Raw genomic sequence first — 57,671 nt, 5'->3', positions numbered from 1 at the left:
AAGGAGCAGTGGACCAATTGGAAGGATTATTCCAATCGGAATCGATTGCTCCTGTCCAGTTTTGTCCGAATACCGGAGCTATGGAGCAACACAAACTAAAAATTAAAAGCATTTGTTTCATCATAATATGATTAGACACCGGAATAGGGGAATGTCAGTAATGCGAATTCATCCCTCAATAAATGCGTTTGAGATTAAAAAAATGGAATAATAGTTACCTGGCTTAATTAAGCGCAACAGGGAGGTCTGAATAATTCAGCCAAAGGAGGGGTTTGAGGTTGGGAATTCTTGAAAATGATTTGTAAATAGGCGTCAATGAACTCTAACTGATTCTCCGAAATGAAGTTGGAATTTGAAAAAACGGCTATTTGAAAGGAAAAAGGATCCTCCACCTTTTTAAAAGGTAATTGCATGTCTTTGTCCTGGTCCGAATCGTTTTGATCGGAACCAACATAATGCATATAAATGAAGTCGCAAATTCCAATACTTTTATCCTGTGTGCGGTGTTCTGAGAAATGAATGAGAAAGTCGGGCAACTTGAATAATTCTCCAAGAGCACTGTTAAACATAAAAATGGGTAACAGAATGATTACGAACACCTTTTTCACAAGGCAAAGATATGAAAAGTGAATGTAATCACGATGTGAAAAACTATCCTTACATTTACCAAACGTTCTTTAAGTAATCAATATCCGGAAAAAGGTTCTGTTTCGCTAACACAAACGGAATAATAGGGAATCGTGTGTGAATCACGAACTGTCGCGCAACTGTAATTCCGAGCTTCATCGGAGAAGTCAGATACCTGCCATTTTCTCATCTGTTGTTACCAATTCGGTAGTGGGCAGAATTGACCAAGCTTTCGCGATTTGAAGCTCATGTCAAGGTTGTTTGTTTCCTTTTTGCCGGGGATCAATCTTCCTTTCCATTTTCTTCTTTTTTCGGAGCGCAGAACATCAAATGAAAGAGCTTATGAGTAATCATGAACAAGTGGTTTGTCCACGATGTAATTCCGGTTTCGAATGTAAAGTCGGGTCCATTTCCCTCTGTCAGTGTACATTGGTAAATCTAACGGTTGATGAAAGTCAATACATCTGTGACAATTACGAAGAATGTTTGTGTACGGCCTGTATGCTTGAGTTGAAAAAGGAGTACAACACCAAATTACTGGAACAGCGGTTTTCCAGTATTTCTACACTGTTTAAGAAGAACCTGTGAGCACTCGAAAATAGTAATCAATCAGAATAAATGAACATAGAAGAACGCATTCAAAAAGCAGAAACGCGCATATTTAAAGCGGTTTTCCCCGGTACAACCAATCACTACGATACCCTTTTCGGAGGAACAGCCATGCAGTTGATGGATGAAGTAGCATTTATTGCTGCAACCCGTTTCAGCCGGCAGCGAATGGTAACTGTGAGCAGTGATAAAATAGATTTCAAAAAACCGATTCCTTCCGGTACGATCGTCGAACTGATTGGTAAAGTCACCTACCTGGGAAGTACCAGCTTGAAAATCCGGGTAGAGATCTTTATCGAACACATGTATTCGGATGTGCGTGAAAAAGCGGTAACAGGTGAGTTTACTTTCGTTGCAATAGATGAAAACAAACACCCGGTGAAGATTCTGAGAGATTAATGCGGATAATACTCCATGCGCCACGCTTATTTTATAATATTTCCTATTTTCGGTTGTGAATTAAATTCCCATGAATAAGTCCATCCTGATTATTGCTTATACTGGTTTGTTGACATTTGTCCTTTCGTGCGAAAGCAATGGAAACAGGCAGATTTATGCGACTGAAAATCAGGAGGAACTTATTTTGGACTCATCGCATAATCTGCCTTTTATTTGCGTGATCGATACCCCGTTTTGCACTGATTCGGCCTGCAGTGGAATGTATCGGGGAGTAGAGTTTGTGCCGGAACGGTATATCGATCAATTGAAATTGAACGGTACGGATGTAGCACATCAATATTCGAACAAAATCTGTGAGTATGTTGGAAAAAAACTGAAACAATTGTATCGGGACAGTTTATACAGTAAAGTCGATTTTAATCACATCCGGATTTCTACAAAAGGAATGAATGGCGATTCAAATTACGTGGAATACAAAGTGTATATTCCTTTTAAACGGGTTCCTAAAAGTCAGGCGATGACGGCTTTTGATCATTGCGGCGGCTGGGGACATACACCCGAGCTCAAAAAAAGAAAGTTCGATTTGCTTTCCAGTCCTAACAAAATTGTACGAAACAAAAGGTTGTGGATAAGCAGGTTGTTCAAAACAAAAGAAGGTTTGCAGGAATATTGGATTCAATGGCAACATACGGCATGTTCCAGGTAAAATGAACCGTTCAATTATTGATAGATCAAGTAATGAAAACTTAACTCTTTGCTCGGAAAAAGTGAATTTTTTGCTTGTTATTGGAATCCACGTTTCCTTAAGAAATTACACAAGGAATTGATTGTGAGATTAATTATCATTGTGTTTGTATTTAAACATGCCAAAGATTATGAAGAAATTTTACCTCTTGTTGGGTTGTTCTTTGCTATTGCAGTTATCGAACAATCTTTCAGCTCAAGTACTATTATTTGAAGATTTCAGTTCCGCAACAGGAACAACACCACCCGTCAACTGGACCAACAATGACCTAGACGGCGGAGGAAACATATGGGAATTTGATAATCCCGGTGGAAGAAACTTAACAATGCCTATTTCTGATCCGGCTGCGATCTTTGATAGTGATAACTATGGAAGCGACGCACTTCCGGAAGATTGTGCTTTGGAAACGCCTCTGTTTGATGCAAGTGTTACTTCTAATCCCATTTACCTGTCTTTTGACCAATATTTTGATGCAGATTTTGGCGGTCAAATATATGTTGAAGTTTGGAACGGAAGTACGTGGGTAGAAGTATATTCCTCTTTCGTAACCTCAGCGAATGACCCGGAACATATATTGATTGATATTACGGCAGATTTGAACGGGGCTTCCGATGGACAAGTTCGTTTTCACTGGATCGGAGATTATTCCATGTATTGGATTGTTGATAATGTATTGGTAGAAGAAGTTACCTGTATACCGGTTTCAGATTTAACGATCGATAATTCCGGAACCAATTCATTTGATCTTTCCTGGACAATTAACGGAACAGAAACGGCGTGGGACCTTGAATATGGGGCGCCGGGTTTTGCGCCTGGGACAGGAAATGAATTGGGCTCCGAATCAGTAACAACCAATCCGTATACTTTAAGTGGATTGGATCCGGGAATGCCATACGATGTATATGTGCGTGCGAATTGCGGAAGTACCGAATCTTATTGGATATTGGTTTCCGGGACTACTGATTGTGCTCCGATCGTAAGTCTTCCGTGGACTGAAGACTTTGAAACAATGACGGATCTCGGATTTGGGTATTTTCAAAACTGCTGGTCAGCCTCGGAAGACATGTGGTTCTCTGATTATGACGGTTCGTGGCAACTTGGAGTTCCTGCATATTCAGGGATGAACTACATGGCATTGTTCTCCTGGAATGTTCCGGATACTTTATGGACTCCCGAATTCCAGTTAACTGCCGGAACCAATTATGAATTCAAATTCTATTTCGCTACGGAAGGTGGCTCCGACGGATGGGATGCAAAAGTTGTTTCTCTGGATAGTCAAACAGGAATTGTTCAAACGTTACCTACCGGAACATTCATTACCCCTGCTGAAATTCCGAATGACGAATTTACAAGTCATTTAACGTGTTTCACACCAACGACTTCCGGAGTATATAAATTCGGATTGAGTATTAATTCAGATGGAAATTCGTATTACCTTCAGGTAGATGATTTCAGTTTAATTGAAAGAAGTTCGGGAGCAGGAACGGATGGAACAGTAAGCGTTTGTCAAACAGAAGGATTGGTAGACTTGAACAGCGTAATTGTAAAAGATGATGAGATCGGTGAATGGTCGTTCTCTCCAAATCCTGCAGCTATTGTAAATGATTCCATGTTCAATCCTCAATTTGTACCCGCTGGAGTTGTCACAGTAAATTATATCACAACAGGATGTTTAAAAGATACTGCTTCGGCTATGATCACAATTTACCCGTCGTCAGCAGCGGGAATCGATGGAGGAATTACAGCGTGTAAGAATGAGCCGGTTGATTTGTTGTCAGGTTTGGGAGGGACAGTTGATTTTGGTGGGAACTGGTATGACCCGACCCATAATTTAGTACCGGGTTCACAGATAATCACCGGAACTTTCCCGGGGCAGTTTAATTACCAATACATTACAGGAAATGGTTTTTGCCCGGATGATACATCCAGTGTTGTTGTTACGGTTACGAGTTGCAACTGGTTATCCGTAGATGAAAATGCGTTGGAAGAAATAAGCTTATACCCGAATCCATCAACAGGGGTGGTTTATATCGAGTCTTCATTTGCCGAAGGAAATTTCAAGCTGGAAATTACAGATGTGAACGGAAGAACGATCAAGGTTGGAAGCAACACCGTTCTGCCAGGAATGAATACTGTAAATTTGAGTCAGGTGCAAAAAGGTACTTACTTCTTTAAACTGTCGACCGAACATACTGAAAAGATCTATCGCGTAGTAATTCAGTAAATTACATTGAATGATAAAATATGAAAAAACCCGATCCAAAACGATCGGGTTTATTTTTTGTGTTAAAAAAGGATAAAACCGTTATTAATTAAACATTGTGAATAACAAACGTATTCAAATTTCTCAGTTGAACCGGGGTTTTTAGGTCAGGCGTTTTTTCACTGATAGGTCAATAGATAAGAAGTAAATTGTTTTGTCAATTATTGATGTAATCGATCGGACTAATATCACAGAAAGTATTCTTTTGATACATTAAAGCAACAAAAATGCAGGAATAAGCGTCTTTAATGAAGTGTTTTATTTTTTAATATTATGCTCGAAATAATCTATACAAAATTTACAAGAATTACGAATTATGAAGAAAATTTACATTTTGTTAGGTTGTATTTTGCTCTTGCAGCTCTCTAACAACTTATCAGCCCAAGTCATCTTCAGTGAAGACTTTAGCACAGCGACGGGTACGACGCCACCAAGCGGATGGACATCTACAGATATTGCCGGTAACGGTGAAGTATGGGCTTTTGATAACCCGGGAGGTCAAACGTTAAATGCTCCCATTACCGATCCGGCGGCTATCTTTGATAGTGATTACTATGGATCTAATGGTTTTGCGGAAGAGGCTACTTTGGAATCTCCGGCATTTGATGCAAGCGTAATTACAGGGACTATTTTATTGTCTTTTGACCATACTTTTTATGACGATAGTGGGAGTGGCGGCGCCGGAGGTGAGTATTTTGTAGAAGTTTGGAACGGAACTGCTTGGGTCGTTGCCTTGAGCGATAATAATGATACTCAGGATCCGGAACATACTTCCATCAATATTACTTCCCTGGCAAATGGTGCGGTTAACGCAAAAGTCAGATTCAGATACACGGGTAATTATTCCTGGTATTGGATAGTGGACAATGTTGTTCTTGAAGAAGCTACATGTGCTCCTGTAACTGGTTTGGTTTCGGATATCGTAACTTTCAACTCGGCGGATATTTCCTGGACAGCAGGAGGTTCTGAAACGGACTGGAATATCGAATATGGTGTTAGTGGATTTACTCAAGGATCAGGAATGACGGGAACTGCTTCCGGAACAGCTGTGTTTTCAGCCGGATCATTAACTCCCGATACGTTTTATGATTTTTATGTACAGGCAGATTGCGGCGGAGGTGATCAAAGCTTCTGGACTGGTCCGATCACAATTTATACAGGTTACTGTGAATTTGAAGGATTGGGGTCAGATTACTTCATTAATAACTTCTCTACAACAAGCGGAATTTCCAATATTTCCAACTTGAATTCCGGGTACTCAACAAACGGTTATGAGGATGCGACATCCATGGTAGTTTCTCATTTTGCCGGCGGACCCAATATTAACTTCTATGCAGACTTTGGTCTTCCTGGTTATATCTATGGATTAGGTATCTGGGTAGATTGGGACAACAACCTGATTTTCGATCCGAGTGAACAAATGTTCCAGTCTTCCTCTTATGAAGAAAATTTTTCAGGATCATTCGGAGTTCCTTCCGGAACACCGGTAGGAAACTACAGAATGCGCGTAGTGGCAGACTATAATAATTCTACTCCGACAGATGCGTGTACTTTAGCATTTGGTCAGGGGGAAGCGGAAGATTATACATTTGAAGTTACTCCACCACCATCTTGTTTGCCGATCATGAATTTGACTTTGGATGGAACTACTTCTAATTCGGCAGATATTTCCTGGACGGTTGCCGGTTCAGAAACCGATTGGAACATTGAATACGGAGTAAGCGGTTTTACACAAGGTTCAGGAATGACAGGGACTGCTTCAGTGACACCTGCATTTACTGCAGGATCATTGACTCCAAATACATCCTATGATTTCTATGTTCAAGCAAATTGCGGTGGAGGTGACGAAAGTATGTGGATCGGACCAATTACGGCTTACACAGGATACTGTGAATTTGTAGGAACAGACCCGGATTACTTTATCAATAATTTCTCTACAACCGGTGGTGCCACATCCAATATTTCGAATTTAAATTCCGGAATTTCCGCTGGAGGATATCAAGATGCTACTGCAATGACAGTTTCTCAGTTTGAAGGTGGGCCGGATATCAATTTCACGGCTAATTTCGGTTCTCAAAACTGGTATACCTTCGGAATGGGGATTTGGGTAGATTGGAATAATAATATGGTCTTTGAACCGAGTGAACAAATGTTCCAGTCTTTCGGATATGAAGATAACTTTTCAGGATCATTCGGAGTTCCGGTAGGGGTAGCTGTTGGAAGTTACAGAATGCGTGTCGTTGCAGATTACTATAACGATTCGCCAACAGATGCGTGTACCTTGAATTCAGGAGAAGGAGAAGCGGAAGATTATACGTTCGTTGTTGTTCCTATTCCTTCTTGTTTGCCTGTATCCGATTTGAATGTTGATGGAGAAACAGCTAATTCACTGGATATTTCCTGGACTCCTGGAGACAGTGAAACAAACTGGAATATCGAATGGGGAGTTCCTGGATTTGTTCCTGGAACGGGAGCAGGTATTGATTCTGCACAACAATCTTCTTCTGCGTCATTTACAATTGGCGGTTTGTCCTCAGCAACTGATTACGATGTTTATGTTCAGGCGTCTTGTAGCTCCACCGATTCTTCTTATTGGACATTGGTAAGTGGAACAACACTTTGTGCACCTCATACAGTGCCTTGGTCCGAAAATTTTGATGCAATGACTGATTTGGATTACGGTTTGGTTCCTTATTGCTGGGCAACAGAGAATGGTGAATTTATTTCAGATGACGGAAATTATACCGGAGGAATAGCGAATTCCCCTTCAAATTTCATGGCCATTTATGGCGGTTCTTTTGACCATTTATGGACTCCTGAATTTCAGTTGATTGCAGGGAAGAAATATGAATTTAGTTTCATGTGGGCTGGTGATGGAAATGATGGCTGGGCTGGTTCAGTAGTTGTCAATAGTACTCAATCTGCTACCGGAGCGGTTCCACTTGGAACACCGTTTATTGCTCCGGCAGATATTAGTTCCGATGATTATCAAAGAGCATTCTTCTGTTTTACACCAATGACATCCGGAATTTATACTTTTGGTGTTAAGGTCAGTTCTTCCAGTCCTTATTTATTGTCTTTCGACGACTTCAATTTGGTAGAACGTGCGAACACTGCCGGAACAGGAAGCTCAGTGGATGCTTGCCAGATTAATGGATTGGTTGATTTGAATCAACATGCTACGATTAATGATTCTTACGGTAATTGGACATTTTCCGGGAACCCGGCTGCGATTGTAAACGATACGATGTTTAATCCTCAGTTCGTGCCTTCAGGGATTGTAAGTGTGGATTATATAACATACGGATGTTTAGTTGATACGGCTTCTGTGTTAGTGACCATTTATCCTCCTTCAACTGCCGGAACAGACGGATCAATAACTGCTTGTAAAAATGAACCGGTTGATTTGTACTCAGGTTTAGGCGGTACGGTTAACATGGGGGGAGATTGGTATAATCCGACCAATGATTTACTGCCGAATTCTCAAATAATTACCGGAACATTCCCGGGTAATTTTAATTACAAATACATTACCGGAAACGGTGTTTGTCCGGATGATAGTTCTAGCGTAGTGATTACAGTTATTGGAACCTGTGACTGGTTGTCAGTGGATGAAAACGCATTGGAGTCCGTTAATTTGTATCCAAACCCTTCTACGGGATTGGTTTACATTGAATCGACTTTGAGCACAGAATCATTCAAGTTGGTAATTACAGATGTCAACGGACGTGTAGTTGAAACAGGAAGTAACTCCATTACGAACGGAATCAATACAGTTGATCTGAAGAACGTTCAAAGAGGAACTTACTTCTTTAAACTTTCAAACGAGCACGCTGAAAAAGTATATCGTGTAGTGATTCAATAAGTTAACAGACACATAAATAGGAAGCCCCGACAATTGTTGTCGGGGCTTTTTGCTTTAATAATCGGAATACCCTGTTAAGGATTACACACTTAAACAGATTCTATTACCTTTGCATCATGAATTTTGAAAAACAATTGAATCTTCGCAGTGGCGAAAAATGTGAATTAAGCGGATCAATCGATCATTTAGAAGCCTATCAGGTACAGCCCTCTGAAGGGAATTCTGCTGACGATTTCATCTTGATTACTCAGAATTTAAAGGACCAATTGGAAGGGAAAAAAGAGCCTGTTGCCAACGATTGGAGGTGTTTAAATGATGCCATGTGGAGCGAAGTTCCTGCCGTTAAGGTCATTGCTTACCGGATGTTGCACAAATTGAAAGAAGAAGGCTGGCCAAACGATTTACTCGAAATGATTTATTTGGATGACCAGGAGCTTTCTTGGGCAAAATCCGGAATGGAAGACGAAGATGCAGTAAAACATATTGATTCCAATGGTGCGGTTTTGAAAGCCGGAGATACCGTGGTTCTAATCAAAGAACTGGATGTGAAAGGTTCTACCATTACCGCAAAACGCGGAACGGCTGTACGGAATATTCGTTTGGTTCAGGACGACCCGACACTTATCGAAGGAAAAATCGACGGACAATCCATTTACATTCTTACGCAATTTGTTAAGAAGTAATTCGAAATGCGAAAATCAAAAGGAAGAAGGCTTTTGATTTTGCAATCAGATTGAATCAGAGCACATCGTGGTATTCAGGAGTCTTATCAAAGACACTTTTTGCGAACGGACAAAGCGGGACAATCTGAATGGTTGCCTTTCGGGCGAATTCCACCGCAGCCTGGACCATTAAGTTCCCAACATTTCTGCCTCTGAATTCCGGGTTCACTTCTGTGTGATCAATAATAATCCGGTCGTCGTTTACCCAGGCATACGTCATTCTTCCGGCTTCTTTTCCATCTTCGGTTGCTTTGAAAAAACCTTTGGTTTCTCTGTCAAATTGGTTTACTTCTATCATAGTATTCAAATTCAATGTGTTTAATTAAAATTTAGGTCCGGGTAAAGGAACGAATCCTGTTTCTCCAGCAATTTTAGGAAAGGTTTGATCCATCCATGCCTGCTTTGCTTCTTCTATGCGTTCCTTTCGCGATGAAACAAAGTTCCAAAAGATGAAACGTTCCTCCGGAAATGCTTCGCCTCCAAAAATATATACGGTTGTATTTTCAGCCATTTGGAATGTACAAATTTCCGTATTCTTTGCGATCAGGATCTGTTTCGGACCGAAGGTTTCTTCCCCGTCTGAAACACTTCCTTCCAGGATATACAATGCACTCTCACCAAACAATTGATTTCCGAGTTGGATCTCGGCAGCTTCCTTGCTTTTGATCTCAAGGAAATAAAGCGGACTATAGACCGGAACAGGAGATTTTTTTCCGAAAGCTTCTCCGGCAATCAATTTATAATGAACAGTCCCTTCAACCCATTCCGGGATTTCATGTGCTTCAATGTGGGTAAACGATGGTTCCATTTCTTCCAGTTCTTTCGGAAGTGCAACCCAAATTTGCAATCCGTGAAGGTTTTTTTCCGAATGACGCAAATATACCGGTGTCCGTTCCGAATGAACGACTCCTTTCCCGGAAGTCATCCAATTGACAGCACCGGGTTGAATTTCAACCTCAGAGCCCAAACTGTCACGGTGCATCATGGCGCCTTCAAATAAGTAAGTAAGTGTGGACAAACCGATGTGCGGGTGTGGTCCGATATCCAAATTTTGGTGGTTGCTCAATTTCGCCGGACCCATATGATCAATGAACACAAATGGACCGACAGAACGTTTCTGACGGAAAGGCAATAAGCGGCCGACTAAAAAATTCCCGATATCTGCTGCGCGTTCTTCTATAATGAGTTCAATGTTTGACATATGGATGTTTTTTAGCAAAGGGAATTCTAAATTTAAGAACTTATCAGCTTATTCCGAACAAAATGAGAAGACTTTTCCATAGCTTGTTATCCGACTGTTCATTCTTCTCTGTGTACTAATTTTGGATTAACCGGGAATTAAATTTGGGGATCTTCAAATCTAAATTCACTTTCTTTTCGTACCTTGAAAGAGGTGAGTTTTCGGATTACGGACGAAACACCCCATGAAAGATTACTAAATACTGAATAATGAAAAGAGCAATTTGGAACAATACGGTCGTTGCAGAAAGTGAGAAAACAGTCGTAATAGAAGGAAATCATTATTTCCCGGCAGAGACAATCAAAAAAGAATATTTCAAAGATTCCGATACGCACACAACCTGTCCCTGGAAGGGAATCGCTTCTTATTATACCTTGGAAGTCAATGGTCAAACCAATAAAGATTCTGCATGGTACTATCCGAAAGCTTCGGAGCTTGCTAAAAGTATTGAGGGAAAAGTTGCTTTTTGGAAAGGGGTTCAAGTAGTTGAGGATTAATTGATTTGTATGCATTTGAAAGAAAAATACCTGCAAGTACGCAATAGAACTGAAACTTTATGTAAACCGTTACACGTGGAAGATTACGTTCCGCAACCGGTTCCGTTCGCAAGTCCTCCCAAATGGCATTTAGCGCATTCTACCTGGTTTTTTGAGGAGATGATCTTAAAGAAGAATCTTACGGGGTACACTGAGTTTCACCGGGATTTCGGCTTTTTATTCAATTCTTATTATAACACAATCGGTGAGCGAACGTTTCGCGCAGACCGCGGGAATATAACAAGACCCGGAGTTTCGGAAGTGTACGAATACCGTGCTTATGTTGATCGTGGAATGACAGAGTTGTTATCAAAAGAAATTTCCGGGGAATTAAGAGAATTGATTGAGTTGGGATTGAATCACGAACAGCAGCACCAGGAATTATTGATTACGGATTTAAAATACACTCTGGGACACAATCCAACCTTTCCGGTTTATGATGAATCATTCAATTTATTGGCAGATTCCAATCCGTCTTTCGGTTGGCTTGCCATGGAAGAGGGAATTTACGAAATCGGGCATGACGGAGGTGCTTTTTGTTTTGACAATGAGTTGAATAAACACCGGGTTTATTTGCATGCCTTTGAAATATCCCACGCACTGGTTACCAACGGCGAGTACCTGGAATTTATGGAAGCCGGTGGATATTCCCGTTTCGATTGCTGGCTGGATGAAGGCTGGAGTTGGTTGAACGAAAATAAAATTTCGCATCCGCTTTATTGGCATCAAATCAATGGGAAATGGTATTATTTCACGCTTGCAGGCTTAAAAGAAGTCGATCCGGATGCCATTTTGAGTCACGTATCGTATTACGAGGCACAGGCATATGCAAGCTGGAAAGGACTGCGTTTACCTACTGAATTTGAGTGGGAAGCAGCCTCCGAATTACTGGATTGGGGCAAACGTTGGGAATGGACAAACAGTGCTTATTTGCCTTATCCGGGATTCAAAACCGCAGCTGGCGCAGTTGGTGAATACAACGGAAAATTCATGATTAACCAAATGGTGCTGCGCGGAGCATCCGTTGCAACCGCACCGGGCCACAGCAGAAAAACTTACCGAAACTTTTTCCACCCACATTTTCAATGGCAATATTCAGGAATCAGACTAGCAAAGTAAAATGATATTAGAACAATTCAAACAAGACGTAAATTTGGGGCTTTCTCAAACACCCAAACACATTCCTTCCAAGTATTTTTATGATAAACGTGGAGATGAACTATTTGTGCAGATTATGAATATGCCGGAGTATTACCTGACCCGTTCGGAAATGGAAATCTTCCAGCAGCAATCGGCCGATATTATTTCCAGCTTTGATATCCAAAAAGGAGAGGAAATAGAAGTGGTGGAATTGGGAGCTGGTGATGGAACCAAAACAATTCATTTGCTGTTCGAATTAATTCGCGCGCGGGTAACATTTAAGTATATTCCGATTGATATTTCTTCCAATGCGCTGATCGGTTTGGAACACCGGATGAAAGAAGAAATCCCGGAATTGGCAATCAACAGCCTTCACGGGGATTATTTTCAAATGCTTAGTGACCTCAAGAAGTCACCGAATAGGAAAATCATTTTATTCCTCGGTTCGAATATCGGGAATATGTCGGATGAACAGGCAACATCATTTATCGCTTCTCTGAGCAAAAACCTCAATAAAGGAGATAAGATCGTTTTGGGAGTCGATTTGATCAAAGAAAAAGAAGTGGTACTTCCGGCCTATAATGATGCCGCGGGTATTACGCGCGATTTTAACCTAAATCTATTGGAACGGATGAACCGTGAGCTGCATGCAAATTTCGACCTGAACAGCTTTGTGCATGATCCGGAATACCATGAATCAGAAGGAATTGCCAAAAGTTTTTTGAAAAGCACAAAAAAACAGACAGTGGAGATCGGGGCGATTAATAAGCAATTTGAATTTGAGGAGAACGAACGGATCCACACGGAAATATCCCGGAAATACAACGATTCGATTTTGAAAAAGATCATTGATCAGTCCCCATTGTCCGTAAAACATCGCTTCACAGACCACAAATCCTGGTTTGGAGATTATATCATTGACCGCGTTTAACAGGAAAGTATTTGTTAAGCTTTTCCTAAATTGGGAGAATACGCGCATCTTTCTATTATTTTAGAGGCGTAAAATTGCGTTATGACAACTACCGGAATAGAGAAACAAGGTTTTGTGAACAAACAACTCCCGATGATCATCAAAGGCATAATGGCAGGGATGTTCCTGCTTTCTGCGGTGGCGAAACTGTATCCTTCTCCCAACCTGGCTTTACCGACTTTTGAAGTGAAGCAATTAATCCCGATGGGATTCAGTGAAACAGGCGCCGCTTACTTTTCACGGATTTTAATCGGATGTGAATTGGCTTTGGGAATTTTGCTGCTTCAGAAGAATTACCTGAAGCGGTTGGTAATCCCGATGTCGTTTTTGATGCTTTTTATTTTCAGTGTTCATTTGAGTTACGAAATTGCATCAACCGGAAATAGCGGGAACTGCGGATGCTTCGGCTCTTTGTTGCCCATGACTCCCGTTCAGGCATTGATCAAGAACATTATTGGAATGGGGTTGTTGGTCATTCTTTATCAAAAAACAGCGAAGCAAGACGACCGTTTGAATTTTTCATTCCTTGCCGCAATAACATTTGCCGCGATTCTTGCCGTGTTTATGGTCGGGCCGATCCAGCGTAAATCCAGTGATGAATTGGTCGAGGAAATGATGCAGGAAATGAACGAGGATGAAAATACGGACGAATCTTCCGTAAAAACAATTGAGTCTACTGATCCGAAGATTGAAACGCCTGGAAAACAGAATGATGCAGATGTAAAAGCGAAAGATCCAAAAGCTGTAACAGAAAATGTGAAAGCAGAAGAAAAGCCGGTTGTTGATGAACCGAAGGCTAAAAAATCCGGATTTAACTCTCAATTCGGAGATATTGATAAAGGAAGAAAGATCTTGTGCTTCTTTGCTCCGGGATGCGATCACTGCAAAGAAACCGCAAAAGCACTGACAGAATTGGCTTCAAAAGATCCGGATTTTCCTGAAATGAAAATTGTTTTTATGGATGAAGAAGCGGAGTTAATTCCGGACTTTTTTGCCTTTGCCGGAAAAAAATATCCATTCAAGATTTTAGATGTAGGTTCTTTCTGGACGGTTTTAGGTGGAACGAAAGATACTCCGGGAGTTTTTTACCTGTGGAACGGAAACATCGTAAAAGAATACGATGGAATAAATGAACGTGCATTTAAGAAGGAGGAATTCAAAAAGATCGTTCAAAAGAAGTGGTCTGAACTGAAATAGCGCAAATAATGAAAGTTATTCCTATGAAAAACGTACTTGTTATTCTCCTGATTTTCTTTAGTTTCTTTTCGGAAGCTCAAAAAAAACAACCGTTTGATGAAGGTAAATTCTATTTGGAATTGGAGGTTTTGGCTCAGAAGAAAAACTTTTTTGAGGTAAAAAACCTGCTGATGGCCAACAAACCCCAAATCGATCAGGAAGTTTATTTCTACTATTGGAGTTTGGTTGAAAACGCTTTTTCCAATTTCAAAGAATCAAACGAAGCGATCGAAAATTTCCTGGAAGGGGCAGGTGCTATGAAGAATGATTCCCTTTTCAAGGAGATTTTGATGGTGAAACAATTGAATTTAGTGAATTTGTTTGAGTACAAAGATGCGTATTTAACCAACCAGTACATTTTGAATAATTTTAGTCATGTTTGCACGGAAGACGAACTTGCAGACCTGGCCAACACGGGTACGATCTGGAAAGGACTGGAGAATTCGGGAAAACAATTGATTCGCCGTCCGGTGGATGTGAAAATTCAACTGTCGCGGGATAATGCGAGATTGGCCAATGTACCGGTGACGGTATCCGGGAAAACGAAAAATTTCGTATTTGATACGGGAGCGAATTTTTCCGTTATCCAGCGTTCTGTTGCTCTTGAAATGGGGTGCGAAATAATTCCCGTGCAATTTGATGTGTCAGCTATTACAGGAGCGAAAGTGAAAAGTGATTTGGCGGTTGTGAAGGAGTTGAAAATGGGAGATCTCATCTGTGAAAACGTGGTGTTCCTGGTTTTTGATGACAAAGACCTTACTTTTTCGGAAGTGAATTATTCAATCCTGGGAATTATTGGATTTCCTGTAATTCGCAGCCTGGAAGAGATTCGCATCACCAAAGACGATCAATTGATAATTCCCAAAACGCCGGAAGTGTATGCAAAAAGCAATATGATCCTCAATGGATTTATGCCGATTGTTCAGGTTCTTCATGATTCGGACACTCTGCAGTTTTCATTTGATACAGGTGCTGTTGAAACCTCGTTGAATAGTGCTTATTACACAAAATACAAAAAGAAGGTCGATAAAAAAGGTAAAAAGAAAACCTTGAAATCCGGTGGAGCAGGAGGGTTGGTTGAGTTTGAAGGGTACGTTTTACCCAAATTAACCATTGCAATTGAGGAGTCAGAGGCGACCCTGCACAACGTCCAGGTCCGAAAAGATCGCGTGGGAGAAACGGATGCAGATTTTGACGGGAACCTCGGACAAGATTTCATCAAACAGTTTAATGAAATGATCATCAGCTTTAAATACTCGACGATCCGTTTTAAATAAATCAACGCATTGTCCGCAAGCGGAAAGTCAATGAGATCCCGCTCCGGTTGCCGTTTTATCCTCCGGCGTTTTTGCCTGATCTCCGGTTTCTGTTTTTTTGGGAACAGCAACCATGACGACTTCTCCGGCAGCCTCACGCACTTGGGCAAATAACCAGTCATACATTTCGTCCGAGCGGAAAATCCGTTCCAACGCTCCGTGATTTGCTCCCGCAATTTCAGTATAGATCAGGTTTTTCCCGTTATTACAATTCTTAATTGCCGAGACCATTTCCCTGGAATAGCGCACAGGAACAGCTTCATCCCGGTTACCATGTTGAATCCACATCGGGATACTTGCCAGGTTGCAGGCATCTTTTGGATTTCCGCCTCCGCAAAGTGCCACGGCAGCCGTAATTTTGTCTGCATGCTTTCCTGCAAAATGCATAGTTCCATAACCACCCAGGCTCATTCCGCAAACATATACGCGATTGGTGTCTGTTTTATATTGTTTCTGAACGTACTCCAAAACTTCCAGGATTTTGTCCGGGTTCCAGGATCCGGATGCAACTTGCGGAGCGATAACAATAGCAGGAATTTTTCGTCCTTTTTCGATTTCGTGAATGACCCCGTACTTTTTCACGCGATTCAAATCCGTTCCGCTCAGGCTCTTTCCATGAAGGAAAATTAAAACCGGCGGATTGTTGTTTAAAGTACTTGAATCGGGAAGGTTCAACCAAAAATTGTAAGAAGTTTTTCCTCTTACGGCACTAAGCTGTGCGTGCGATTGCAGTCCGGCAATGAAACAAATTACGACAAGGATGTTTTTCATGTTGTTTTTATTGGGGTCGCTAAGATAGGGATTTTATAATAAGTAGGTTTTTAAGATTTGGTTAATTTATTCCTCCCGCTGATTTCGCTAGTCTCGCAGATAACCAGTGAAACATGAATCAAAATCTGCGCTCTTCTGCGCCATCTGCGGGCAAATAAAAAAAGCTGCCCAGTTTGGACAGCTTTATATATAAATCCTTCGAAAGAATTACTGTTTCGCAGCATCAAGCATTTGCTTGTATTTCGCTTCTTTTTCAGGATTCTTAACAGCTCTTGCGATTTTAACCAGGCTGTTCAAAACATCTACATCCTTTGGTGAGATAGCGATGTATTTTTCAAGCGGATCCATTGCAAAACCATAGAATTCTAAACTTTTTGCAAGTAGCTCATCCGATTCTTTTTTGGCATTCGGAGGCAAATTGCTTGCTTTTTGACGCAGTTCCAATCCTTTTCCGGAAAAATAACTCCCCAAATTGTAATAAGCATCCCCGTATTGCGGATCGATTTCAACGGCCTTGTTCAAATTTTCCAATACCATCTTGTCATCGTTCATTTCCATTGCAATGGTTCCCAGGGCAAAGTATAAGTGCTTGTCTTTCGGAGACTTGGCAATTGCTTGTTTTAGAAACTCAACTGCTTTGTCATTTTGACCGGCTTTGATGTACGCCATCGCAGTTGCACGGTACATTTCACCTGATTTGTAATTCACTTCCGCACATTTCTTATAGAATTCGGCAGCTTGAACATAGTTGGAATCATTTTCTGCTGCGATACCAGCATATTCAATAGCTAATGTATCCATTTGATTCAAAACACCACTGAAATCATTGATAGCAACGAAAACTTCAGAAGCAACCTTAAACATTTTGGCATCAAATGCCATTTTTCCCATATCATAGAATTGTCCTCTGATGATTTTGATGCTGTTTTCAATATCGGAATCATATTTATTAGACAAATCGTATGCTTCCTTGTAGGACTTGATTGCTACCTCTTTTGCATTTTCAGGAATCATTTTCACAAACTCTGCATCTGTAAGTAACATAGGGTTTGCAAACATTGAAGCATAAATTTCACCTCTTAAGAACAAAGTCTTCGGGCTTTTTTCTGTTTCCGGGTTAACCGCAGCCTGGTCGATAGCTTCTTTTGCTTTCAATAATTGCTTTTTCATTTCCGCAGCATCCTGGGATATATAAGCCTTTTCGTATGCCTGGAATGCTAAAGCAGCATCCGTTTCAATCTTTTTTTGAGCAAAAGTAAACGAAGAAACCAGTAAGATTCCCGCTAGTAATGCTCCTTTAGTCATGTTCAAATAGTTCATAATTTAATTATTTGTGTGATCTTGTTTCCAACTTTTATGCCATTTCCGGTTTAAAGATGCAAAAGACCACTATTTTCCATAATTTATTCTTCGGAATTCGTTTCTGCTGATTCATCAGACAATTCTTCTGTTGGCCCGTCGATGATCGTTCCTTCTTCACCATCAAACTCATCTTCATCCTCGTCAGAACGCGGAACTCGTGCTACAGCTGCAATTGCTGCGGAACCTTTTAAGTTGATCAGGCGAACACCCTGAGCTGCTCTGCCCATCACGCGGATGGTATCAATATGCATGCGGATCGTAACCCCGGCCTTGGTAATGATCATCAAATCATCCTCATCGGCAACCGTTTTGATTGCCAAAAGCGGACCTGTCTTATCTGTGATCGAAATTGTTTTAACACCTTTTCCTCCGCGGTTGGTGATACGGTAAACCGGTTCTCCATCTTCCGGATCATTCAGGAAGGATCGTTTTCCGTAACCTTTCTCGGAAACAACCATGATGGTCTCGGAATTGTCTTTCACACAGATCATTCCAACGACTTCGTCAGTAGCGTTCTGAAGCGTTACTGCACGCACACCGGAAGCATTTCTTCCCATCGGACGTACTTTTTCTTCGTTGAAGCGAATGGCGCGTCCTGCTTTCGTTGCAAGCACCATCTCATTTGTTCCGTCTGTCAATCGAGCTTCCAATAATTCATCGTTCTCACGGATCGTGATCGCGTTGATACCATTTGCTCTCGGACGGGAATAAGCTTCCAGGGAAGTTTTCTTGATGATACCTTGTTTGGTACACATCACAATGAAGTTGTTCTCAACGTATTCTTTATCGGTCAGATCTTTGACTTTCACATATGCCTTGATCTTATCATCCTGCTCAATATTCAGCAAGTTTTGGATTGCTCTTCCTTTTGCGGTCTTGTTTCCTTCCGGAATTTCAAATACACGCATCCAGAAACAACGTCCTTTTTCCGTGAAGATCAATAAATAATTGTGATTGGTAGCTACAAACAAGTGTTCCAGGAAATCCTTGTCGCGGGTAGTGGAGCCTTTCGATCCCATTCCACCACGGCTTTGAACCTTGAATTCATCCAGGTTTGTGCGTTTAATATATCCCGCGTGAGAAATAGTGATGACTACTTCTTCATCCGGGATCAAATCCTCAATCTTCATTTCCGAAGCGGAATACTCAATGCGGGAACGGCGTGCGTCACCGTATTTAGAACGAACATCGATCAATTCGTCTTTGATAATTTGCATTCTGCGTTCCTCGCGCTCCAAAATATCTTTCAAATCAGTAATTAATGCCATCAAATCAGCATATTCACCACGCAGTTTATCCTGCTCCAGTCCTGTCAATTGACGTAAACGCATTTCAACGATTGCACGGGATTGAATATCGGATAATGCAAAACGTTCCATCAAACGCTCACGAGCCTCTTCCGGACTTTTGGATGAGCGGATCATTGCAATTACTTCATCGATATTATCGGAAGCAATGATTAACCCTTCCAGGATATGTGCACGCTCTTCTGCTTTTCGCAATTCATATTTCGTTCTGCGAACCACCACATCGTGTCTGAATTTCACGAATTCAGCAATCATTTCCTTCAAGTTCAGCAAACGAGGTCTTCCATCCACCAAACAAATGTTATTGATGGAAAAAGAACTTTGAAGAGCGGTATATTTATAGAGTTTATTTAAAACGACGTTCGGAATCGCATCGCGTTTCAGTTCGAAAACGATTCGCATACCATTTCTGTCAGATTCGTCACGAATGTCGGAAATACCTTCAATCTTTTTGTCATTTACCAACTCAGCAGTTTTCTTGATCATTTCTGCTTTGTTCACCTGGTAAGGGATTTCCGTCACAATGATTTGCTCTCTTCCTCCCGACTCTTCGATTTCTGCTTTTCCACGAATAACTACACGGCCACGGCCTGTCAGTAATGCTTCACGGGCTCCGTCTACACCATAAATGATACCTCCCGTCGGGAAGTCAGGTGCTTTGACATAATGCAATAATTCTTCGTCTTCAATATCTTTATTGTCAACGTATGCAATAATACTGTCGACAACTTCACCTAAATTGTGAGGCGCCATATTTGTCGCCATACCAACAGCAATACCACTGGCTCCGTTTACCAATAAATTCGGAATTTTGGAAGGTAAAACAGTTGGTTCCTGTAACGAGTCATCAAAGTTGGGTGCGAAATCAACCGTTTCTTTATCCAGATCGTCCAGCATTTCTTCAGCAATCTTGCGCAAACGGGCTTCGGTATAACGCATTGCTGCCGGACTGTCACCATCTACAGATCCGAAGTTTCCCTGTCCGTCAACCAGCGGATAACGCAAAGACCAGGATTGGGCCATCCGTACCATGGTGTCGTACACAGAACTGTCACCGTGCGGGTGATACTTACCTAATACTTCTCCAACAATACGAGCTGACTTTTTGTATGGTCGATTGGAATAAACTCCCAAATCTTGCATACCATATAGTACACGGCGATGTACTGGTTTAAACCCGTCACGCACATCAGGAAGTGCCCGGGATACAATCACTGACATCGAATAATCGATGTACGCCGATTTCATTTCATCTTCGATGTTAATCTGGATTATCTTTTCTCCATCTGCCATCTTGTCATAGTTTTAAATTATGCACGAAATTTGCGTGCTAAAAGCAAGTTTCGAAATTAGCTTTTTTATAGCTACAAAAAAGAGGGGTAAATGGATTTTTACTAACAAAAAGTGGTGAAAAAATGCTATTTCGATGTACTTATTAACATTTAATGTGTTTGTATATTTGTATGGTGTACTTGTTGTACCTGAATCTTAAATTAAGATAGTTATGGAAGCGAAATTTTCACCCCGGGTAAAAGACGTGCTTAGCTTTAGTCGAGAAGAAGCTTTGCGTTTGGGGAATGACTTTATTGGGGTAGAACATTTCTTGCTTGGAATCTTGCGCGAAGGAGAAGGGAACGCTGTGCGGATCCTGACGGGTTTTAACCTGGATCTTCAAAAGTTAAAAGCAGAATTAGAAAAACCATTGCTGGAGGCATCTAAATCGAATTCGCCTGTTGGTGCGAATATACCTTTAGTAAAACAAGCGGAACGTTTGTTAAAAATTACCTATCTGGAAGCGAAATTGTTCAAGAGCCCTATGATTGGAACGGAACATTTGTTACTTTCGATGTTAAAGGATGAAGATTCCGTAGTTTGCAGGGTTTTGAACCGCTACGGAGTAAATTATAATACAGTTCACGAGGAATTAGAAAATATGGTCGACGAAAATAAATTACCAAGAGCAGAAATGTCTTCTTCGGAGGATGATGATCAAACATTTGGGGCAAGCCAACGAAAAGCAAGTGACCCTAAGTCCAAAACACCGGTTTTGGATAATTTCGGTCGTGACTTGACAAAAATGGCGGAAGCCGGAAAGTTGGATCCGATTGTTGGACGTGAAAAGGAGATTGAGCGGGTTTCTCAAATCTTGTCACGCAGAAAAAAGAATAACCCGATTTTGATCGGAGAACCCGGAGTGGGAAAAAGTGCCATCGCCGAAGGATTGGCATTGCGTATTGTACAGCGTAAAGTTTCCCGTGTTCTTTTTAATAAACGGATTATTTCCCTGGATTTGGCTTCTATGGTTGCCGGTACCAAGTACCGTGGCCAGTTTGAAGAGCGAATGAAAGCGGTGATGTCCGAAATTGAAAAGAACCCGGATATTATTTTGTTTATTGATGAGATCCACACCATTATAGGTGCCGGAGGAGCGAGTGGTTCGCTGGATGCTTCCAATATGTTCAAGCCGGCTTTGGCACGTGGAGAAATGCAGGCAATCGGTGCTACGACATTGGACGAGTACAGACAGTACATTGAAAAAGACGGGGCACTGGAGCGTCGTTTCCAGAAAGTATTGATCGAACCGACCAGTATTGAAGAAACCATTCAGATACTGAACAATATCAAGGAACGTTACGAAGATCACCACATGGTGACGTATACGGACGAAGCGCTTGCTGCTTGTGTCAAATTGACCGAACGGTATATTACGGATCGTCATTTGCCGGACAAAGCGATTGATGCATTGGACGAAGTGGGATCCCGTGTGCATATAACAAACATCAATGTTCCACAGGATATTATTGATATCGAGCAGGAAATTGAAGAGTTGAAAGACCAAAAGAACGAAGTGATCAAATCGCAGCAATACGAGAAGGCGGCAGAATTGCGCGATTCGGAACGCAAGCTCCAGGATCGTTTGGAAGAAGCTAAAAAACGCTGGGAAGAAGATTCGAAAGCGAAAAGAGTAGTGGTGACTGAAGAAGATGTTGCGGAAGTTGTTTCCATGATGTGTGGAATTCCTGTAACGCGTGTTGCGCAAACCGAAATGGGTAAATTGGCTACCATGGCTGAAGAACTGCAGGGGAAAGTGATTGGTCAGCAGGAAGCCGTTGAAAAAGTGGTAAAAGCAATTCAGCGGAACAGAGCCGGATTGAAAGATCCGAATAAACCGATCGGTTCGTTCTTCTTCTTAGGACCAACAGGTGTCGGTAAAACACAGCTTGCGAAGGTATTGGCTAAATACTTATTCGATACAGAAGATGCGTTAATCCGAATTGACATGTCGGAATACATGGAAAAATTCTCAATTTCCCGTTTGGTCGGAGCGCCTCCGGGATATGTTGGTTATGAAGAAGGCGGACAGCTGACTGAAAAAGTAAGACGTAAACCGTATTCGATCATCTTATTGGATGAGATCGAAAAAGCGCATCCGGATGTATTCAATTTGTTGTTACAGGTTTTGGATGACGGGCATATGACTGACGGGCTGGGACGTAAGATCGATTTCAAAAACACGATTTTGATCATGACTTCCAATATTGGTGCACGTCAATTGGCTGATTTTGGAACCGGTGTTGGTTTTGGAACGAAATCCCAGTCAGATCAGCGTGATGAAAATGCGAAAACTGTAATCCAAAATGCACTGAGAAAAGCATTTGCTCCGGAATTCCTGAACCGTATCGATGATATGATTATCTTCCACTCGTTAACGAGAGAAAGTATTCACAAGATCATTGACCTGGAATTGGTGAAGTTGTTCGATCGGATCGCTGTATTGGGGTACCACGCTTCCATGACGGAAAAAGCAAAAGATTTTATCGTAGACAAAGGTTACGATGAAAAGTTTGGAGCAAGACCTCTGAAAAGAGCCATTCAAAAATACATTGAAGATCCCTTGGCAGAAGAGATCATAAAAGCAAATCTGCATGAAGGAGATACGATCGTTTTAGATATCGATGAAGCGAATACAGGCTTGAAGATTTCCATTGAAAAAGGAAAGACGAAAGCTGCAAAGAAATAGATTGAAAAAAATCTGTTAAATAGAGTAGGGGTGCGATTAATCGCACCCCTACTTTTTTATCTTTGAGTTATGAAATCAAAATTGATTGTTCTGTTTTTGGGTTTTTCTGCCTGGTCATTCGGCTATGTGGAAATGACGCGTGTGGATGCAAAGATCTTTATTGCAAATCCGGAAACTGACTTTACGAAGATCCAGGTAAAAAATGAGGCGCTTAAAGTCAAAATGATCACCTTTCTTTTTGATAATGATATGATTGATCATATAGGGACGAAAGCGTATGATCCTACAGCATTGTTTGTAAATTACTATAAACAGTTTGGTCCCTTATACCAGTTGATCGATTTGAACAATGATCAAATTCCGGAGCTTATTTTCAATGGTTACTGCACGGAGGAACGGGAAAAAGAACAACTGCAGATCTTTACCACGATAAAAGGTGAACTTGTTCCTGTTTACAATAAAATAGGGCATTTGCTGGCGTATAAAATTCATCCGAATACAAAAGAAATCCTTTTATACCATCATCAGTATCCCTGTTGTGAAAATGCATCCCATAATTTAAACCGTTTGCGCTTAATCGATAATAGAATGACCTTGGTTATGCGGTATTTTGTTGGAAGAGATCGAGGGATGAAGGGGCATTTTTTTCCTGAAAAGTCTGTTTTTTCCGGCAAGTTCTACCATACAAAAGCAAAGACAAGCCTCTATTGGTCGCCTGAAGTGATAGATCAGGGAGCCTGGCCAAGAAGAACCGAAAAAAACATCATTGCACATTACCCCGATTCGACCATTTATTCTGTTTTGGCCGAAAAAGGCAAATGGAGCTTTGTCGTGATGCATGGAGCGCCGGTTGTGGAGGAAAACAAGGTGATAAATCCGGCGAATTTCTCAACAACCTGGATTTATGGCTGGATTAAAAATGATGGGTAAAAAAACCGAATCTTTTCAGAATAAAGTTATTCCAATCGCGATCCGGTCTTCTCTGAACAAGTAGGTATCCGCCACCCCGGATACCTACTTGTTTTGGTTAATTCATATCCGTCAATCTCCAATCGCGGATCAATTGGTGATGTTTATTTTGAAAGATTGTCATGAGCTTATCGGAATTAGAATCTTTTCCGGGAGTCCGTTTTTCAATGGCTTTGAATGTTTGTTGAATAATCTCCAAAATATCTGATTCCATCAATATTTCCGAAGTACTTGTGTCGAAACCGTAATTTCTGTAAACTTCAATAATCTTATCGCGATCACTTTGCTCTTGTGGCAGCAGGATATTCTTTTTAGATAATTCATTGAAAAAAGGCAATAACTTGGCACTCAATTCAATAAAATGCCTCAAAACAATGGTTGCTTCATTAATTTGCTGAATTGCAGAGGTCTGAATAAAGCGTTTCTTAGCGAGTTTGTTTTCCATGACATTTTGTTTTGTCGTTTCATTAATAAGACGGCCGACAGCACAAATGGTTGGATTTAAAGATAAGTCGTTGATTAAACTCCTAATTTCGTTGATTGAAATGGGATTTAGCGTGATTATTTTATTGCTAAATCAATGAATGTTTGTAAAATTTCACAAATGATTCGAATTTGAATTGAATGAATCATGCAACTAAATCGATGTAAGGCTTATATTTGCAAAAAAAATCGATATGCAGATACTTAACGGAAAAGAAACAGCTGAAATAATCAAAAAGGAATTGGCTATTCAAGTAAAAGAACGAAAAGCTGCAGGTCGTAAAATCCCTCATTTGGCGGCCATTTTGGTTGGAAATGACGGTGGTTCGGTAACGTATGTAAACAACAAGTTGAAGTCATGCGAAGAGATTGGATTTGAAAGTACCTTGATCCGGTACGATGATTCTGTTTCGGAAGAAGTTCTTTTAAATAAGGTAATAGCGCTGAATGAAGATAAAAGCATTGATGGATTTATTGTTCAGCTTCCGCTTCCGAGCCACATAGATGAAATGAAAGTGACACTGACCATTGATCCGAAAAAGGATGTGGATGGTTTTCACCCGATAAATGTGGGGAATATGATGCTGAATATTCCGGGATTTGTTCCCGCAACACCTGCCGGAATTGTTGAGTTGATGCGTCGTTATAAGATTGAAACTGCAGGAAAGAATTGTGTTGTCGTTGGAAGAAGTAATATTGTTGGAACTCCTTTGAGTTTATTATTGGGCAAGAACACAAATCCGGGAAATTGTACGGTAACATTGGTTCATTCCAAATCAGAAAATATTAAAGAAATTTGTTCTCAAGCCGATATTTTGGTTGCGGCAGTTGGGATTCCGGGATTTATCACGGCTGATATGGTAAAAGAAGGTGCGGTAGTGATCGATGTGGGAACAACTCGTGTCGAAGATGCAACAAGAGAAAGAGGCTGGAGGTTAGCGGGTGATGTTGATTTCAAGGAAGTTGCTCCGAAAACGGCTGCGATAACACCAGTTCCGGGTGGGGTAGGACCAATGACCATTGCATCTTTGATGATCAATACCTTGAAGGCGATGGAATTGAAGGGGAAATAATTATAATTAAAATAACAAGTAGGTACGCGATTAATCACAATAAGCACCCAACTTTATTTTTTACCACAAATGCACAAATTTTGGGAGGCGCTTACCAGTCGCCTCTTTTTCCTCTAAAATATCCAAACTCTTGATTTTGCTAAAAAAGCGAGTGCGGTAGCCGAGCTATTCATTTGCGCATTTGTGGAAAATTACACTTGGCTTTGTATCAAAAAATGGTTTGGGTGCGAATAATACATATATTCCGATTAATCGCGTACCTACTTGTTTATAGGCGTTCCAAAGGCGTTTTCACTCCGTTAACCAGCGAGTAACAAGCTAGTTTGTCTTTGAACACGGAAGATTTGAATAAGGACCTGTTTAACAGCATTCGCACACATTCCTGGATACCTTCGGCAATGGAGGGATGCGGATGGACCAATTCTGCGATTACATGGATCGGAAGCCCGAGTTTCATAATCAGTCCGATTGTTTGAATCGCAGTGGAAGCGTGTTCTCCTACGGCACGCATTCCAAGAACTTTCATGTCGCTGTCATTGGTCACGATAATTTTGAAGAATCCTTCCGTTTTCCGCATGGCGATTGCCCGTGCAATTACCGAGTAATCAATCTTTACAACTTTTACCGGGATGTTTTTCTCAAGGCATTGCATTTCATTGATTCCTACAGCGGCAACTTCAGGTTGAAGAAACATGATGGTACAGACATTGTCGTAACTTAAGCGTTCACGGATTGTTCCGAATGCTCTTTCGACCGCATGCCGTGCTTCAATTTCACCCATATTGACCAATGCAATGCGCCCGGAGACATCCCCAACCGCGTAGATATGAGGTACATTTGTAACCGTGTCGTCATCGCCGATATGCTGTCCGCGCTTTGACATGAGCACACCGGCGTTTTCCATTTTCAAACTTTCGATGTTCGGGACCCGCCCAATGGAAAGCAATGCTTTTTCAACGCGGATAACTTCTCTTGATCCATCCGGATAACTGAGTTCGTATTCGACTTCCGTGCCCAAGTTCTCCAATCGTTCCAACTGGGCATTGTGGTGAATGGTGACTCCTTTTTCTTCCAGGTTTTCGCTTACGATGGTTGAAATGTCTGTATCCTCAAACGGCAGGATCCGATCAGCACGATCAATCAGGTATACTTTTGTTTTTCCAAAATTGGAAAAGATGGTTGCATATTCACAGCCGATTACACCGGCTCCCACAATCACCAGGCTTTTAGGATAATCGGTCAGGTTTTCGATGCCGTCACTTGTTAGAATGGTTTGTTCGTCAACGTTTACATCCTTCATTTTACGTGGACGGCTTCCACTGGAAATGATGATGTTTTCGCCATAAACCACGGTTCGGTGTCCGTCGTTTTGAACGATTTCTATTTCATGATCGTTCACAAAACTTGCACTGCCTCGTTCGTAACGAAGCAACTTATCCATCGTTTCTGTTTGCAAAAGCTTTAGATGGCAGGAATATTGAAATTTGCGTTCAAAGACAGCTTCATCCACGGTTGCCATTACGTCATCCCAGGAAAGGTAAAATTTTTCTCTTCCCTTCCCACCGATGGTATCGTTTACAGAAGCAATTTTTTGGGAGATTTCCCACAATGTTTTCGATGATAACGCACCGTTGTAAACACCGGCACCACCAACGCGATCCTTTTCAATCAGGCAAACGCGCTTGCCGTAATCGATTCCGCGCATTGCTGCTGCATAACCGGCTGGTCCACCACCGATGACAACTAAATCATATTTTTCCATAAGTCTTCAGGACTAAATTAAACAATACTTTAAAATTCAGCATCTCTTTCTATTAATTTTGTCGGATGAACTTGAAAGAATTGATCGACTACGGAAAGGCAGAGAAAGAATTTTACACGAAGTGGATTAAAAAAGCCAAAAAGGCAAATAACCGTGCTTTGGATGAGCAATTCCACGTTTTGCATCACGAAGTATTCCGGAAAATAGATTGTTTGGACTGTGCAAATTGTTGCAAAACGACCAGTCCCATTTTCAGGGATGTGGATATCAAACGCTTGTCCAAACGCTTGCGCATAGCCGAAAGCAAATTTATTGAGACTTACTTAAGAGTGGATGAAGATCAGGATTATGTACTTCGAACTGCTCCGTGCCCTTTTTTAGGATCGGATAATTACTGTTCCGTTTATGAGGACAGACCTTTGGCATGCCGGGAATACCCACATACGGACCGGAAGAATATGTACCAGATTTTGGATCTGACCAGAAAGAACATGGAAGTTTGTCCGGCAGTGAGTTATATTATGAAGGAAATATCTAAAAAAATATAACAAAAATTACAACCTTTTGTATAATTTGGCGTCTCTTTAAAGAACTCTTTACATCCAAAATATACACCATGAGGTCTATTCTTCTCTCCATACTACTACTGCTAATCTGCAATTTCGGATTTAGTCAAAAAGCCAAAGATGGTGATTATACCGTTGTAGCTGCCGGAACGGTGTTAAACGCCTATACGAATGTGACGGCAAACGTTGCAGTGAATGCGACATCCATTTCAGTGGCAAGCAATACATTGACCAATAGTTTTTTTAGTACAAATCTGGCTGCGGGAGATCTTATTTTGATCATCCAGATGCAGGGAGCAGATATGGATATTGTTACAACTCCGGCGGTTCCTACTGCTTCTGGAGGATGGGGAGGAAATTATACCCTTTCCAGCTCAGCGATGGGGGATTTAGGGAATATGGGAAACTACCGGCAAGATTGGGGAACTGTTACGAATTACAATAATTCCGGGAAGTATGAATATGCCGAAGTGCTTTCGGTTGCTGCCGGAACAATTAACGTAAGATGTGCGTTGAAAAATGCATATACCACTTCGGGACATGTGCAGGTTGTTCGTGTTCCCAGAATTGGCAATTTGACGTTGAATGCGAGTACGAATATTGTTCCTGCTGCATGGAATGGTTCTACGGGCGGGATTGTTGCTTTGGAAGTGAATGGAACATTGAATTTCGGAACGAATTCGAAGATCATTGCTTCCGGATATGGTTTTAGAGGAGGAGTAACGGATAATACATCAGGTGGTCCGGGGGCTGCCGGAGATATAGGAAAGCCCGGATACAGTGCTGCTTCAGAAGGATCTGAAAAAGGAGAAGGTATTGGAGGTGCCGCAGCTTCAGAATATACCACGCTATATTCCCGATACGGCTGCGGAGCACCCGCTAATGGCGGTGGTGGCGGAAACTACAAAAACTCCGGTGGTGGAGGTGGTTCCAACATTGGGACCGGTATGTATAATGGAAAAGGAGTTGCAACTGCCGGTTACAATGCGTTTTGGAACTTGGAAACAGCCGGTATGGCGACAACTCCAAGCTCCGGTGGTGGACGTGGTGGATATTCAGGATCTCAAAATAATCAGGACGAATCAGTTGTTGGCCCCAATAATGCAGCGTGGTCCGGAGATAGCAGAAGAAAAGAAGGTGGTTTGGGAGGACATCCATTAACGTATGATGCTACCCGTGTATTCATGGGCGGCGGCGGCGGTGCCGGAGAAATGGATCAAAATCAGGGAGGAAGCGGTGGCGCTGGTGGTGGAATCGTCTTTATCCAGTCTTATGGAAGCATTACAGGAAGCGGAACTATTGAAGCAAACGGTGCAAACGGACAAAATTCGAACCCGACAAATGCCCCGAATCCCGGAAGTTTTTCCAGTGCTAAATTAGGGGTTGACGGAGCCGGTGGAGCCGGCGGCGGCGGTGCCATCATTATTTCCAATGGAACAGCTCTTCCCGCTACATTGACTTTAAGCGCAATCGGAGGAAACGGAGGAAATAATGCCCTTTCATTTGGTTCTTTTGCATCCGGAGTAGAAGCTGACGGTCCTGGTGGCGGTGGCGGTGGCGGTATGATTGCGTATACTTCCGGTACACCCGTTCAATCAGTTGCCGGTGGCGCTAATGGAACGGTAACAGTTGTGGGAACAACGAACATTGTTGCAAATTTCCCTCCAAACGGGGCAACAGGTGGTGCAAACGGGCAAAGCTCATTGCCTCAAACATATTATAACTTAATTGCGAATAATGCATCGATTTGCAGCGGAAACACTGCAAACGTTTCGGTAACTGTTCAGGGTACTTTACCTGCACCGATTACCAATGCAAACATTACCTGGTATACGACTTATACCGGAAATACTTCTGTTGGAACAGGACTAACATTTACAACTCCTGTATTGACTGCAACAACAACTTATTACGTTGGCTTTTGTCCGAATGGAACGTTTAGGGTTCCGGTAACGGTTACAGTTGGCGGACCAACGATTTCAGGTACTGCGACTGTAACAAATGCAACCTGCTCTTCAGGTGGTTCCATTACCGGTTTAACCACTTCAGGAGGTGCGCCTACTCCGGTTATTACCTGGAATGGTGTGACTGCACCAACTATGAATTTAACCAATGCAGCTGCTGGCTCTTATACCGTAACAGTTACGGATGGAATCGGTTGTACGGCAACTTCGGGTCCGTATGTGATTGGAAGTTCGGGTGGTCCGACAATCAATTCTACGAACATGGTGGTAACGAACGCTTCCTGTTTAGGCGGTGGCGGTTCGATTACAGGGATTACAGCAACAGGAACCGGTTTGACTTACAACTGGAATACCGGAGCTTATTCGACTTTGGATATTACGGGACTGAATACAGGGAATTACAACCTGGTCGTTACGGACAATAATGGATGTACAGCTTCTTTGGGGCCGATTAATGTGGGACAAAATACCGGACCGGTAATTAATACGACCAATATGGTTGTAACCGGAACAACTTGTGGAACCAACAACGGAAGCATCACAGGAATTTCAGCGACCGGGACCGGTTTGACATACAACTGGAATACCGGGGCATTTTCCACATTGGATATTACAGGCTTGACCAGTGGAAACTATAATTTGGTGGTTACGGATAATAACGGATGCACGGCATCTGTCGGACCGATAGCAATCGGCGCTTCGACTGCTCCGGTTATCAATTCAGGTGCTTTAGTAATTACGGACGCCCATTGCGGACAATCGAACGGAGCAATTGCTGGATTATCCGTTTCAGGTGGGCAACCTGCATATACGTATAACTGGAATTCAGGAGCATATTCGACACTGAATCTGAATGCAATTCCTGCCGGAAATTATAATCTGACAGTTACGGATAACCTCGGTTGTACAGCAAGTGCCGGTCCTTTTACCGTGAATGATATTGCTGGTCCGGTGATCAATACAAGCAACATCGTCATAACGGATGAAACATGTGCCGGGAACGACGGATCAATTACCGGGATTACAGCTAGTGGAACCGGTACATTAACGTATAACTGGAATTTGGTTCCAAGTGCAAGTTTAGATCACACAAATCTTGCAGGCGGCACCTATGCCCTGGCAGTTTCTGATGCTTTTGGCTGCAATGCTGTTGCGGGGCCTTTTAACGTCGGGTTATCTCCCGGTCCTGCTATAAATACAACCAATATGGTTGTAACCGGAACAACTTGCGGAGCAAACAATGGAAGCATTACCGGAATAACAGCGACCGGAACAGGATTAACCTATCAATGGAACGGTGTCAGTTCGGCAACGCTGGATCAGACCAATTTAGCATCGGGAAATTATACTCTGGTTGTAACTGATGCAGGCAATTGTACTTCTACTTTTGGACCAGTTTCGATCGGTGCTTCCAGTAGCCCGGTAATTAACTCCGCTTCGATCGCTATTACGGATGCTCATTGCGGGCAGTCAACCGGTGCCATTTCGGGACTATCAGTTTCGGGAGGTCAACCGGCATATACTTATAACTGGAATGCCGGAGCATACAATACATTGAACCTTTCGAATATTCCTGCTGGAACATATAATCTGCAGGTTACGGATAATTTAGGCTGCACGGCAAATGCGGGACCGTTTACAGTAAATGCTATTGCCGGCCCGACGTTGAATGCAACTAATGTGCAGGTTACTGCGGAAACATGTGCGTTGAATGACGGGACAATCTCCGGCCTGACAACTACAGGAACAGGACTTACATACACCTGGAACGGTGTTGCGAGTCCGACACTAAATCAAACAAATCTGGCACCGGGAACTTACAATGTTGTCGTTTCAGATGGTTTCGGTTGTTCGGTAAATGGCGGACCTTTTACTGTGAATGCAGTTGTTCCGCTGAGCTTAAATCAAGGCTCGCTGGTCATCACACCGACAGGTTGTGTGGGAAATACAGGTGCAATCAACGGATTACAAATTGCAGGAGGCATCAACCCGACAGTTTCCTGGACAAATACAAGTGCAACAACACTTGACATTTCCAATCTGGGTGCCGGATCGTATACCATTACGGTAAGCGATGATCAAAACTGTTCTGTTCAACAAACCTTTAACGTTGGAACAACTTCAGGGCTTACCATCAATACGAACAACGCAGTTATTTCAAACGATAATTGTGCTGTCGGATCGGGATCTATTTTCGGAATAACGATTTCCGGAGGTACTGTTCCGTATTCTTATTCGTGGAATAGTTCACCCGTTCAAAACACTTTAAATGCTTCCAGCCTGGCCACCGGAAACTATACTTTAACGGTTACGGATAATAGCGGTTGCCAGGCCTCAACAACCTTGTTCGTAGGAGTTGTACCTCCTTCAACAATTGACCAGGCGAATGTGGTGGTTACCAATGAAAGTTGTGTTGGAAATAACGGAACAATCAGCGGGATCCAGGTTTCGGGAAATGCACCGTTTACTTATAGCTGGACGGGAACTCCATTAACATCCCTAAATCTCACCAATCTGACTGCGGGAGTATACACTTTGACATTGACAGACGGAAACGGTTGTGTTACGAATGGTACGCCGATCACTGTCGGGTCGGATGGAATGCCAGTTGCTGATTTTACGATTTCCAATCCGGTTGCATCTCCTGGCGAAGCGATTGATTTCACGAATACAAGTACAGGTGGGCCATTCCAAAACTATAGCTGGACGGTTTCCGGAGTAGGATTGATCGGTACCGGTTCTTCTGCAACATTCAGTTCACAGGTTGAAACCACCTACCAAATGACGTTGATCGTGGAAACAGTTGACGGGTGTATCGACTCCATTACCAAACCGTTCGAAATTCTGGGAGAAATTAAAATTCCGAACATCGTAACGGCAAACGGAGATCATACAAACGATGAATTTTATATTACCAATTTGAAACCGAATTCGAAATTGATTATTGAAAATCGTTGGGGAAATGTTGTATTCGAATCAGATAACTACAAAAACGATTGGGGAGGAATTGACATTTCGGGAGAAAAATTGGTAGATGGTGTTTATTTCTACCAATTAATAACTGCGGATGGTAAAATGTGGCAAGGAAATGTTCATTTGCTCATTGATTAAGATAAGTTCTTTTTTGCTTTGCTATATTTACTGACTGTTAACAGTTGATGCAACCTGGTACGCTTCACATAGAACCCAAAATGATATTGGCCTCTTGGATTCAAGACGTTAAGGACAGTCATTTCAATTCGGTTCAAGTAGCTCATTTTGGCCCTTTAAATCAAGACCTGGTAAATAGTTTTACCCTCACGACAGAGGATTTCATGATTTCTGCCGGGGATAAAAAAACATTGGTAAAGCGTGTTTTTTCGATTTTAATTGAGGGCTTACAGAATATTCTTCTTCATGGTAAAAAATGGGAGAATGAACAGCAAGCCTTGATTATTGTTGCATTCAATGATAAAGCCTACCGAATTGCTTTGGGGAATCTCACCGAAATTTCTGAAAAAGAAAAATTGGCATCTTACCTGGATCGCCTGAATGGAATGAACGAAGAGGAGGTAAAGGAATTTTACCTGGAAACGTTGAATAACGGATTGATTTCGGACAAAGGAGGAGCTGGTCTTGGTTTTATTACCATGAGAATGAAATCAAAAAGTCTGCTGAATTACCAGTTCATTCCGGTTAATGATGAATTGATGTTATTTACAATTTCCACAGATGTAGACAGAACACAATAGCATGTCTTTTTTTGTTGCTTATCACCCTTCTTATATTCATTCGGTTCCCAGTACACATCGCTTTCCGATGGAAAAGTACGGTTTGTTATACCAGCAATTGCAGTATGAAGGCATGCTGGAAAAAGCAGATTTCCTAAAACCCGAATTAGCAGATCTTGAGATTGTTCGCAGGGTTCATTCGGAAGCATACCTGGAAAAATTGTTGAAGCTGAATTGCTCTCCCAGGGAACAGCGTGTTAGCGGATTTGTTCATACGAATGAATTGATCCTGCGTGAATTGAGAATCATGGAAGGAACCAGGTTGTGTGCCGAAATGGTTAAAAACGGCGGTGCAGCACTGAATATTGCAGGCGGGACACATCACGCATTTACGGACAGGGGAGAAGGTTTCTGTCTGTTGAATGACCAGGCAATTGCGGCAAGATGGCTGCTGGACAAACAATTATTCAAACGGATTTTAATAGTCGACCTGGATGTTCACCAGGGAAACGGAACTGCGGAGATCTTTCAAAATGTAGCGGAAGTCTTTACCTTCAGTATGCATGGAGCTGCGAATTATCCCATACACAAAGAAAAATCAGATAAAGATGTCGCTTTGGAAACTTTCCTGGACGATAAAGCTTACCTCGATATCCTGACCAGAGAATTGGGATCCGTAATGGAATCATTCGAACCCGATTTCATTTTTTATCAATGTGGGGTTGATATTCTTGAATCAGATAAATTGGGGAAACTGAAAGTCACTCAAAATGGAATTCGTTTGAGAGATGAGTGGGTACTCCACAGAGCAAAGGAAAAGAATATTCCGGTTGTTTGCAGCATGGGAGGCGGATATAGTAAAGATGTCCGTGATATTGTGAATGCCCACATGCATGTCTTTCGATTGGCACACCAGTTGTTTTCCAACTAAATTGAGGTTCAAAAAATAAAAATGGTCAAATGTTCAATATCGTCTCTAATTATTATTTGAACGATTTTTGAACTTGTTCTTTAACAAAATAATTATGAACAATTCTTGGTATTCTGATTTCTAGGCGTATCTTTGTCTAGAATTAGTCTAAATAAGAATGGTTAAAAAAGAAGTTTCCTCTCAGCAAACGATTTTACCTCTATTCACCTGCAGTAATTGTTCTTGCGATAAAAAGAAAGATTGTTGCAAGAAGTATAAAAGAAAAGGATATCACTGTAAAAAGTGTCCGAAACTTTAGTTTTAGCTAAAGCAATCGGTTATTTTTGAGGCATGTTTCGAAAACTTGCTTTTTGGATGTTATTCCTGATTCCTTTTTTGGGAAGAACGCAGGACTCTGCCAGATATTCAGTAGGAGCAGATATTCAATATCATCCGCAGGATTTCTTTTTCCATGTCCGCGGTCAGCTCATCAAAAAAAAACTTTCACACGAAGTATTTCTAGGATTCGGGATCAACAATACAATTCTCCAGGGACAGCTCAAGCCTCATATCGGCTACGACCTGACATACCGTTTCAAACTCATTGACTGGATTGTCATTGCCCCGGTAATCCGGCTTTCATATTCATTTTTAAGTACCAAAGTTCCCCAAAAACATCCTTATATTCATTTAACGGAGAGTTTTTTCGGCTGCAGGTTGGATTTTGGGATAAAAAACAGGATCGCTGTTACCAGTGGAATTGGTCCGGCGGTTGAATGGAAATACGATGCCTACAAGGGAAGACAAAATCAGTTCTTCCTTTGGAGTTATTTTGCGGAAATCGGTTATTATCATGCATTTTAAACTGATCATAGGATGTGTCGTCTTGTTTCTTTTTTCGTGTAAGAAGCACAAAGATCTGTATCCGGATACTGCTATCGGCGGACATGCTTGTGCGGGGTTACACATTTCAAGCAGCAATTATCACGACAATAGCCTGGAAGCCTACAAATATGCCCGAAGTTTTGAACAGCTGGCTTTGATTGAGGTAGATGCCCAATTGTCTTTAGACGGAACTTTGTGGCTTTTTCATGATGCGGAACTGGATGTGGAATCAACCGGAACGGGGGCGGTTCCACAAAAGAACGATGCTTACCTTTCCGGGATAAACTATTCTTCTCTTGAAAAGGAACGCGTGATTCGTTTGTCTGATCTGCCGGCAGATTTGAAAGGAATTCGTCTGATCATTGATTTAAAAGAATCCGATGGAACGGACAACGGGTTAATAGATTCAACGAAGCTAATCGATGCATTGAAAGAAGCAAAGCAGTATTTTTACAACGGAGATCTGGCACTGGTGACCAATACGCGAAGATTTATTCCGACAATCAAAGGATTGGGATTCCGGGTGTATTATAACGTGGTAAATGCGCTGCAATTTTGGAGTTACTCAACAGCTTTTATAGTTGATGGCGCCATTTTTAGAAATTCGGATATTGCGGTTTCTGACGTAAATTCACTGAAATCACTTGGAAAGGAAGTGATCATTTACGATGTTCGGTCTCCGAATGGAATTCGATCTGCGTTGGAGAAAATTCCACACTATTTATTGACAGATGACATTAAAGCAACACTAATAGAAAAGTACAAATGAGCAAAAAAAATAAAGACCGGGTAAATATTGTGTATTCGACCAATCCGGATTTTTCGTATGATTTTGAAGAAAATGAAGCACCCGAAACATTGGAACCCTCTAAACAATTGCTGTATGTTTCATTAGACAAAAAGCAGCGAGGAGGAAAAGAAGTAACATTAATTGAAGGGTTTATCGGTTCTGACGAGGACTTGAAAGAACTGGGAAAAACATTGAAATCCAAGTGTGGAGTCGGTGGAACTGCAAAAGACGGGGAAATCATTATCCAGGGATCCTTCAGAGACAAAGTGATTGATTTGTTGACAAAAGAAGGATACAAAACCAAACGAAAAGGAGGATAAAATGGAATCTAGATGCCGGATTTACGTTTCAAAATTTATAACCAATAACCAACCCTATGAAAAAGTAAATATCTTCCGACATCTAAGATTCCAAATTAAATATCAAAATAGAAAAATGTGAAAATTCTTTCGATCCTGTTTCAAAAGTACATTAAGTTTTTCTTAAATCCATAAAAAATGAGTAAAATATTCACTTTATTGATTAAATGGTAAAAAATTGATTTTTAATCTCTTCAATCTGCAGGAATGTGCCAAAAAACGATTTAGTTCGAAGGTAGAAAATCGAAAAAAAGGTTGACTTATCGAATCCTTTTGCTAAATTTGTTCCGATGGAAAAGCAAGTCATTTTAGATGAACAGCAGGTTCAGTTAACTATGAACCGTCTTGCTTATCAATTAATCGAAAATCACGATGATTTCTCAAATACCGTACTGATTGGCTTACAACCAAGAGGAGTTTTTGTGCTCGAAAGGCTCAAAGAAATCCTCGAAAATGTAAGGGGAGAAAAGGTTACCTGCGGTCAGTTGGATATTACTTTTTACCGGGATGATTTCAGAAGGAGAGAAAAACCACTGATCCCGAACGTCACCAATATTGATTTTACGATCGAAGGAAAAAACGTTGTTTTAATCGATGATGTACTTTATACAGGTCGTACAATTCGCTCCGGATTGGATGCTTTGATGGCATTCGGAAGACCGCTTCGTGTAGAATTGATGGTTTTGATTGACCGAAGATTCCAGCGGGATTTGCCAATCCAGGCGGATTATGTTGGGAAAGCTGTGGATACGCTGGATTCCGAGCGTGTAACCGTAGAGTGGAAGAATAGCGAAGGAAAAGATAAAATTGTATTGTATACACCCGAATAATGGAGCATTTAAGTGTTGATCATTTAGTTGGAATTCGTGACTTGACTCGTCAGGATATCGAATTGATCTTTAAAACTGCAGATAGTTTTAAGGAAGTTATTAATCGACCGATCAAAAAAGTTCCTTCACTTCGAGATATTACCATCGCCAACCTCTTTTTTGAAAATTCTACCCGGACCAGGCTTTCATTTGAATTAGCCGAAAAACGCTTGTCTGCTGACGTGGTTAATTTTTCAGCGAGCTCCAGTTCCGTAAAAAAAGGTGAAACCCTGATCGATACAGTCAACAATATTCTCTCCATGAAAGTGGATATGGTGGTGATGCGCCATCCGAATCCGGGAGCAGCAAAATTCCTTTCGGAAAGAACAAATACTTGTGTTATCAATGCCGGAGATGGCACGCACGAACATCCGACCCAAGGTCTGCTGGATGCTTTTTCAATCCGCGAACGATTGGGTTCTGTTGAAGGGAAGAAAGTGGTCATTGTAGGAGATATTCTGCACTCCCGTGTGGCTTTATCCAATATTTATACGCTTCAGAAATTGGGAGCGGAAGTGATGGTTTGCGGACCAACTACTTTGATCCCGAAATACATAGATACTTTAGGAATTAAGGTAGAGCATAATCTCAGAAGAGCTTTGGAATGGTGCGACGTAGCGAATATGCTGCGGATTCAGCTTGAAAGACAGGATATTCAATACTTCCCAAGTTTGAGGGAATATTCCATGCAATACGGTCTGAATAAAGAAATCCTGGATAGTTTGGATAAAGAGATTATTGTCATGCATCCGGGTCCGATTAACCGGGGAGTAGAAATTACTTCTGATGTGGCAGATTCCAGGCAATCCATTATTCTTCAGCAGGTTGAAAACGGTGTAGCGGTCAGAATGGCTGTTATTTATTTGCTCGCTGCTAAGATCGGACGTTAAAGTCTTTCTGTTTTCGGAGTCTAAGAAAGAATATTTTGTTACATTTGATAAACACCGTGGCAACATGAATTTTATTATTGCGCAAGATAACAACTTTACAGTCATTCAGTCTTCAGTTGAAAAACTGGATGCATCCAATGCTCCTGATCTGAAAAGTGAATTGCTCCTTTTGAATAAAAATGGAGTAAATACGATTATTTTAGACCTTTCCAAGACGCGATATTGTGACTCTTCGGGTTTGTCGGCCGTACTGACCGCAAATCGCTTGTGCAAAGACACCAACGGCCAATTTGTATTGTGCGGTTTACAAGAGAATGTTGCAAAAATGATCCGAATTGCCCAACTGGATAAAGTCCTGAATATTTCCGAAACCTTGGCTGAAGCGAAATCAGTGCTGATTTAACGCATGAATTTTGAAGTAACCATATTGGGTTCCGGTGCTGCACTGCCAACTTCAAATAGAAATCCGACTGCTCAATATATTCAATGTAACGATCGGCATATCCTAATTGATTGCGGAGAGGGAACACAGGTTCAGTTGCGCAAGTACCATGTGCATATTCAAAAAATCAATCACATTTTAATTTCTCACCTTCACGGAGATCATTTTTTCGGATTGGTGGGGCTTTTAAGCTCTTTGCATCTATTGGGAAGAGACAAAGGATTGACCATTTACGGACCGGAAGAATTGGAGCAGATCATCCGCTTACAATTGGAAGTAGGTGGAGCAAAATTGGGGTTTGATTTGCATTTTGTGAAACTAAACGGACAGGAGCACCGGTTAATTTTTGAAGATAAATTAATTGAAATCTGGACCTTCCCTTTGAATCACCGGATTCCCACTAACGGTTTCCTGATTAAAGAAAAGCCGAAGGAACGGAAACTAAATGCAGACCGGTTTGAAGAAACCGGACTTTCCCTGACACTCATCCCAAAATTGAAACAAGGTTTGGACGTAGAGCTGGAATCCGGAGAAGTGATATATGCAGATGAATACACCTATGCGGCAAAACCCAGTAAGTCATATGCGTTTTGTTCCGATACGATTTTTGACGAACGGATCGTTTCTTACATTAAAGGAGTGAATGTGTTGTATCACGAAGCTACTTTTTTAAACGATAAGCTTGACCGCGCAAAACAAACCTTTCACAGCACCGCGCAACAGGCTGCTACAATTGCCAAACAGGCAGAAGTGGGAAAACTTCTATTGGGACATCTGAGCGCACGCTACGAAAACAGTGCCAGACACCTGGAAGAAGCTATTCCGGTGTTTGAGAACGTAAGAGTGGTGGAAGACGGAGAAACGTATTTGATTTAATTGAAAATTTAAAATGGACAATTGATAAGACAGGGATTACTTAAAAAACTTTTCAATTTTAAAATTTTCCATTTTCAATTCATTGACCTCTTTGAACCATTTTAACTTTTTGGACCTTGCGCAATTCTGCGCAAGTAATTGATCTGCCCCAAATGGTAACCTAAATGGTTTGCAAGCTTCATGATCATGTGGTTTGCAGTCATTTGATAGCCGAAAGGCTCAAGCGGATATATTTTTCGCAGGTCTTCATCGGTTAATGAACCAAGCACTTTTTCCAACATCAAAGCTGTTTTTTTCAGCTCGGAAATCATTTCGGTTTTGGTTAAATAGTGTTCGGAAAACTCCGCTTCCCGGTTTCTTACATAGCCTGTTTCACCCAGCGTTGCACCAATGAAATGGTTCAGGTTCCCGATCAGGTGCTGAGTCAGATTACCGATGGAATTCGTAATTCCGGGTGGAACATGCCATAAAATTGTTTCGTCGCAAAGTGCTACTTCTTTGGCTAAAGAATCCAGGTCTTTTGTAAAACAGCGTGCAAATTCGTGATTCATTTTCTAATAGGTTAAATGACGTTCTTTTTTATCGGGGTAAACATCTGCAATTGTTACCAGGATCCCTGTTTCCTCTACATTTCCGAAATCCGGGTTGACCGCTGTTCCAAAGGTTTTCATGGTTGGAGAAAGATGCATGTAGATATTCACCAAAGGAGGAACATTTTCTCCATGCTGACGCACAAAGGTATTCAGCACTTTAAAACCGTCTTTGAAATCCAGGCCTTTTAGCTGCTCCTCCACAAAAGTGGTATCGTATACCGTTTTCAGCGGATGATAAGGAACCATCAGATTCTCTGTATCCGGGAAATAATGGTGCATGAAATGCAAGAGGAAATCCCTGGCTTCCTTGTTGTAATTCGGGTACATCGTGACTTTTCCGAAGAAATATTTGATCATCGGGTAACTGATGGTCAAAGCACCCAGTCCGTCCCAAATATTGTCTAATGCAAATAATCCTTTTCGCGGGTTTTGTGCCGGCTGATAATTGGGTTGAACCCAGCTTCTGCCTAATTCGCAGGTTGTCGGGAGGTAATCTTTGATGAACCGGTCCGTAAAATCAAAATAATGGGTAGTAGACAAATGAATCTCCCCCTTTTCATCAATGGCATCTTTACACAAAATAAAACGGTATCCGCCGATAATTTCTTCGTCTTCTGGCGACCAGACAATTAACTGGTGGTAGCAAATCTTCTGCGTGTCAAATTCATCCAGGTCCAATTCTTCACCGGTTCCGCCGCCGGCAAAGCGGAAAGTCACTTCACGCAAACGGCCGATTTCCCGAACAACATTGGGCGCATTGTGAATATTCACAATGTAAATTTCATTGTCTCCTTTACGGGTAGTTCTTGCTCGTCCGACCCGGGCCAGTTCGCGTTTCAGGATTTCTTTGTCAACAGCAGGTATTATTGATTTCATACGTTTTGTTTCAAGGTATAGACGTAATTGCGGAACCATTCGGCCCATTCTACGTCAGAAGTCTTAGTATCTAATGTTTTGGCTTCAATGGGTGTGCCAACTGTAAATTGGATGTGCTTTCCTTTTTGACGAAACATTTCATCTGCCAGGTAAAGCATTTCAATATTTGCCTTTATTCCAAGAAATTTACGAAAATTTGCCAAACGGTAAAAGAAGTTCGACAGTTCTCCGTCAATATGCACCGGAACGATTAACTGATCATTTAAACGGGCTTGCTTTACGAATGCTTTTTTCCATTCCAAATCTTTTACAACCCCCTTTTTTTTACGACTGACCAAACCTGCGGGAAATACACAAACCAATTGGTCGGAAGAAAACAAACTGTTTACCTGGAGCAGCGAACTGCTTTTTGTCTTACCGTGCTTATTGATCCCGACGAAAATGTCCTTTAAAGGCTCCAGGTTCAGAAGCAAGTCATTTACAATAAACTTGATATCTCTGCGGTGATCACGTAATCCATCGACTAGGGCCATGGCATCCATTCCTCCAAGCGGGTGATTCATAACGATCACACATTTCCCGGTTTTGGGAATATTCTCGATACCTGAAATGGAATAAGTCACACCGATTTCTTGCAATACATCCCTACAAAAATCCTGGTTTTTAGTATCGTGTGTACGCAGAAATTCGTTGATTTGATTTTGATGAAGAATACGCTCTAAGTAACGGATGATAAAACCAGGAATCCATTTGATCAAACGTGGATTCTTACTTTTGATCAATCTCCGGACATTAATGAAATCTTCTTGTTGTTTCATGGCACAAAGTTAATATCTATCTGCTGGTTCAACGTTAAAATTGTTAAAATGAAATAACAACGAGGCGTGAATAACTAAGAGTTTAGACTGGAAACAAAAATCAGGTATAAATTGAAGATAAATACTATCCTGTTAACGGGAGTATGATCTAACTGAATCAATCAATAAATGTTTTGTTACATAAAATATTCTGAGAGTCGGTATTTTATCATGGATTTCTTCTGATTCAATCAAAGCTCCCCTGTATGTTGCAGAAATGTTCTTTTGTCCGTAAATACTAACCGTTCCATTGCAATCGTGAGATGCACGTGGCAGGTTTTGGTTAATGACCTTGTTTTTTTTTCGAATGGTCAGTTTTTCCGACATAGATTCTTCACTTAACTGTTGGATGTCTGTAATGTGGTTATTCAACAATGTTTTCACAAGACTGTCGGCATCAAATACGATTAATTCAGTGCCGTAGAATTCATCAGGCATAAATTGTTCGTCACTAACCAGGTTTCTGATAAAATAGCACTTCCAATGTGAGTTCTCCAAAATCAAGTAGAAGGAGCTATGATTCTCACAAGTTTTGTAAACGATACTGTTTTCTAAATTGATCTTTTGAGAGATAGAATCCTCCAGCTCTTTAAAACTTTGATGAAATTGATAGATTTTATGAGATGGATTCGTTTGTGCGAAGCTTAGTAGTATTCCGGATACAAATATGAAAATAGATATAATAAATAACTTCAACATGTCTTTTTAATTCGTTACGGTACACAATACAAGGTATCAAAGGTCGGAGAGTATCCTGCCCACAGACCAATCGCGCCGCCCTGGATATTGGATGGAATAACCGTGGGTGAAGCAAATGGATTTCCAGCGGTTCCAAGCTGCATGTATTTCTTTTCCAGGAATTCGTAAACAGCGGCATCAATTTTAGAGAACTTGATCACAACGGAATCTCCTGCTTTGTAATATCCTTTGTCTTTATCGGCAACCGTTTCATCGTCCCAGGTAAACGGATTTTCATAATAAAAATCAAAGGTTTGTCCGCCAAAGAATTCATCGTCAATTACCGGGCTGAACGTTGCTTTAAATGCCGGGTCTTTGGTGTTTCCGTCAACCATATTGATGCGTTTGACTTCCCACAGGTAGGCGTCATATCCGGGAGGGTCTGTCAAAGTTGCCCAGGAATAGCCATATCCGGGATTGGCTCCGGGATCTTGCTTCCAGAAAACGGAATCCAGTGGAGTCGGATTAACGATCTGTGTGACGGAAGTAAAAACTTCGCCGTTCAATTCTACTTTTAATGAATAGGTTTTTCCTACTTGTCCCCAAATGGCGGTATTGAAAGTAGAGTAGGCACATAAATGGTAATTGTCCAATTCATCTTCGGGGATTCCGAATAAAGCTGCGGCCATAGCTTCCGTCCCGGGTGGAAGATTGTCGGAACAAATCTGATCTAAGACGACCGTCGTTGTGCCATCGGAAACAGTTACAGTTGCTCCCGACTGAAAGCTGTTTAAAAAGGCGTCCAGGGTTGTGGGGGAATAAATATCCTGAGTTTTGGAAATCAGAACAATCGGTGGCATACCGGTTTCAATGCGTCCGTCGATGACTATTTTTTCTTCGTAGCCCGGGATATCAATCTTGACTTCCTTGGTGCAACTGCCAAGGACCAGGATTAAACTACATAAGGTAATTAAAACTCGAAATTCCATGTGACACTGGGTAAAATTGGAAATAAAGACACTTGTTTGACCGAAATTTTAAAATCGTTCGATTGAATACTTCCATCGTTATCAATATACAAAAAATAAGGATTCGCGCGGTTGTAAACGTTGTAGATCGAGAAAGCGACATTTTGCCTGAATTTCTTCACGACCTCTGTTTTTTCGCCCGTCTTCTTATCGATTTTCGTTTTGGTAGGTTTATCGTACCAGGTTGCCGAAAGGTCCAATCGGTGATAAGGGGCCATGCGCGTAGAATTTCGTTTTCCGTAATTGAAAAGCAAATCCTGGTTGTTGAAATACCAGCTGTTCGGAAGGGTCAAGGTGTTTCCGGAGGCGTAAATGAATGAAAATCCGAACGTCCAGTGTTTGTTCAGTTCGTAAGTTCCGACTAAGGTCAAATCATGCCGCCTGTCGTATTTCGCCGGGTATTTGGTGTCCTGGATATCCGGGAAATAACGGTCCGATTTGGCCAGGGTGTATCCGATCCATCCGGTTAATTTGCCAAATGTTCGTTTGATGAAAAATTCCGCGCCGTAACTCCATCCGGTTCCGTAAACCAATAAGTTATCGGTATTGTCATTGACGTTATCGGAAGGCAAAGCTCCTTGTTTAAATTCAATGACGTTTTGCATCTTTTTGTAGTAAACTTCCACGGATGTCTCCCATTTATTATCATTGAAATTGCGGAAATATCCCAAACTTGCCTGCCATCCTTTTTGCGGATGTGCTTTGTCTGTACTCGGGTACCAAATGTCTGTCGGAAGTGAAACAGCGCTCAGGCTGGCCAGGTGCACATACTGGTTGTTGTAAGTAAATCCTGCTTTGATGGAGCTTTTATCTTTTAAAAGAAAGCGCGCGGAAATGCGTGGTTCAAATCCAAAGTACGATTGAATGATTTCGCCCTTTTTATATGTTTTTGTGGAATCGGTGTGCCCGGTTATTCCTTTGTAGTAGCGCGTGAAAGGACCTGTAAATTGGTACATGCTTACCCGAATTCCTGCATTCACGCGCAACCAGGAAGCAATGTCCACTTCATCCTGGATGTAAATACCAGATTCATGACCGTAGAGTTTCTGGGCCAGACCGGTATCAAAAACCACATCGTCCTGCGAAGCAGAAACACTGGTAGGAGTAAAGGTGTGAAATAAATAATCGACTCCCATTTTGATAGAATGCCGCGTGTTCGGAAAATAGGAAAGCTCCACCTTGCCCCCATAATCACGGATTCCCGATTTTAGCTGAAATTTGAACTGGTCCTGCTCGGACCCGAAACTGAAAAGATAGTCGGTGAGCGTTGCGGTCGTATTCATGAATAATTTACTGCTGAATTGGTGGTTCCATCTCAAAGCAGCAATTCCATTTCCCCAGGGCATTTTGACACTGAAGTCGTCTTTTTTATTCCCGAAATTGAACAGGTCCTTTCCGTAATATCCACTGAGGTAGATTTTGTCTTTCGGCCCCAGGCGATAATTTAATTTGGCATTCAGATCATAGAAATAATAGCTTGATCCGTAGAAGGAACTCGATTTCTTGATAAATGCTTTCATAAACAAATCAACGTAAGTTCTTCTTGCAGAAACAATGAATGATCCCTTGTTTTTTACGATCGGTCCCTCCAGGGTCAAACGGGATGAAATTAAACCCAATCCTCCTGTTACCTTGAACTTTTTATTGTTCCCTTCATTCATGTTTACTTCCAGAACGGATGAAAGTCTTCCTCCGTAACTCGCCGGCATACTTCCTTTGATTAGGTTGACACTTTTTACGGCATCCGGGTTGAAAACCGAGAAGAAACCAAACAGGTGGGAAGCGTTGTAGACTTGCGCATGATCCAATAAGACCAGGTTTTGGTCCGGTCCGCCGCCACGTACATAAAATCCTTGTCCGCCTTCACTAACCGATGAAACACCGGGAAGTAGCTGGATGGTTTTCAGGACGTCTACTTCACCCAGGAAAGCAGGTAACTTTTTGATCAATTTAATGTCCAGTTCGATTTGGCCGATTTTCGTTGAGTTTACGTTATCTTCCCGTTTTGCATTGATCTCTACCTCATCGATTTTGATCGTTTCACCCAAGCCGGTGCTGATCATAGTGTCCTGCATTAAGTTGATTTGCAGGGTATCGTTCGGAAATCCGCCGCCACGGTAAATGAGTTGGTGCGCACCTTTGGGAAGCGTTAAGGAATAAAACCCGAATTCATTGGTAACCGCCCCCTTCTGAATAGAAGGAACAAAAACCTGTCCGCCGATAATGGGCTCTCCCGAACTTTCTTCATGAATATACCCACTGATAGTCGCTTTCTCCTGTCCCCAGGAAAGGGAAAAAATCAATAGAAACAAGAATTGTAATACAAGGGATTTCATTCAAAAATTAGTGTGAACGAATTTAACGCTTTTATGTCAAATTAAACCTCGCTTTCTGTGCTTTTTCTTAAATTTGAGCTTCGAAAAAAAAACGACAATGAAAATTTCATCCGCTTGGTTACACGAGTTTTTACCGGTTCATAAATCTCCCGAAGAATTAGATCAGCTTTTAACGGACACAGGTTTGGAAGTGGAAGGGTTTGAAACCATCGAGAGCGTAAAAGGTGGTCTGGAAGGAGTGGTTGTTGCCGAAGTGATTGAATGTGAGCAGCATCCGAATGCAGACAGACTAAAAGTAACCAAAGTAAACAATGGGAAAGAAATTCTCCAGGTTGTTTGTGGTGCACCGAATGTAGCCGTTGGACAGAAAGTAATTCTGGCCCAGGTTGGAGCCATTTTATACCCGAAACCGGATGAGCCGTTAAAAATGAAAGTTTCCAAAATCCGTGATGTGGAATCGTTTGGAATGCTGTGTGCCGAAGATGAATTGGGTTTGGGAACAAGTCACGATGGAATTTTGGTTTTGGATCCAAATGCAAAGCCGGGAACACCGGCTGCTGAATACCTGGAGTTGGAAAGCGATGTGCAAATTGAGATCGGATTAACTCCCAACAGGGCGGATGCAATGGGACACATAGGTGTTGCACGCGATGTGTTGGCGTATATGGCTTGCCACGAAGGAAGTACGGCAAAATTGCAATTAAAAGAAACGAAAAAGCCGGTGAAAGAAGCAGAATTGCCTGTTTCCGTTTCGGTAGAAAATACAGAGAAATGCCCGCGCTACATGGGGATCACCATCAGCGGAGTAGAAGTGAAAGCTTCTCCGGCGTGGCTGCAAAATAAACTGAGAGCCGTTGGTTTATCTCCGATCAACAATGTGGTGGACGTAACGAATTACGTGATGCGTGAATTGGGAACTCCTTTGCATGCATTTGATGCTTCTGTTGTGAACGGAAAAGTAATTGTCCGTACTGCGAAAGCAGGAGAGAAGATGATTACCCTGGATGGCGTGGAGCGTGAATTGAACGAAAAAGACCTGGTGATCGCAAACGAAAAAGAAGCGATGTGTATTGCGGGAGTTTTTGGAGGAGATCATTCGGGAATTACGGATAGTACAACAGATGTGTTTTTAGAAGCGGCCTATTTTCAACCGGTTTCCGTGCGTAAAACAGCGAAAAGACACGGCTTGTCTACTGATGCGAGTTTCCGTTTTGAACGCGGTGTAGATGTGGATTTAGTTCCGTATGCTTTGGAACGAGCGGTACAGCTTATTCAGAAAGTTGCCGGAGGAAAAGTGGGAATGGAGGTCGTAGATCTGTATCCGAATCCAATTCAGAAAAGAACGGTTACACTTCGTTATAATCGGATTAACCAGCTTTTGGGCCATGTAATTGCCCCGGAAGTGATCCGAAACATTTTAATCTCTCTTGATTTCGAGGTGCTTTCTTCAACCAGTGAAGCATTGGAGCTTTCCGTACCGAATTATCGCATCGATGTGGACCGCGAGGTCGACGTAATCGAAGAAGTGTTGCGCATTTACGGTTTCAACCAAATTCCGCTTCCGGAAAAGTTAAATACTTCTTTGGTAGTGAGTGAAAAACCGGACCTGGAGCGTTTGGGAGTGAACCTGGCAGAAGTTTTGGCTGGAATGGGCTTCCATGAAATGATGAATAATTCACTGACCAGTCCGCAATATGCCGAAAATCTTGGGGGAACTCAGTTTCCGGTGGAGAAGGCTGTGCGTATGCTGAACCCCTTGAGCCAGGATTTGGCGGTGATGCGTCAAAGTTTGTTGTTCCAGGCAATGGAAACAATTGCGCACAATCAGAACCGTCAGAATCCGGATTTGCGTTTGTTTGAGTTTGGTAAGACCTATTCATTTGAGGATGGTAATTACATGGAGAACAAGCGTTTATTGATCTGTATGACCGGAAATAAGCAAGAAGAATCCTGGGCTCAAAAATTAGAAAAATCGACTTTGTTTACTTTAAAAGGAGTGGTTTCCAATGTGTTTGAGCGTCTTGGTTTGGCTTCGTTCATTCAGGAAGAAGCATTGCCTGACCAAAACGTGTTGGCAGATGGTTACCAGATTCGCATTTTGAAAAACGTAGTTGGAACCTTGGGCTGGGCAACTCCGAAAGTGAAGAAGCATTTTGGCGTGAAACAAGATGTTTTTGTGGCTGATCTGGATTGGGATGCTATTTTGAATTCCTTGAAACTGGCAAAAGTGCAGTACAAAGAATTACCGAAAACATTCGAGGTTCGTCGCGATTTCTCTTTGCTATTGGATTCGAAAGTCCGCTTCGCTGAGATCGAGCAAATCGCCAAAAAAGTGGATAGAAAGATCCTTCAAAAGGTTGGTTTGTTTGATGTGTACGAAGGGAAGAACCTGCCGGAAGGAAAGAAATCCTATGCCGTTTCATTTACGTTCCAGGATGCGGAACAAACGTTGAAAGACAGTCAGGTTGATGGAATCATGAATTCGATCCGGGCGGAACTGGAGAAACAATTGGGGGCTGAGTTGAGATAAGAGTCAGCCGCGGCTGACGATAGAAATCCGCCGTGGCGGATTAGCGCAGTTTAAAATAAAAAAACATGCAGATGAGAATATTTCTTACGATTATGCTTGTTGCTTTGTCGGCGTTTTCTTTTTCCCAGGAAGAAACCATTGAGCTAGCTCCAGTGCCTGTGAAAGAAGAACCTCAAACCGCGAAAGTTTCGGTTCCCCAAAATAACCTTGTTTGGACAGCTATAGAACAACCAATTGTTATCACTCCGCAAAATGCGAAGAACTTTATGACGTATGAAGGGATTTATGAAAGGACGCCCGAGTCAGTTGTGAACTACTTTTTTGCTTCACAGATACGTAAAGACAAGTTATGGGAAAAGGTTGTTATGTCCCAATACTGGCGTGGAGATTTGTTGCAGGCCCAATTGGACCAATACGAAAAGGTGACAATTGTTAAGTTTAACCTGGTCTCAAAAACAGCAACTGTACCTAATCAAAGATTTTGGGTGCGAGTGGATATGGAGATCAAAGTAGGTGAAAAAGTAAAAGAAGTTACTGGTGAATCGGATGTTATAGTTCTTGGTGGTGATTGGTTTATCTTAAGCCTACCGGTCTTGGATTTGATTTCTAAGTAATATTCATCCCGGAAAGAAAGTAAATATGAAATCATATGTTGTAACCGGAATCGGAACGGAAGTGGGGAAAACAGTTGTAAGTGCTGTTTTGTGCGAAGCATTGAAAGCAGATTACTGGAAACCTGTTCAGGCCGGAGATTTACATGCTTTGGACAGCGATTTTGTTAAATCCAATACTTCTGAAACAACTATTATTCCCGCAAATAAATTGTTGAATCATGCGATGTCGCCGCATGAAGCAGCGAGATTGGACGGGATTGAACTGACCGAAGCGGATTTTGATCTGCCCCGTTTTTTGAAACAAACCATTGTTGAAGGCGCAGGAGGAGTAATGGTCCCATTGAATGATGCAGGATTGTGCTACATCGATCTGTTCCAGCTGTGGGAACTTCCTGTTTACGTGGTAACAAAGCATTATTTGGGAAGTATCAATCATACTTTATTGACTTTAAACGCATTGATGTCACGCGAGATCCGTATTGCCGGTTTAATTGTTAACGGAGACAGCAATGCTGCTTCTGAGCGGATATATCATTCACACTTCCCGGATCTTTCCATTACAACGATTCCTGAAATCAACGAATTTTCAAAAGAAAGCATACAGCAAGCAGCCAAATTATGGATAGAACAACTGCACTAGAAAAAGACAAAAAACACGTTTGGCATCCCTTTACACAAATGCAAACAGCGAAAGACCCGCTGCATATTGTGCGGGCAGAAGCAACTACACTCTTTGATTCGGACGGAAGAACATACATTGATGCGAATTCGTCCTGGTGGGTCAATGTCCACGGACATGGTCATCCTTACCTGGCTCAGGCCCTGAATGAGCAGTTTTCACAACTTGATCATGTCATCTTTGCAGGAGCTACTCATCCGCAGGCGATCAAACTTGCTGAGCGCATCAGTTCCCTGCTTCCTGCAAAGCTGGAAAAAGTATTCTTTTCTGATGACGGTTCAACGGCAGTAGAAGTGGCTTTGAAAATGGCATTTCAATACTGGTACAATAAAAATGAATCCAAAAAACGAGTGATTGCATTGGATGGTGCCTATCATGGAGATACGTTCGGAGCGATGTCCATTGGTCAGCGCGGAACTTTTAACAAACCTTTCGAACATTTGTTCTTTGATGTGGATTTCATTGATTTCCCCAAAGACGATGCCAGAAGCCAGGCATTGATACAAGCAGAGCAAATCCTGAAATCCGGCGAGGTGGCTGCAATTATTGTGGAACCGTTGGTGCAGGGATCAGCTGGAATGCGCATGTACGATGCGGCCTGGCTGGACGCCTTCGTCTCCCTGGCAAGAAAATACCATGCCCTGGTCATTTTTGATGAAGTGATGACGGCCTGGGGAAGGACTGGTAAATTGTTTGCCCATAATTTCTGTGAGCAGCAACCGGATATCATTTGTTTGTCGAAAGGTTTGACGGGAGGAATCCTTCCTTTGGGATTGACTGTTGCAACAGACGAAATTTACAATGCGTTCCTTCATCCCGAAACAGCAAAGGCTTTGCTTCATGGTCATTCGTTTACCGGAAGTGCTTTGGCTTGTGCGGTAGCGAATGCCAGTTTGGATTTGTTTGAACAGCCGGAAACCTGGGATTCCATCGAATGGATCGAAGAGCGCCACCGGTATTTCATTGAAGCCTTGAAAACACATCCGAAAGTGAAAGAGATCGGTTTGTGCGGAACAATTCTTCGTTTCGAAGTGGAAACAGGAGAGGGAAACAACTATTTCTCTTCCATCCGCGACCGCGCCTATGATTTTTTCCTGGAGAAAGGGTGTTTGATCCGCCCATTGGGAAATATCCTGTATTTAAATCCGCCTTATTGCATTTCAGAAGAGGAATTGGATAAATTACACGTGGTGTTGCTGGATTTTTTGGATAGTTTGTGAATTGTTTCCCCCTTTGAAAATATAAGTGCTAAAAGAAGGAGGGTCTCAAGTCCTCTCCCCTTGAGGGGAGACCGAGAGGGGTGGCTATCTCGCGTAGGACGCCCACACAAGCCATCCCCCTTTATCCCCCTTCAAAGGGGGAATTGAATCTCCCTCCTTGAGGAGAAGAGCGAGCACTGCTCGTGAAGAGGGAGGTGGCGTGGCGTATTGAACCGAGAACTGTTATTTCTCCAGCTCTTTCAAAATCTTATTCATCTCCCGGATTCCCAACCCCGTTAGTTTCCGGATTTCTTCTGCCGACATGGTATTGAGCGCAAGCAATTTCTTCGCGAGGGTTTTCTTTTCTTCCAACGCTCCTTTTTCCTTTTCCTGGTCCAAACGCCATTTCTCCAATTCGGCACGGTCGCGCTCCACAATGCGGTAAGCACCGTTGTTTCGCAGTTCTTCAATAAGTCCGGCTTGGTTGAATCCGAAATAAGTTTTCTCCGAAATGATTAAGTGATCAATCACATCGATCTCAATGATTTCCCCGGCTTTCAGCAAGCGGTCGGTCGTTTTCAAATCATCTTCGCCGGGTTTCATGACTCCGCTCGGATGGTTGTGAACCAAGATCACTTTCGGCGCATTTTTATAGATCGCCATTCGGAATACCTGCGGAGCTTTGATGTGCACGCGGTTATCGTTACCCAAAGCCAGCAATTCAATGAACAGGATCTTGTGTGCTTTGTCCAGCCCCACGATCCAAAAGTGCTCCTGGATCCTACCGATCCTGTTTTCACGCAATAAAATCTGCTGCATGATGCCAAACACATCATCCGAATTGGCGATTTGTATCTTCTGATCCTTGGTTAACCGAACGTTCATGGAATAAATTTAGCAAATAGTTTTGGATGGGGTAAAGGTAGGGGAATTAACTTGAAAGTTATTTGCGAAAATACAAGAAAGTAGATTATATTAAGGGCAAATATGCAATTAAGGATATTGTTCTCAAAATTGTTAATTTCGACAAAAGATTTTTTTCTTCTAAATAAAAATTTAATGACCAAAATAGCTTTTAAAGTATCTGCAAGAGCGGGGAAACTATTAGGGAGAGAAAACTTTTCCAATCCTGAAGGGGCAATCATTGAACTTGTGAAGAATTGCTATGATGCAGATGCTAAAAAATGTATTGTTGTATTCGATATAAAAAAAACTGACAGTTCAATTTTTATTATTGATAATGGTGATGGTATGGATCTAGACACCATTGAAAATCAGTGGATGAAAATTGGAACTGGTAATAAAGAACAAGATTATGTTTCGACCGATAATAGAATAAAAACTGGTGCTAAGGGTATTGGTAGATTTGCTCTGGATCGGCTAGGTTTTACCTCTGAAATGTGGACGCTTTCTAAGACAGAAAAGGATAGAGGAGGATACACTTGGAGAATGGATTGGAAAGAGTTTGATGATTCTGATAAATCAATATCAGATATAAATGCAGATTTAGAACCTCAAAAGATTAATATCAATTCGTTATTGAAAGGATATTTACCTTATTCAAATGTTGAAGAAATATGTTCAATTCTTGATTGGGAAAATGGTACTATACTTAGGATTTCGAATTTAAAGGATGAATGGTCAGACGCTGATATAAAAAACGTTTTTAAAAGTTTGGAAGCTTTAATTCCACCAAAAGAATTAAATGTACCATTTGATGTAAACTTATTTCATGTTCAAAAGCCAAAAGAATTTGGATTAGTAGAGACAGCTTTCTTTAATGACTATGATTATAAAATAGTAGCTAGTTATGATGCGAAAAGTTTAAATATTGATTTTACAATTGTTCGGAATGAACTTGATTTGCCGCTTGTAAATAAAAAGTATGCTTTTTTATTTAATGATAAAAAGTCTCCATATGATTTAGCCACTTTAAATCAGAAAGAGTTTTCTTATTCTAAGTCTGTTCATAATGTTTTAAAATGGAAATCTTCGGAAGAATCATTAAAGCTATTAAAAGACGTTGGTTCGTTTGAAGTTTCATTTTACTATGTAAAATATTCGGTTTCTAAAAAAGAAGAGTATCCATATAAATCGATCAATACTCAAGAAAGAAGGGAGGTTTTATTTAGGTTTGGAGGGGTTAAAATATATCGTGATTCATTTCGGGTACGACCTTATGGTGATTCTGGAAATGATTGGTTGAGTCTTGGTGTTAGAAGAGCGCAAAGTCCTGCTGGTGTAGGACAAAGAATTGGGGATTGGAGAGTTAATCCTGAATCTACAGCTGGAATTATAACAATTTCTCGAAAGACTAATCCTCAGTTAATCGATAAATCTGATAGAGGTGCCCTCGTTGAAAATGATGCTTTTGATACATTTAAAAAAATAATTACTGGAATAATAAACGAATTTGAGACCGATAGATCTAGAATTTTGCATCCATTTTACTTATTTAAAAAAGAAGAGGATGAAAAGAAAAAAGAACAGGAAATTAACCGTCGTGCAAAGGCTCTAGCTGATAAAATAATTCAAGAAAGAAAGGTTGTTGAAGAAAAGATTTATGGTGAAGAGAAATCTAAGGACTTATTTGCAGAACATAAAGAGGAGGAAGAAAGAAAGACTTATGAAGAAGCATTTAAGGAAACCTTTAAACAAATTGATGAAGAACAATTAGAAAAGGATAACGAAGATAATGTTCAAGTTAGGGCCTTAGCCAGTTTAGGATTAATAGTTTCATCTTTTGCACATGAATTAAAAGAAGTTAGGAATAATTCTACTGAAATTAAATCTCTTGAAGAAATATTCAAAAGAGTAGTGCCAAATAATATTAAAAAGTCTTCTGATTATGTTGATGGGACAAATATTATGAAATTGCTGATTGATGACAGTGAAAAAATAAGGCATTGGGTAGATTACTCGCTTACGGCCGTAAAGAAGGATAAAAGGAAAAGAAATCAGTTAGATTTTTCAAATTATTTTAGATCATTATCCAAAAATTGGAAAGCAATTTTTAAAGACCGTAACATTGATTTTGAAATTAGCGAAAGTATAATTGCTGAAGACTATAAATTTCGAGCCTTTGAAATGGATATGGATACCATTTTCACTAATTTAATAAATAACTCTCTTGATGCCTTTAGTAATTTGAATGAAATTAGAGATAGAAAAGTAAAGATCTATTTAAATATTTCTAACTCTATTGAAATTTTATATTCGGACAATGGAACAGGTTTATCTGATGTTTTTGTGGAAAAAGAAGAAATTTTTCTTCCTTTTACTACCTCAAAGAAAAACAAAAAGGGTGAAGATATTGGTACAGGATTGGGAATGTATTTAGTCAAGGGAGCTATTGATGATAATAATGGAACTATTGATATATTAGATCCCGAAATTGGGTTCTCTGTTAAAATTGATTTCCCTTTCAGAAAACGATAAATTATGGATACCACTTACACTATTGGCTATGTTGATGAAAATGAGGCGCAAGTGCAGCTTTTTCAAAGAAGACTTAAACCCTATGGATTAAATGTTATTGGATATAAAATTCCAAGAGGAACTGAATTTGATAATTTAATGAATCAAATTTACGAATCGGAAATTGACTTATTAATGATAGATTATAAACTTAGTGATAAAGGAATCGTAACGTTTAATGGTGATAAAATTGAGAGTGAGTTTTACGAGAAAAAACCGTTGTTTCCACATATTATTTTCACAAGTAGGGTGCCTGATGCCGAAGATTTTGTAGAAGACTGGAAAATTATATTTGATAAGGACGATGTTACACGCGACAATGATAGTTTACAACGTTTTGTTACTACATTAAAAAAAAGTATAGAACAATATAAGAGTCATATTCAAAAGAAAAAGGATACAATCAAGACACTCCTTGAAAAAGGAGAAAGAGAAGGATTGACATCAATAGAAAAAGATCTTCTTCTAAAAAATCAAAGAGATTTACAGGGGTTGGATAGAACTAAAAATAATGAGCTTCCCGAACAATTAATCTCTTTGGATCAGCTAGAAAATATTTCAAAAGTAAGAAGAGAAGCTGAAGAGTTTTTAAAGTCTTTAATTTCAAAAAATGAAGAGAAATGACTGTAAGGATTCCATTACCAACTAGAAGAATAACACCAACTAAAAACCCAATTGGTAAGAACTGGAGTGAGCATAAACCAGATTTAAAGGAGGATTTCAATTCTCATTGCGGATGGTGTGGTTCATATGATGGTTTTCGTCATACTTATTTTGAAGTGGATCATTTTATTCCAAAGAGTTTTTTTGAGTTATCGGGAAAGATTGGGTATTGCCAATATGATAATTTAGTCTATTCTTGTAAATTTTGTAATAATAAAAAATTAGATAAGTGGCCAAGTCAAAGTGAAACTGTTTTCTCAAAGGGAGATGAGGGATTTGTTGATCCTTGTGACATTGCTTATGATTCAACTCATCTTTACAGAACATCTGACGGTGGGATTATGTGGAAAACTAAATTAGGTGAATGGATGGCTACTAAAGCTTTCGGCTTTGATGAGCGAGATTATTCAATTAAATTGCTTTGGAATTTAAATCAAACTCGTATTGCAATCGAAGCTTTAGTAGTTTTGCTAGCAAAAGAAATAAATGGATCAAGTAGATATAACCTTATTAAATCAAAAGCTCAAGAATATAGTTTAGAGTATTTTTTATATCATAAAGAACTGATTGAATTTTACAATGGATAGAAAAAATACAGGGTCATATTATACTCCAAAATATCTGGCTGATTTCGTGTCGAGAAGAGTTTTGTCTTATATAGAGACAAAATCAAATTTATCTTTACTGGAACCAAGCGTAGGAGATGGGGCATTTATCGAGTCTCTAAATAATTGTGATATTAATTCGCTTAAACTTACAGCAATTGATATTAATGAAAATGAATTAAAAATTGCTTCTAAAAAGTGGGGTAAGGGGAAAGCAACATTCAAAAATATTGATTATTTAAATTTCTCAACAAGAACTAAGTTTACAGCTATTATCGGAAACCCGCCTTATGTAAAAAAGAATAGATTAAGCACTCAGCAAATTGAATTGAGTAAAGAGATTCATTCGCAAGAGAATCTTTCTGAGATTTCTGTTAAAAATATTTGGACCACATTCTTGATAAAGTCTAATACCTTATTGAAAAATGATGGCGTTCTAGCTTTTATTTTGCCCTCTGAATTACTTCAAGTCAAGTTCGCTGAAGAAATAAGAGAGTATTTAAAAACTCAATTTGAGAGAATTGAAATATTTACATTTAATGATCTTATGTTTGAATGTAAGGGACAGGACACAATAGTTTTGTTTGCTTACAAAAAGTCTCTAGATAAAGGAGAGTTTTTTACAAACATTGTAGACAAACAAGAATTAGTAGACGACTCATTTAAACTAAATTCTAATAATAATTTAGTATCATCAAGAATTAAATGGACACATCATTTTTTGACCTCCGATGAATTAGTTTTTTTAGATGAAGTAAAATCCAAGTTGAAATTAGTTAATCATTATTGTGAATCTAAGCCCGGAATTGTTACAGCATCTAATAAATTTTTTATAATAAATAAAGAAACAGAAGAAAAATATAATTTATCGAAGTACACAAAACCTATAGTCCAAAAAGGTCAGTTTGTAAACGGTAATCTAGTATTCAGTCAAAAGGATTTTCTAAACCTAGAAAATTCAACTTATCCTTCAAGGCTCCTTCAATTAAATAATGATGATACGATATCTTCCGACTTGAAAAAATATTTATTAATTGGAGAAGAATTAGAAATCCCTAAAAGATACAAGTCCCGTATTAGAAATAATTGGTATGTGATACCTAATATTTCGACTGTGCCTGAAGCATTTTTCTTTAAGCGTAGTCATATGTATCCAAAACTTTTGAAAAATGACTCTCAAGCTTTAGTTACGGATTCAGCTTATAAAATTGAAATGAAAGAAGGTTTTGATTTAAATAGTTTTATATTCTCTTTTTACAACTCTTTCACTTTATTATTTTCTGAAATAGAAGGTAGATATTACGGAGGGGGAGTCTTGGAATTAACTCCAAGTGAGTTTAAAAAACTCCCTCTTCCATATTTAGAAATAAACAATGAAAAATTTCAAGACTTTGCCAAGGCATTTAATAAAAAGGATAATATAAATCAAATTCTTGATATGAACGATTTTGAAATTTTGAATGGAACAATCGGATTAAGTAAAAAAGATCTTGAGAAGATTAAAAATATTAGACATAAATTGATTGAAAAGAGAACTAGGAAATAAGAGTTGCAATCTCCAACCAACCTTTCCTCGTAGAAACCAAACCCACATCAATCTCACGGAAACTTTTACTCTTAGAAACCAAACCTACGCCAATCTCCAACGAACTTATGCTCGTAGAAAACGAACTTAAGTCAATATTCAACGAACCTTTCCTCGTAGAAAGCAAACCCACGTCAATCTCACGGAGACTTTGTAACCTTCCCCGTTTTCAGACAATGATTAAATATAATTATTCTGTTTTACTTTTTCCAATCTATTACTTCCCTTAAACAACCAGGGGCTTTGCCCCGCTAAAGATTTGTGTGGATGATTT

Annotated in this window: 49 protein-coding genes and 1 riboswitch (1 of these 50 running past the window's edge); of the genes, 33 read left to right on the top strand and 16 right to left on the bottom strand. The window is 40.8% G+C overall.

The window, feature by feature from the left end; genetic code table 11:
• Both FO442_RS18535 and FO442_RS18530 read right to left on the bottom strand, forming a co-directional pair.
• A protein-coding gene (locus FO442_RS18535; protein ID WP_144334711.1) for a hypothetical protein crosses the window boundary here: on the bottom strand, positions 1–121 show its beginning. The gene continues 299 nt to the left of window position 1, outside the view; the window shows 121 of its 420 coding nt (coding positions 1–121); it begins with the start codon at positions 119–121; the stop codon falls past the left edge of the window.
• A gap of 106 nt (positions 122–227) precedes the next feature.
• On the bottom strand, positions 228–608 hold the full coding sequence (locus tag FO442_RS18530) for a hypothetical protein (RefSeq protein ID WP_144334710.1): 381 nt from the start codon (positions 606–608) through the stop codon (positions 228–230).
• Positions 609–683: 75 nt separating this feature from the next.
• A riboswitch (cobalamin riboswitch) is annotated at positions 684–824 on the top strand.
• A 145-nt stretch (positions 825–969) separates the two neighbouring features.
• Between FO442_RS18530 and FO442_RS18525 the strand changes: the two genes are divergently transcribed.
• The 6 genes from FO442_RS18525 (at position 970) to FO442_RS18500 (ending at position 9,191) form a co-directional block, all read left to right on the top strand.
• On the top strand, positions 970–1,215 hold the full coding sequence (locus tag FO442_RS18525) for a cysteine-rich CWC family protein (protein WP_144334709.1): 246 nt from the start codon (positions 970–972) through the stop codon (positions 1,213–1,215).
• A gap of 30 nt (positions 1,216–1,245) precedes the next feature.
• Positions 1,246–1,635, top strand: a complete 390-nt coding sequence (locus FO442_RS18520) for an acyl-CoA thioesterase (RefSeq protein WP_144334708.1) — start codon at positions 1,246–1,248, stop codon at positions 1,633–1,635.
• Positions 1,636–1,705: 70 nt separating this feature from the next.
• A complete protein-coding gene (locus tag FO442_RS18515) occupies positions 1,706–2,341 on the top strand; it encodes a hypothetical protein (protein ID WP_144334707.1) in 636 nt (211 codons plus the stop codon).
• 169 nt (positions 2,342–2,510) lie between these two features.
• Positions 2,511–4,604: a T9SS type A sorting domain-containing protein gene (locus FO442_RS18510; protein WP_186280266.1), complete on the top strand. Its 2,094-nt coding sequence runs from the start codon at positions 2,511–2,513 to the stop codon at positions 4,602–4,604.
• 355 nt (positions 4,605–4,959) lie between these two features.
• On the top strand, positions 4,960–8,508 hold the full coding sequence (locus FO442_RS18505) for a GEVED domain-containing protein (RefSeq protein ID WP_144334705.1): 3,549 nt from the start codon (positions 4,960–4,962) through the stop codon (positions 8,506–8,508).
• A 116-nt stretch (positions 8,509–8,624) separates the two neighbouring features.
• Entirely contained in the window at positions 8,625–9,191 is a 567-nt protein-coding gene (locus FO442_RS18500; protein ID WP_144334704.1) for a PhnA domain-containing protein, read from the top strand.
• A 55-nt stretch (positions 9,192–9,246) separates the two neighbouring features.
• On the opposite strand, the gene FO442_RS18495 is transcribed toward FO442_RS18500, so the two are convergent.
• Both FO442_RS18495 and FO442_RS18490 read right to left on the bottom strand, forming a co-directional pair.
• Positions 9,247–9,528, bottom strand: coding sequence for a GNAT family N-acetyltransferase (locus tag FO442_RS18495; RefSeq protein ID WP_186280264.1), 282 nt, complete (start codon positions 9,526–9,528; stop codon positions 9,247–9,249).
• Positions 9,529–9,552: 24 nt separating this feature from the next.
• A complete protein-coding gene (locus FO442_RS18490) occupies positions 9,553–10,431 on the bottom strand; it encodes a pirin family protein (RefSeq protein WP_144334703.1) in 879 nt (292 codons plus the stop codon).
• Positions 10,432–10,679: 248 nt separating this feature from the next.
• Here FO442_RS18490 and FO442_RS18485 point away from each other — a divergent pair, with 248 nt between their 5' ends.
• From FO442_RS18485 to FO442_RS18465, 5 genes are all read left to right on the top strand, one after another.
• Entirely contained in the window at positions 10,680–10,967 is a 288-nt protein-coding gene (locus FO442_RS18485; protein WP_144334702.1) for a DUF427 domain-containing protein, read from the top strand.
• A gap of 9 nt (positions 10,968–10,976) precedes the next feature.
• A complete protein-coding gene (gene egtB, locus FO442_RS18480; RefSeq protein WP_144334701.1) occupies positions 10,977–12,125 on the top strand; it encodes an ergothioneine biosynthesis protein EgtB in 1,149 nt (382 codons plus the stop codon).
• A 1-nt stretch (position 12,126) separates the two neighbouring features.
• Positions 12,127–13,077 (top strand): L-histidine N(alpha)-methyltransferase, encoded by a 951-nt coding sequence (gene egtD, locus FO442_RS18475; protein ID WP_144334700.1) that lies wholly within the window; start codon positions 12,127–12,129, stop codon positions 13,075–13,077.
• A gap of 81 nt (positions 13,078–13,158) precedes the next feature.
• Positions 13,159–14,313: a TlpA family protein disulfide reductase gene (locus FO442_RS18470; RefSeq protein ID WP_246073885.1), complete on the top strand. Its 1,155-nt coding sequence runs from the start codon at positions 13,159–13,161 to the stop codon at positions 14,311–14,313.
• Positions 14,314–14,336: 23 nt separating this feature from the next.
• On the top strand, positions 14,337–15,629 hold the full coding sequence (locus tag FO442_RS18465) for a retropepsin-like aspartic protease (RefSeq protein ID WP_186280262.1): 1,293 nt from the start codon (positions 14,337–14,339) through the stop codon (positions 15,627–15,629).
• Between the two features lie 27 nt (positions 15,630–15,656).
• Here FO442_RS18465 and FO442_RS18460 read toward each other — a convergent pair whose 3' ends face one another.
• The 3 genes from FO442_RS18460 to gyrA form a co-directional block, all read right to left on the bottom strand.
• The gene (locus tag FO442_RS18460; RefSeq protein ID WP_144334698.1) at positions 15,657–16,439 is read right to left on the bottom strand and encodes a carboxylesterase family protein; all 783 of its coding nucleotides are present in this window, start codon (positions 16,437–16,439) and stop codon (positions 15,657–15,659) included.
• A 207-nt stretch (positions 16,440–16,646) separates the two neighbouring features.
• Positions 16,647–17,759 carry a tetratricopeptide repeat protein gene (locus FO442_RS18455; RefSeq protein WP_144334697.1) on the bottom strand — a complete coding sequence of 371 codons (1,113 nt, stop codon included), beginning with the start codon at positions 17,757–17,759 and terminating at the stop codon, positions 16,647–16,649.
• Positions 17,760–17,842: 83 nt separating this feature from the next.
• Entirely contained in the window at positions 17,843–20,401 is a 2,559-nt protein-coding gene (gyrA, locus tag FO442_RS18450) for a DNA gyrase subunit A (protein WP_144334696.1), read from the bottom strand.
• A gap of 211 nt (positions 20,402–20,612) precedes the next feature.
• On the opposite strand from gyrA, the gene FO442_RS18445 reads away from it, so the two are divergent.
• Entirely contained in the window at positions 20,613–23,129 is a 2,517-nt protein-coding gene (locus tag FO442_RS18445) for an ATP-dependent Clp protease ATP-binding subunit (RefSeq protein ID WP_144334695.1), read from the top strand.
• A gap of 69 nt (positions 23,130–23,198) precedes the next feature.
• On the top strand, positions 23,199–24,059 hold the full coding sequence (locus FO442_RS18440) for a hypothetical protein (protein ID WP_144334694.1): 861 nt from the start codon (positions 23,199–23,201) through the stop codon (positions 24,057–24,059).
• Between the two features lie 97 nt (positions 24,060–24,156).
• Here the strand turns inward: FO442_RS18440 and FO442_RS18435 are convergent, their stop codons facing one another.
• Positions 24,157–24,543, bottom strand: coding sequence for a hypothetical protein (locus FO442_RS18435; RefSeq protein ID WP_144334693.1), 387 nt, complete (start codon positions 24,541–24,543; stop codon positions 24,157–24,159).
• A 232-nt stretch (positions 24,544–24,775) separates the two neighbouring features.
• Between FO442_RS18435 and FO442_RS18430 the strand changes: the two genes are divergently transcribed.
• The gene (locus FO442_RS18430; RefSeq protein ID WP_144334692.1) at positions 24,776–25,654 is read left to right on the top strand and encodes a bifunctional 5,10-methylenetetrahydrofolate dehydrogenase/5,10-methenyltetrahydrofolate cyclohydrolase; all 879 of its coding nucleotides are present in this window, start codon (positions 24,776–24,778) and stop codon (positions 25,652–25,654) included.
• A 268-nt stretch (positions 25,655–25,922) separates the two neighbouring features.
• Here FO442_RS18430 and FO442_RS18425 read toward each other — a convergent pair whose 3' ends face one another.
• Entirely contained in the window at positions 25,923–27,416 is a 1,494-nt protein-coding gene (locus FO442_RS18425; RefSeq protein ID WP_144334691.1) for a dihydrolipoyl dehydrogenase family protein, read from the bottom strand.
• A 65-nt stretch (positions 27,417–27,481) separates the two neighbouring features.
• Here FO442_RS18425 and FO442_RS18420 point away from each other — a divergent pair, with 65 nt between their 5' ends.
• From FO442_RS18420 to FO442_RS18370, 11 genes are all read left to right on the top strand, one after another.
• Complete coding sequence (locus FO442_RS18420) at positions 27,482–27,964, top strand: YkgJ family cysteine cluster protein (RefSeq protein ID WP_144334690.1); 483 nt, start codon at positions 27,482–27,484, stop codon at positions 27,962–27,964.
• Positions 27,965–28,032: 68 nt separating this feature from the next.
• Complete coding sequence (locus FO442_RS18415; RefSeq protein WP_144334689.1) at positions 28,033–33,057, top strand: T9SS type B sorting domain-containing protein; 5,025 nt, start codon at positions 28,033–28,035, stop codon at positions 33,055–33,057.
• An 80-nt stretch (positions 33,058–33,137) separates the two neighbouring features.
• The gene (locus FO442_RS18410) at positions 33,138–33,677 is read left to right on the top strand and encodes a DUF6272 family protein (RefSeq protein ID WP_144334688.1); all 540 of its coding nucleotides are present in this window, start codon (positions 33,138–33,140) and stop codon (positions 33,675–33,677) included.
• A 1-nt stretch (position 33,678) separates the two neighbouring features.
• Positions 33,679–34,587, top strand: a complete 909-nt coding sequence (locus FO442_RS18405) for a histone deacetylase family protein (RefSeq protein ID WP_144334687.1) — start codon at positions 33,679–33,681, stop codon at positions 34,585–34,587.
• Between the two features lie 330 nt (positions 34,588–34,917).
• Positions 34,918–35,430 (top strand): autotransporter outer membrane beta-barrel domain-containing protein, encoded by a 513-nt coding sequence (locus tag FO442_RS18400; RefSeq protein WP_144334686.1) that lies wholly within the window; start codon positions 34,918–34,920, stop codon positions 35,428–35,430.
• Positions 35,420–36,220, top strand: coding sequence for a glycerophosphodiester phosphodiesterase (locus FO442_RS18395; protein WP_186280260.1), 801 nt, complete (start codon positions 35,420–35,422; stop codon positions 36,218–36,220). Before FO442_RS18400 ends, FO442_RS18395 begins: the two co-directional genes overlap by 11 nt.
• Positions 36,217–36,561 carry a translation initiation factor gene (locus FO442_RS18390; protein WP_144334684.1) on the top strand — a complete coding sequence of 115 codons (345 nt, stop codon included), beginning with the start codon at positions 36,217–36,219 and terminating at the stop codon, positions 36,559–36,561. Before FO442_RS18395 ends, FO442_RS18390 begins: the two co-directional genes overlap by 4 nt.
• A gap of 329 nt (positions 36,562–36,890) precedes the next feature.
• The gene (gene pyrR, locus FO442_RS18385; RefSeq protein WP_144334683.1) at positions 36,891–37,430 is read left to right on the top strand and encodes a bifunctional pyr operon transcriptional regulator/uracil phosphoribosyltransferase PyrR; all 540 of its coding nucleotides are present in this window, start codon (positions 36,891–36,893) and stop codon (positions 37,428–37,430) included.
• Positions 37,430–38,359, top strand: coding sequence for an aspartate carbamoyltransferase catalytic subunit (locus FO442_RS18380; protein WP_144334682.1), 930 nt, complete (start codon positions 37,430–37,432; stop codon positions 38,357–38,359). Before pyrR ends, FO442_RS18380 begins: the two co-directional genes overlap by 1 nt.
• Positions 38,360–38,423: 64 nt before the next feature.
• Complete coding sequence (locus FO442_RS18375) at positions 38,424–38,762, top strand: STAS domain-containing protein (RefSeq protein WP_144334681.1); 339 nt, start codon at positions 38,424–38,426, stop codon at positions 38,760–38,762.
• A gap of 3 nt (positions 38,763–38,765) precedes the next feature.
• Positions 38,766–39,677: a ribonuclease Z gene (locus FO442_RS18370; protein WP_144334680.1), complete on the top strand. Its 912-nt coding sequence runs from the start codon at positions 38,766–38,768 to the stop codon at positions 39,675–39,677.
• Positions 39,678–39,778: 101 nt separating this feature from the next.
• On the opposite strand, the gene FO442_RS18365 is transcribed toward FO442_RS18370, so the two are convergent.
• The 6 genes from FO442_RS18365 to FO442_RS18340 form a co-directional block, all read right to left on the bottom strand.
• The gene (locus FO442_RS18365; protein ID WP_144334679.1) at positions 39,779–40,228 is read right to left on the bottom strand and encodes a DinB family protein; all 450 of its coding nucleotides are present in this window, start codon (positions 40,226–40,228) and stop codon (positions 39,779–39,781) included.
• 3 nt (positions 40,229–40,231) lie between these two features.
• Positions 40,232–41,146 carry a glycine N(alpha)-acyltransferase GlsB gene (gene glsB / locus FO442_RS18360; RefSeq protein WP_144334678.1) on the bottom strand — a complete coding sequence of 305 codons (915 nt, stop codon included), beginning with the start codon at positions 41,144–41,146 and terminating at the stop codon, positions 40,232–40,234.
• Positions 41,143–41,964: a 1-acyl-sn-glycerol-3-phosphate acyltransferase gene (gene glsA, locus FO442_RS18355; RefSeq protein ID WP_144334677.1), complete on the bottom strand. Its 822-nt coding sequence runs from the start codon at positions 41,962–41,964 to the stop codon at positions 41,143–41,145. The genes glsB and glsA overlap by 4 nt, the downstream gene beginning before the upstream one ends.
• Before the next feature lie 132 nt (positions 41,965–42,096).
• Positions 42,097–42,702, bottom strand: a complete 606-nt coding sequence (locus FO442_RS18350; RefSeq protein ID WP_144334676.1) for a hypothetical protein — start codon at positions 42,700–42,702, stop codon at positions 42,097–42,099.
• Between the two features lie 14 nt (positions 42,703–42,716).
• The gene (locus FO442_RS18345; protein ID WP_144334675.1) at positions 42,717–43,670 is read right to left on the bottom strand and encodes a DUF4249 domain-containing protein; all 954 of its coding nucleotides are present in this window, start codon (positions 43,668–43,670) and stop codon (positions 42,717–42,719) included.
• Entirely contained in the window at positions 43,652–46,045 is a 2,394-nt protein-coding gene (locus FO442_RS18340) for a TonB-dependent receptor (protein WP_144334674.1), read from the bottom strand. The genes FO442_RS18345 and FO442_RS18340 overlap by 19 nt, the downstream gene beginning before the upstream one ends.
• A gap of 97 nt (positions 46,046–46,142) precedes the next feature.
• Here FO442_RS18340 and pheT point away from each other — a divergent pair, with 97 nt between their 5' ends.
• The 4 genes from pheT to bioA all read left to right on the top strand — a co-directional run bounded on the left by pheT (position 46,143) and on the right by bioA (position 51,088).
• Positions 46,143–48,575: a phenylalanine--tRNA ligase subunit beta gene (pheT, locus tag FO442_RS18335; RefSeq protein WP_144334673.1), complete on the top strand. Its 2,433-nt coding sequence runs from the start codon at positions 46,143–46,145 to the stop codon at positions 48,573–48,575.
• Positions 48,576–48,646: 71 nt separating this feature from the next.
• Complete coding sequence (locus FO442_RS18330; RefSeq protein WP_144334672.1) at positions 48,647–49,189, top strand: hypothetical protein; 543 nt, start codon at positions 48,647–48,649, stop codon at positions 49,187–49,189.
• Between the two features lie 25 nt (positions 49,190–49,214).
• Positions 49,215–49,829 carry a dethiobiotin synthase gene (bioD, locus tag FO442_RS18325; protein WP_144334671.1) on the top strand — a complete coding sequence of 205 codons (615 nt, stop codon included), beginning with the start codon at positions 49,215–49,217 and terminating at the stop codon, positions 49,827–49,829.
• Positions 49,808–51,088, top strand: a complete 1,281-nt coding sequence (bioA, locus tag FO442_RS18320) for an adenosylmethionine--8-amino-7-oxononanoate transaminase (protein WP_144334670.1) — start codon at positions 49,808–49,810, stop codon at positions 51,086–51,088. Before bioD ends, bioA begins: the two co-directional genes overlap by 22 nt.
• A gap of 222 nt (positions 51,089–51,310) precedes the next feature.
• On the opposite strand, the gene FO442_RS18315 is transcribed toward bioA, so the two are convergent.
• The gene (locus FO442_RS18315) at positions 51,311–51,952 is read right to left on the bottom strand and encodes a JAB domain-containing protein (protein ID WP_144334669.1); all 642 of its coding nucleotides are present in this window, start codon (positions 51,950–51,952) and stop codon (positions 51,311–51,313) included.
• A 174-nt stretch (positions 51,953–52,126) separates the two neighbouring features.
• Between FO442_RS18315 and FO442_RS18310 the strand changes: the two genes are divergently transcribed.
• From FO442_RS18310 to FO442_RS18295, 4 genes are read left to right on the top strand one after another with little or no spacing between them, the layout of a single operon-like run.
• The gene (locus FO442_RS18310) at positions 52,127–54,505 is read left to right on the top strand and encodes a sensor histidine kinase (protein WP_186280258.1); all 2,379 of its coding nucleotides are present in this window, start codon (positions 52,127–52,129) and stop codon (positions 54,503–54,505) included.
• 3 nt (positions 54,506–54,508) lie between these two features.
• Positions 54,509–55,168 carry a hypothetical protein gene (locus FO442_RS18305; RefSeq protein WP_144334667.1) on the top strand — a complete coding sequence of 220 codons (660 nt, stop codon included), beginning with the start codon at positions 54,509–54,511 and terminating at the stop codon, positions 55,166–55,168.
• On the top strand, positions 55,165–55,794 hold the full coding sequence (locus FO442_RS18300; protein WP_144334666.1) for an HNH endonuclease: 630 nt from the start codon (positions 55,165–55,167) through the stop codon (positions 55,792–55,794). The genes FO442_RS18305 and FO442_RS18300 overlap by 4 nt, the downstream gene beginning before the upstream one ends.
• Positions 55,787–57,358, top strand: coding sequence for an Eco57I restriction-modification methylase domain-containing protein (locus tag FO442_RS18295; RefSeq protein ID WP_144334665.1), 1,572 nt, complete (start codon positions 55,787–55,789; stop codon positions 57,356–57,358). The genes FO442_RS18300 and FO442_RS18295 overlap by 8 nt, the downstream gene beginning before the upstream one ends.
• The last annotated feature ends 313 nt before the right edge of the window (positions 57,359–57,671 follow it).

Source organism: Fluviicola chungangensis (genome assembly GCF_007558725.1).
Classification (GTDB): Bacteria; Bacteroidota; Bacteroidia; order Flavobacteriales_D; family Crocinitomicaceae; genus Fluviicola; species Fluviicola chungangensis.
The sequence above is the reverse complement of the archived record's forward strand: the minus strand, read 5'-3'. Positions and strand labels throughout refer to the sequence as shown.

Bases quoted from the DNA above. Each gene is read 5' to 3' on its own strand.
- FO442_RS18525 (WP_144334709.1), top strand. From the start codon at position 970: ATGAGTAATCATGAACAAGTGGTTTGTCCACGATGTAATTCCGGTTTC.
- FO442_RS18520 (WP_144334708.1), top strand. From the start codon at position 1,246: ATGAACATAGAAGAACGCATTCAAAAAGCAGAAACGCGCATATTTAAA.
- FO442_RS18515 (WP_144334707.1), top strand. From the start codon at position 1,706: ATGAATAAGTCCATCCTGATTATTGCTTATACTGGTTTGTTGACATTT.
- FO442_RS18510 (WP_186280266.1), top strand. From the start codon at position 2,511: ATGAAGAAATTTTACCTCTTGTTGGGTTGTTCTTTGCTATTGCAGTTA.
- FO442_RS18505 (WP_144334705.1), top strand. From the start codon at position 4,960: ATGAAGAAAATTTACATTTTGTTAGGTTGTATTTTGCTCTTGCAGCTC.
- FO442_RS18500 (WP_144334704.1), top strand. From the start codon at position 8,625: ATGAATTTTGAAAAACAATTGAATCTTCGCAGTGGCGAAAAATGTGAA.
- FO442_RS18495 (WP_186280264.1), bottom strand. From the start codon at position 9,528: ATGATAGAAGTAAACCAATTTGACAGAGAAACCAAAGGTTTTTTCAAA.
- FO442_RS18490 (WP_144334703.1), bottom strand. From the start codon at position 10,431: ATGTCAAACATTGAACTCATTATAGAAGAACGCGCAGCAGATATCGGG.
- FO442_RS18485 (WP_144334702.1), top strand. From the start codon at position 10,680: ATGAAAAGAGCAATTTGGAACAATACGGTCGTTGCAGAAAGTGAGAAA.
- egtB (WP_144334701.1), top strand. From the start codon at position 10,977: ATGCATTTGAAAGAAAAATACCTGCAAGTACGCAATAGAACTGAAACT.
- egtD (WP_144334700.1), top strand. From the start codon at position 12,127: ATGATATTAGAACAATTCAAACAAGACGTAAATTTGGGGCTTTCTCAA.
- FO442_RS18470 (WP_246073885.1), top strand. From the start codon at position 13,159: ATGACAACTACCGGAATAGAGAAACAAGGTTTTGTGAACAAACAACTC.
- FO442_RS18465 (WP_186280262.1), top strand. From the start codon at position 14,337: ATGAAAAACGTACTTGTTATTCTCCTGATTTTCTTTAGTTTCTTTTCG.
- FO442_RS18460 (WP_144334698.1), bottom strand. From the start codon at position 16,439: ATGAAAAACATCCTTGTCGTAATTTGTTTCATTGCCGGACTGCAATCG.
- FO442_RS18455 (WP_144334697.1), bottom strand. From the start codon at position 17,759: ATGAACTATTTGAACATGACTAAAGGAGCATTACTAGCGGGAATCTTA.
- gyrA (WP_144334696.1), bottom strand. From the start codon at position 20,401: ATGGCAGATGGAGAAAAGATAATCCAGATTAACATCGAAGATGAAATG.
- FO442_RS18445 (WP_144334695.1), top strand. From the start codon at position 20,613: ATGGAAGCGAAATTTTCACCCCGGGTAAAAGACGTGCTTAGCTTTAGT.
- FO442_RS18440 (WP_144334694.1), top strand. From the start codon at position 23,199: ATGAAATCAAAATTGATTGTTCTGTTTTTGGGTTTTTCTGCCTGGTCA.
- FO442_RS18435 (WP_144334693.1), bottom strand. From the start codon at position 24,543: ATGGAAAACAAACTCGCTAAGAAACGCTTTATTCAGACCTCTGCAATT.
- FO442_RS18430 (WP_144334692.1), top strand. From the start codon at position 24,776: ATGCAGATACTTAACGGAAAAGAAACAGCTGAAATAATCAAAAAGGAA.
- FO442_RS18425 (WP_144334691.1), bottom strand. From the start codon at position 27,416: ATGGAAAAATATGATTTAGTTGTCATCGGTGGTGGACCAGCCGGTTAT.
- FO442_RS18420 (WP_144334690.1), top strand. From the start codon at position 27,482: ATGAACTTGAAAGAATTGATCGACTACGGAAAGGCAGAGAAAGAATTT.
- FO442_RS18415 (WP_144334689.1), top strand. From the start codon at position 28,033: ATGAGGTCTATTCTTCTCTCCATACTACTACTGCTAATCTGCAATTTC.
- FO442_RS18410 (WP_144334688.1), top strand. From the start codon at position 33,138: ATGATATTGGCCTCTTGGATTCAAGACGTTAAGGACAGTCATTTCAAT.
- FO442_RS18405 (WP_144334687.1), top strand. From the start codon at position 33,679: ATGTCTTTTTTTGTTGCTTATCACCCTTCTTATATTCATTCGGTTCCC.
- FO442_RS18400 (WP_144334686.1), top strand. From the start codon at position 34,918: ATGTTTCGAAAACTTGCTTTTTGGATGTTATTCCTGATTCCTTTTTTG.
- FO442_RS18395 (WP_186280260.1), top strand. From the start codon at position 35,420: ATGCATTTTAAACTGATCATAGGATGTGTCGTCTTGTTTCTTTTTTCG.
- FO442_RS18390 (WP_144334684.1), top strand. From the start codon at position 36,217: ATGAGCAAAAAAAATAAAGACCGGGTAAATATTGTGTATTCGACCAAT.
- pyrR (WP_144334683.1), top strand. From the start codon at position 36,891: ATGGAAAAGCAAGTCATTTTAGATGAACAGCAGGTTCAGTTAACTATG.
- FO442_RS18380 (WP_144334682.1), top strand. From the start codon at position 37,430: ATGGAGCATTTAAGTGTTGATCATTTAGTTGGAATTCGTGACTTGACT.
- FO442_RS18375 (WP_144334681.1), top strand. From the start codon at position 38,424: ATGAATTTTATTATTGCGCAAGATAACAACTTTACAGTCATTCAGTCT.
- FO442_RS18370 (WP_144334680.1), top strand. From the start codon at position 38,766: ATGAATTTTGAAGTAACCATATTGGGTTCCGGTGCTGCACTGCCAACT.
- FO442_RS18365 (WP_144334679.1), bottom strand. From the start codon at position 40,228: ATGAATCACGAATTTGCACGCTGTTTTACAAAAGACCTGGATTCTTTA.
- glsB (WP_144334678.1), bottom strand. From the start codon at position 41,146: ATGAAATCAATAATACCTGCTGTTGACAAAGAAATCCTGAAACGCGAA.
- glsA (WP_144334677.1), bottom strand. From the start codon at position 41,964: ATGAAACAACAAGAAGATTTCATTAATGTCCGGAGATTGATCAAAAGT.
- FO442_RS18350 (WP_144334676.1), bottom strand. From the start codon at position 42,702: ATGTTGAAGTTATTTATTATATCTATTTTCATATTTGTATCCGGAATA.
- FO442_RS18345 (WP_144334675.1), bottom strand. From the start codon at position 43,670: ATGGAATTTCGAGTTTTAATTACCTTATGTAGTTTAATCCTGGTCCTT.
- FO442_RS18340 (WP_144334674.1), bottom strand. From the start codon at position 46,045: ATGAAATCCCTTGTATTACAATTCTTGTTTCTATTGATTTTTTCCCTT.
- pheT (WP_144334673.1), top strand. From the start codon at position 46,143: ATGAAAATTTCATCCGCTTGGTTACACGAGTTTTTACCGGTTCATAAA.
- FO442_RS18330 (WP_144334672.1), top strand. From the start codon at position 48,647: ATGAGAATATTTCTTACGATTATGCTTGTTGCTTTGTCGGCGTTTTCT.
- bioD (WP_144334671.1), top strand. From the start codon at position 49,215: ATGAAATCATATGTTGTAACCGGAATCGGAACGGAAGTGGGGAAAACA.
- bioA (WP_144334670.1), top strand. From the start codon at position 49,808: ATGGATAGAACAACTGCACTAGAAAAAGACAAAAAACACGTTTGGCAT.
- FO442_RS18315 (WP_144334669.1), bottom strand. From the start codon at position 51,952: ATGAACGTTCGGTTAACCAAGGATCAGAAGATACAAATCGCCAATTCG.
- FO442_RS18310 (WP_186280258.1), top strand. From the start codon at position 52,127: ATGACCAAAATAGCTTTTAAAGTATCTGCAAGAGCGGGGAAACTATTA.
- FO442_RS18305 (WP_144334667.1), top strand. From the start codon at position 54,509: ATGGATACCACTTACACTATTGGCTATGTTGATGAAAATGAGGCGCAA.
- FO442_RS18300 (WP_144334666.1), top strand. From the start codon at position 55,165: ATGACTGTAAGGATTCCATTACCAACTAGAAGAATAACACCAACTAAA.
- FO442_RS18295 (WP_144334665.1), top strand. From the start codon at position 55,787: ATGGATAGAAAAAATACAGGGTCATATTATACTCCAAAATATCTGGCT.